The 57671-nt window shown below is 58.5% G+C and carries 51 protein-coding genes (1 of these 51 running past the window's edge); 34 read left to right on the top strand and 17 right to left on the bottom strand.

Annotated features, from left to right (window positions below):
- Positions 1-1431: the 5' portion of a glycerol-3-phosphate 1-O-acyltransferase PlsB gene (plsB, locus tag ACYZTZ_RS02830; RefSeq protein ID WP_461997157.1), read on the bottom strand. It extends 1053 nt beyond the left edge of the window; the window shows 1431 of its 2484 coding nt (coding positions 1-1431); its start codon is at positions 1429-1431; its stop codon lies beyond the left edge, outside the window.
- Between the two features lie 165 nt (positions 1432-1596).
- On the opposite strand from plsB, the gene ACYZTZ_RS02835 reads away from it, so the two are divergent.
- Positions 1597-1806, top strand: coding sequence for a cold-shock protein (locus ACYZTZ_RS02835; protein WP_008146705.1), 210 nt, complete (start codon positions 1597-1599; stop codon positions 1804-1806).
- A 92-nt stretch (positions 1807-1898) separates the two neighbouring features.
- On the opposite strand, the gene ACYZTZ_RS02840 is transcribed toward ACYZTZ_RS02835, so the two are convergent.
- The 4 genes from ACYZTZ_RS02840 to ACYZTZ_RS02855 all read right to left on the bottom strand — a co-directional run bounded on the left by ACYZTZ_RS02840 (position 1899) and on the right by ACYZTZ_RS02855 (position 7122).
- Positions 1899-2276 carry a hypothetical protein gene (locus tag ACYZTZ_RS02840; RefSeq protein ID WP_461997158.1) on the bottom strand — a complete coding sequence of 126 codons (378 nt, stop codon included), beginning with the start codon at positions 2274-2276 and terminating at the stop codon, positions 1899-1901.
- An 83-nt stretch (positions 2277-2359) separates the two neighbouring features.
- Positions 2360-3169 (bottom strand): putative RNA methyltransferase, encoded by an 810-nt coding sequence (locus tag ACYZTZ_RS02845; protein ID WP_461997159.1) that lies wholly within the window; start codon positions 3167-3169, stop codon positions 2360-2362.
- Complete coding sequence (gene dapE, locus ACYZTZ_RS02850; RefSeq protein ID WP_461962716.1) at positions 3169-4320, bottom strand: succinyl-diaminopimelate desuccinylase; 1152 nt, start codon at positions 4318-4320, stop codon at positions 3169-3171. The genes ACYZTZ_RS02845 and dapE overlap by 1 nt, the downstream gene beginning before the upstream one ends.
- Before the next feature lie 210 nt (positions 4321-4530).
- Positions 4531-7122 carry a glycosyltransferase gene (locus tag ACYZTZ_RS02855; protein WP_056739141.1) on the bottom strand — a complete coding sequence of 864 codons (2592 nt, stop codon included), beginning with the start codon at positions 7120-7122 and terminating at the stop codon, positions 4531-4533.
- Positions 7123-7344: 222 nt separating this feature from the next.
- On the opposite strand from ACYZTZ_RS02855, the gene tcdA reads away from it, so the two are divergent.
- Positions 7345-8163, top strand: a complete 819-nt coding sequence (gene tcdA / locus ACYZTZ_RS02860; protein ID WP_461997160.1) for a tRNA cyclic N6-threonylcarbamoyladenosine(37) synthase TcdA — start codon at positions 7345-7347, stop codon at positions 8161-8163.
- 89 nt (positions 8164-8252) lie between these two features.
- On the opposite strand, the gene ACYZTZ_RS02865 is transcribed toward tcdA, so the two are convergent.
- From ACYZTZ_RS02865 to map, 9 genes are all read right to left on the bottom strand, one after another.
- On the bottom strand, positions 8253-8657 hold the full coding sequence (locus ACYZTZ_RS02865; RefSeq protein WP_461997161.1) for a SufE family protein: 405 nt from the start codon (positions 8655-8657) through the stop codon (positions 8253-8255).
- Positions 8654-9859 (bottom strand): aminotransferase class V-fold PLP-dependent enzyme, encoded by a 1206-nt coding sequence (locus ACYZTZ_RS02870; RefSeq protein ID WP_123365931.1) that lies wholly within the window; start codon positions 9857-9859, stop codon positions 8654-8656. The genes ACYZTZ_RS02865 and ACYZTZ_RS02870 overlap by 4 nt, the downstream gene beginning before the upstream one ends.
- Positions 9860-9989: 130 nt before the next feature.
- Positions 9990-11024 (bottom strand): 2,3,4,5-tetrahydropyridine-2,6-dicarboxylate N-succinyltransferase, encoded by a 1035-nt coding sequence (dapD, locus tag ACYZTZ_RS02875; protein WP_461997162.1) that lies wholly within the window; start codon positions 11022-11024, stop codon positions 9990-9992.
- A 32-nt stretch (positions 11025-11056) separates the two neighbouring features.
- The gene (locus ACYZTZ_RS02880) at positions 11057-11419 is read right to left on the bottom strand and encodes an ArsC family reductase (RefSeq protein ID WP_438660660.1); all 363 of its coding nucleotides are present in this window, start codon (positions 11417-11419) and stop codon (positions 11057-11059) included.
- Between the two features lie 217 nt (positions 11420-11636).
- Positions 11637-12368, bottom strand: a complete 732-nt coding sequence (locus ACYZTZ_RS02885; RefSeq protein WP_461997163.1) for a M12 family metallopeptidase — start codon at positions 12366-12368, stop codon at positions 11637-11639.
- 114 nt (positions 12369-12482) lie between these two features.
- Complete coding sequence (locus ACYZTZ_RS02890) at positions 12483-13277, bottom strand: M12 family metallopeptidase (RefSeq protein ID WP_461997164.1); 795 nt, start codon at positions 13275-13277, stop codon at positions 12483-12485.
- 165 nt (positions 13278-13442) lie between these two features.
- Positions 13443-14642: a succinyldiaminopimelate transaminase gene (dapC, locus tag ACYZTZ_RS02895; protein WP_461997165.1), complete on the bottom strand. Its 1200-nt coding sequence runs from the start codon at positions 14640-14642 to the stop codon at positions 13443-13445.
- Positions 14643-14685: 43 nt separating this feature from the next.
- Positions 14686-17388, bottom strand: coding sequence for a [protein-PII] uridylyltransferase (locus ACYZTZ_RS02900; protein ID WP_056739154.1), 2703 nt, complete (start codon positions 17386-17388; stop codon positions 14686-14688).
- A 45-nt stretch (positions 17389-17433) separates the two neighbouring features.
- Positions 17434-18216, bottom strand: coding sequence for a type I methionyl aminopeptidase (gene map / locus ACYZTZ_RS02905; RefSeq protein WP_046046303.1), 783 nt, complete (start codon positions 18214-18216; stop codon positions 17434-17436).
- Between the two features lie 373 nt (positions 18217-18589).
- Between map and rpsB the strand changes: the two genes are divergently transcribed.
- The 23 genes from rpsB to ispD all read left to right on the top strand — a co-directional run bounded on the left by rpsB (position 18590) and on the right by ispD (position 44735).
- Positions 18590-19327, top strand: a complete 738-nt coding sequence (gene rpsB / locus ACYZTZ_RS02910; protein ID WP_003219330.1) for a 30S ribosomal protein S2 — start codon at positions 18590-18592, stop codon at positions 19325-19327.
- Positions 19328-19519: 192 nt separating this feature from the next.
- A complete protein-coding gene (gene tsf / locus ACYZTZ_RS02915) occupies positions 19520-20383 on the top strand; it encodes a translation elongation factor Ts (protein ID WP_461997166.1) in 864 nt (287 codons plus the stop codon).
- Positions 20384-20593: 210 nt separating this feature from the next.
- Positions 20594-21337, top strand: coding sequence for a UMP kinase (pyrH, locus tag ACYZTZ_RS02920; RefSeq protein WP_003172271.1), 744 nt, complete (start codon positions 20594-20596; stop codon positions 21335-21337).
- Positions 21334-21891 (top strand): ribosome recycling factor, encoded by a 558-nt coding sequence (gene frr / locus ACYZTZ_RS02925; protein ID WP_033056300.1) that lies wholly within the window; start codon positions 21334-21336, stop codon positions 21889-21891. Before pyrH ends, frr begins: the two co-directional genes overlap by 4 nt.
- A gap of 13 nt (positions 21892-21904) precedes the next feature.
- Positions 21905-22660: a polyprenyl diphosphate synthase gene (gene uppS, locus ACYZTZ_RS02930; protein WP_461997167.1), complete on the top strand. Its 756-nt coding sequence runs from the start codon at positions 21905-21907 to the stop codon at positions 22658-22660.
- Positions 22660-23466: a phosphatidate cytidylyltransferase gene (locus ACYZTZ_RS02935; protein WP_461997168.1), complete on the top strand. Its 807-nt coding sequence runs from the start codon at positions 22660-22662 to the stop codon at positions 23464-23466. The genes uppS and ACYZTZ_RS02935 overlap by 1 nt, the downstream gene beginning before the upstream one ends.
- Positions 23463-24653, top strand: a complete 1191-nt coding sequence (ispC, locus tag ACYZTZ_RS02940; protein ID WP_461997169.1) for a 1-deoxy-D-xylulose-5-phosphate reductoisomerase — start codon at positions 23463-23465, stop codon at positions 24651-24653. The genes ACYZTZ_RS02935 and ispC overlap by 4 nt, the downstream gene beginning before the upstream one ends.
- Positions 24654-24706: 53 nt before the next feature.
- Positions 24707-26059: a sigma E protease regulator RseP gene (rseP, locus tag ACYZTZ_RS02945; protein WP_223433360.1), complete on the top strand. Its 1353-nt coding sequence runs from the start codon at positions 24707-24709 to the stop codon at positions 26057-26059.
- A gap of 74 nt (positions 26060-26133) precedes the next feature.
- Complete coding sequence (gene bamA / locus ACYZTZ_RS02950; RefSeq protein ID WP_461997170.1) at positions 26134-28524, top strand: outer membrane protein assembly factor BamA; 2391 nt, start codon at positions 26134-26136, stop codon at positions 28522-28524.
- 45 nt (positions 28525-28569) lie between these two features.
- The gene (locus ACYZTZ_RS02955; protein WP_010462812.1) at positions 28570-29073 is read left to right on the top strand and encodes an OmpH/Skp family outer membrane protein; all 504 of its coding nucleotides are present in this window, start codon (positions 28570-28572) and stop codon (positions 29071-29073) included.
- Between the two features lie 2 nt (positions 29074-29075).
- Complete coding sequence (gene lpxD, locus ACYZTZ_RS02960) at positions 29076-30131, top strand: UDP-3-O-(3-hydroxymyristoyl)glucosamine N-acyltransferase (RefSeq protein ID WP_461997171.1); 1056 nt, start codon at positions 29076-29078, stop codon at positions 30129-30131.
- A 107-nt stretch (positions 30132-30238) separates the two neighbouring features.
- Positions 30239-30679, top strand: coding sequence for a 3-hydroxyacyl-ACP dehydratase FabZ (gene fabZ, locus ACYZTZ_RS02965; RefSeq protein WP_008154051.1), 441 nt, complete (start codon positions 30239-30241; stop codon positions 30677-30679).
- On the top strand, positions 30676-31452 hold the full coding sequence (gene lpxA, locus ACYZTZ_RS02970; RefSeq protein WP_033056289.1) for an acyl-ACP--UDP-N-acetylglucosamine O-acyltransferase: 777 nt from the start codon (positions 30676-30678) through the stop codon (positions 31450-31452). The genes fabZ and lpxA overlap by 4 nt, the downstream gene beginning before the upstream one ends.
- Before the next feature lie 2 nt (positions 31453-31454).
- Complete coding sequence (gene lpxB / locus ACYZTZ_RS02975; RefSeq protein ID WP_461997172.1) at positions 31455-32585, top strand: lipid-A-disaccharide synthase; 1131 nt, start codon at positions 31455-31457, stop codon at positions 32583-32585.
- 11 nt (positions 32586-32596) lie between these two features.
- Positions 32597-33223 (top strand): ribonuclease HII, encoded by a 627-nt coding sequence (rnhB, locus tag ACYZTZ_RS02980; protein WP_462000635.1) that lies wholly within the window; start codon positions 32597-32599, stop codon positions 33221-33223.
- Between the two features lie 83 nt (positions 33224-33306).
- Positions 33307-36828 carry a DNA polymerase III subunit alpha gene (gene dnaE, locus ACYZTZ_RS02985; RefSeq protein ID WP_461997173.1) on the top strand — a complete coding sequence of 1174 codons (3522 nt, stop codon included), beginning with the start codon at positions 33307-33309 and terminating at the stop codon, positions 36826-36828.
- Positions 36829-36968: 140 nt separating this feature from the next.
- A complete protein-coding gene (locus ACYZTZ_RS02990; protein WP_046046293.1) occupies positions 36969-37916 on the top strand; it encodes an acetyl-CoA carboxylase carboxyltransferase subunit alpha in 948 nt (315 codons plus the stop codon).
- 133 nt (positions 37917-38049) lie between these two features.
- On the top strand, positions 38050-39378 hold the full coding sequence (gene tilS, locus ACYZTZ_RS02995) for a tRNA lysidine(34) synthetase TilS (RefSeq protein WP_461997174.1): 1329 nt from the start codon (positions 38050-38052) through the stop codon (positions 39376-39378).
- Between the two features lie 274 nt (positions 39379-39652).
- The gene (locus ACYZTZ_RS03000; protein WP_046046291.1) at positions 39653-41284 is read left to right on the top strand and encodes a CTP synthase; all 1632 of its coding nucleotides are present in this window, start codon (positions 39653-39655) and stop codon (positions 41282-41284) included.
- Between the two features lie 5 nt (positions 41285-41289).
- A complete protein-coding gene (gene kdsA, locus ACYZTZ_RS03005; protein WP_033059920.1) occupies positions 41290-42135 on the top strand; it encodes a 3-deoxy-8-phosphooctulonate synthase in 846 nt (281 codons plus the stop codon).
- Positions 42136-42291: 156 nt separating this feature from the next.
- Positions 42292-43581, top strand: a complete 1290-nt coding sequence (gene eno / locus ACYZTZ_RS03010; RefSeq protein ID WP_008154033.1) for a phosphopyruvate hydratase — start codon at positions 42292-42294, stop codon at positions 43579-43581.
- Between the two features lie 171 nt (positions 43582-43752).
- Positions 43753-44031, top strand: coding sequence for a cell division protein FtsB (gene ftsB / locus ACYZTZ_RS03015; protein ID WP_008028992.1), 279 nt, complete (start codon positions 43753-43755; stop codon positions 44029-44031).
- Positions 44028-44735, top strand: a complete 708-nt coding sequence (gene ispD, locus ACYZTZ_RS03020) for a 2-C-methyl-D-erythritol 4-phosphate cytidylyltransferase (RefSeq protein WP_461997175.1) — start codon at positions 44028-44030, stop codon at positions 44733-44735. The genes ftsB and ispD overlap by 4 nt, the downstream gene beginning before the upstream one ends.
- 103 nt (positions 44736-44838) lie before the next feature.
- Here the strand turns inward: ispD and ACYZTZ_RS03025 are convergent, their stop codons facing one another.
- Entirely contained in the window at positions 44839-45735 is an 897-nt protein-coding gene (locus ACYZTZ_RS03025; RefSeq protein ID WP_461997176.1) for a LysR family transcriptional regulator, read from the bottom strand.
- Between the two features lie 107 nt (positions 45736-45842).
- Here ACYZTZ_RS03025 and ACYZTZ_RS03030 point away from each other — a divergent pair, with 107 nt between their 5' ends.
- The 8 genes from ACYZTZ_RS03030 (at position 45843) to rpoS (ending at position 52987) form a co-directional block, all read left to right on the top strand.
- Complete coding sequence (locus tag ACYZTZ_RS03030) at positions 45843-46955, top strand: S-(hydroxymethyl)glutathione dehydrogenase/class III alcohol dehydrogenase (RefSeq protein ID WP_033059912.1); 1113 nt, start codon at positions 45843-45845, stop codon at positions 46953-46955.
- Positions 46956-46963: 8 nt separating this feature from the next.
- Positions 46964-47809 (top strand): S-formylglutathione hydrolase, encoded by an 846-nt coding sequence (fghA, locus tag ACYZTZ_RS03035; protein ID WP_150654836.1) that lies wholly within the window; start codon positions 46964-46966, stop codon positions 47807-47809.
- Positions 47810-47862: 53 nt separating this feature from the next.
- The gene (ispF, locus tag ACYZTZ_RS03040) at positions 47863-48336 is read left to right on the top strand and encodes a 2-C-methyl-D-erythritol 2,4-cyclodiphosphate synthase (RefSeq protein WP_010462780.1); all 474 of its coding nucleotides are present in this window, start codon (positions 47863-47865) and stop codon (positions 48334-48336) included.
- A complete protein-coding gene (truD, locus tag ACYZTZ_RS03045; RefSeq protein ID WP_461997177.1) occupies positions 48333-49391 on the top strand; it encodes a tRNA pseudouridine(13) synthase TruD in 1059 nt (352 codons plus the stop codon). The genes ispF and truD overlap by 4 nt, the downstream gene beginning before the upstream one ends.
- Positions 49379-50128: a 5'/3'-nucleotidase SurE gene (gene surE, locus ACYZTZ_RS03050; RefSeq protein WP_461997178.1), complete on the top strand. Its 750-nt coding sequence runs from the start codon at positions 49379-49381 to the stop codon at positions 50126-50128. Before truD ends, surE begins: the two co-directional genes overlap by 13 nt.
- A 41-nt stretch (positions 50129-50169) precedes the next feature.
- Positions 50170-50805, top strand: coding sequence for a protein-L-isoaspartate(D-aspartate) O-methyltransferase (locus tag ACYZTZ_RS03055; RefSeq protein ID WP_177327881.1), 636 nt, complete (start codon positions 50170-50172; stop codon positions 50803-50805).
- A 211-nt stretch (positions 50806-51016) separates the two neighbouring features.
- Entirely contained in the window at positions 51017-51874 is an 858-nt protein-coding gene (locus ACYZTZ_RS03060; protein ID WP_056739177.1) for a peptidoglycan DD-metalloendopeptidase family protein, read from the top strand.
- A gap of 105 nt (positions 51875-51979) precedes the next feature.
- A complete protein-coding gene (gene rpoS / locus ACYZTZ_RS03065) occupies positions 51980-52987 on the top strand; it encodes an RNA polymerase sigma factor RpoS (RefSeq protein ID WP_056739179.1) in 1008 nt (335 codons plus the stop codon).
- A gap of 485 nt (positions 52988-53472) precedes the next feature.
- Here rpoS and fdxA read toward each other — a convergent pair whose 3' ends face one another.
- Both fdxA and mutS read right to left on the bottom strand, forming a co-directional pair.
- Positions 53473-53796 carry a ferredoxin FdxA gene (gene fdxA / locus ACYZTZ_RS03070; protein ID WP_008154011.1) on the bottom strand — a complete coding sequence of 108 codons (324 nt, stop codon included), beginning with the start codon at positions 53794-53796 and terminating at the stop codon, positions 53473-53475.
- Between the two features lie 142 nt (positions 53797-53938).
- Complete coding sequence (gene mutS / locus ACYZTZ_RS03075; RefSeq protein ID WP_046046283.1) at positions 53939-56518, bottom strand: DNA mismatch repair protein MutS; 2580 nt, start codon at positions 56516-56518, stop codon at positions 53939-53941.
- Between the two features lie 211 nt (positions 56519-56729).
- Here mutS and ACYZTZ_RS03080 point away from each other — a divergent pair, with 211 nt between their 5' ends.
- On the top strand, positions 56730-57464 hold the full coding sequence (locus ACYZTZ_RS03080; protein ID WP_033053549.1) for a LexA family transcriptional regulator: 735 nt from the start codon (positions 56730-56732) through the stop codon (positions 57462-57464).
- The last annotated feature ends 207 nt before the right edge of the window (positions 57465-57671 follow it).

Genomic DNA, 57671 nt, shown 5'->3' on the forward strand with positions numbered 1-57671 from the left:
CGGCTCGCCGAAGTTCACGGCCACTTGGCCGAAGCGCTGCTTGAGCGCGCCGATGACTTTGAAGATGTCGAAGATCGATTCTTTTTTCTTGGTCGCGCCACGCAGTTCGCCAAGGTAGGTCCGGCCTTCCAGCACGCGTTCATAACCGATGTAGACCGGGATGAAAACGATCGGCATCCGCGACGAACGCAGGAAGCTGCGCAGAGTGATTGCGAGCATCCCGGTTTTCGGTTGCAGCATGCGTCCGGTACGCGAACGGCCACCCTCGACGAAGTACTCCACCGGGAAGCCTTTGGTGAACAGAGTGTGCAGGTATTCGTTGAACACCGAGGTGTACAGCGGGTTGCCCTTGAAGGTGCGGCGCATGAAGAACGCACCGCCGCGACGCAGCAGGCCGCCGATCCCCGGCATGTTGAGGTTGATCCCGGCGGCGATGTGCGGCGGGGTCAGGCCGTTGCGAAACAGCAAATAGGACAGCAGCAGGTAGTCGATGTGGCTGCGGTGGCAAGGCACGTAGATCACTTCGTAACCCGGGGCGACCTTTTGCACGCCTTCGATGTTGTTGACCTTGATGCCGTCGTAGATTTTGTTCCAGAACCAGCTCAGCACCACTTCCATGAAGCGGATCGCGGTGTAGGTGTAGTCGGAGGCGATCTCGTTGCCATAGCGCAGGGCCTGGGCCTTGGCTTTCTCCGGGGAGATGTTCTCGCGCTCGGCTTCATCGAGGATCGCTTGCTTGACCAAGGGCTGGTTGAGCAGGCCTTTGACCAGGTTGCGCCGGTGGGAGATGTCCGGGCCGATGACCGCAGCTTTGAGGTTGCGGAAGTGCACCCGCAGAATCCGCTGGGCCATGCGCACGGTGCGCTCGTGGCCCTTGTTGTGGTCGATCAGCTCACGCAGGTGAATCGGCGCCGAGAACTGCACCCGGGTTTTGCGCCCCAGCACAATGATGCTCAACAATCGACGCAGACGCCCGGTGACTGCCCAGCTGTCGGCGAAGAGCAGTTTCCACGGGCTCGATTCGCTGTCTGGCGACTGACCCCAGAACACGCTGACCGGAATGATCTGCGCGTCTTCGGCGGCATTTTGGCTCAGGGCGCTGACCAGACGAGTCAAGGTCGGTGGCGCGCCTCGCTTATCCTGACGGCCGAGCCAGTCGGGCTCCGGCGTCAGGTAAAAGAACGCGGCGGGCTCCACCAATGTACCTACCGATACCGGCAACACCGGCCGGGGCAAACCTGCCTTGCTGCACTCGGTATCGACCACGGCCAGGTCGGTCAGCGAAGGATTTTGCAGGACGTAGAACACCGGACGGCTGCGGTCGAGGTTGAGGGTGAACGACGACTGATTGATCGTCTCCGAGCGAACCCAGAGGTAGAGCAGTCGGCGCAGGGTGCCAAACACAAGACGGCGGAACGGGGAGCGGGTCATACGGCATCTGCGTGAGTGAATAAAACCGAGCGTTTGCTCGGGCGGCCGATAGTGTGCCGTATTCGCCGAAAATCGGCAAAAAAGCGGCTAAGTAAAGTGAGTTGAGAGTTTTGGCGGCTGTCATATACTCGGCCGTTCAAAATAAAAACAACGGGGTACTGATTCATGGCAACGCGCGAAACCGGCAATGTGAAGTGGTTTAACGACGCCAAGGGCTACGGGTTCATTCAGCGCGAGGACGGGGTGGACGTGTTCGTGCATTACCGCGCGATTCGTGGCGAAGGGCACCGCTCGTTGGCTGAAGGTCAGCAGGTGGAATACGGCGTGGTGACGGGCGAGAAAGGCTTGCAGGCTGAGGATGTGGTGGGGCTGTAAGCCTTAAGATCAAAAGATCGCAGCCTGCGGCAGCTCCTACAGGTGTACATATAACCCTGTAGGAGCTGCCGCAGGCTGCGATCTTTTTGGTTTTACACGGTTTTCCAGGTGATTTCTTCTTCACCATCAGTGCTGATGCGCATCCAGCGATCAGCTGTCTCTTCACCTTCTTCCTCGACCCAGCTACCCGGTGCGCAGCGCACCTCGACGTTCAGCGCGGCAAACGCTGCGCGGGCACAGGCGATGTCGTCTTCCCACGGGGTCTGGTCGCTGTCCAGGAACAGGCTGTTCCATTTGCCCACGGCTTTCGGCAGCCAGGTGACCGACACGTTGCCGGCCTTGCACTTGTAGGTCTGGCCTTTCTGGACCCAGTCGGTGCATGGGCCCAAAGCAGTGCCGAGCCAAGCCGCGACGGCCTTGTAGTCGACGTCGGCGTCTTTCAGGTAAATCTCGATATCGGGTTGGCGCATGGATGTCCTCACTGCGGGTTTGAAAAATCCATTCGCGGATTTAGCCGGCCTACGGCAAATGCCGGAGACCAAAAAATTAAAATTTATTGAAGTACGAAGTAATCGTAGCGCATCGAAACAGTGACCTCGAACGGCTCGACCTGTTCGATGACCGCCGCTCGGCGTTCAGCACTGGCGCGCCAACCGTGGGGGGTCATGGCCAACAGGTTCGCACGGTCCTGACCACTTGCAAGCGTCAGTTTGAACTCCAGGGTTTCGCTGTGCTGCAGCGCCATGCCTTCCGGCACCAGGGCCAGATGCTTGTCATCGGTGTATTCACGCACTTCGTCGTACAGACGTTCGCGCAATTCCATCAGATGGCCGCTGGTGGGGCCGACTTTCATCAAACCGCCACCTGGGCTGAGCAGGCGTTTGGCTTCCTCCCAATCCAGCGGGCTGAAGACGCTGGCGAGAAACTGGCAGCTGCCCGAGGCCAACGGCACCCGCGCCATGCTGGCGATCAACCAGGTCAGCTGCGGGTTGCGTTTGCAGGCGCGTTTGACCGCTTCCCGGGAGATGTCCAACGCGTAACCGTCGGCGTTCGGCAAGGCCTCGGCGATTTGCGCGGTGTAGTAACCCTCGCCACAACCGATGTCCAGCCAGCGCTGCGGTGCGTACTGAGCGGCCAGTTCCGCCAGACGCTTGGCCACCGGCGCGTAATGGCCGGCGTTCAAAAAGTCGCGCCGGGCTTCGACCATCGCCAGGTTATCCCCAGGGTCGCGGCTGTTCTTGTGCTGCACCGGCAACAGGTTCAGGTAACCCTGACGCGCACGGTCGAAACGATGCCCGGCGGGGCAGGCCACGCCGTTGTCTACCGCGTTCAGCGGTTCGCTGCAGATTGGGCAGGCAAGCATCAGGCGAGCAACTTGATCAGGGTCTGGTAGTAGATTTCGGTCAGCACATCGAGGTCGGCAGCCAGCACGCGCTCGTTGACCTGGTGAATCGTCGCGTTGACCGGGCCCAGTTCAACCACCTGCGTACCCATGGTCGCAATGAAGCGCCCGTCGGAGGTGCCACCGCTGGTGGAGGCTTTGGTATCGCGACCAGTGATGTCCTTGATGCTCGACGCGACGGCATCCAGCAACGCGCCCGGTTCGGTGAGGAACGGCAGGCCGGACAGCGCCCAGTCGATGTGCCAGTCCAGGCCATGTTTGTCGAGAATATCGGCGACGCGCTTTTGCAGGCCTTCAACGGTGGATTCGGTGGAGAAGCGGAAGTTGAACACCGCCACCAGGTCACCCGGGATCACGTTGGTCGCGCCAGTGCCGGAGTTCACATTGGAGATCTGGAAGCTGGTCGGCGGGAAGAAATCGTTGCCATGGTCCCAGTGCTCGGCGGCCAGTTCGGCCAGCGCCGGGGCGGCGAGGTGGATCGGGTTCTTCGCCAGGTGCGGATAGGCCACGTGACCTTGCACGCCGCGCACGGTCAGCTTGGCACCGAGGGAGCCGCGACGGCCGTTCTTGACCACGTCACCCACCAGAGTGGTGCTCGACGGTTCGCCGACAATGCACCAGTCCAGACGCTCCTTACGGGCGGCAAGGCGTTCGATCACCGCTTTGGTGCCGTGGTGCGCCGGGCCTTCTTCGTCGCTGGTGATCAGGAAAGCAACCTTGCCCTTGTGATCCGGGTAGTCGGTGACGAAGCGCTCGGCCGCCACGGTCATGGAAGCGAGGCTGCCTTTCATGTCCGCCGCGCCACGGCCGCAGAGCATGCCGTGTTCGTCGATCACCGCGTTGAACGGGTCGATCTGCCAGGCAGTCACCGGGCCGGTCGGCACCACGTCGGTGTGACCGGCAAAGCACAGCACCGGACCGTCGTGTTTACCGTGGGTCGCCCAGAAGTTATCCACATCTTCGATGCGCATTGGCTCAAGCGCAAAACCGGCATCGCCCAGGCGCTGCATCATCTGCTTCTGGCAATCGGCGTCGACCGGCGTCACGGACGGACGGCGGATCAGGTCGATGGCGAGTTGAAGGGTCGGCGAAAGGTCGGCGTGGGCCGTCATGGGAAAACTCCGGAAACTGTAAATGTGGGAGCGAGCCTGCTCGCGATGAACGATGACACGGTCCGTATGACAAACCTCATCGCCTGCATCGCGAGCAGGCTCGCTCCCACAGGTATTGGGTCAGGCCTTTGGGGGCAAGGCGCGCAAAATGGCGGTTATCTTAAAGCAAAACGGCGGCCATTGGCCGCCGTTTAGTGCATCCGCAACGATTTAGACCGCCGGTGCCGTCTCGCCCTCGACCGCCGGTTTCGGCAGCGAAGACAAGAACGCCATGATCAGCGCCGCCAGGTATGGCAATGATTGCACGAGCAACATCGTCACCCAGAAGCGCATGTCATTGCTCGGCAGGCCGTTCACCAGGAAAATCCCCAGCGCCGCGCTCCACAACAGCAGCATGATGAACATTTCTTCGCGAGCTTCCGAAATCGCCACCCAGAAGCCGTGGTTATCGGCGTTTTTCGGGGTGCGGAAGAACGGAATGCTGCTGGTGAAGAAACCGTACAGCACCGCTTTGGCGATGGTGTGCGACAACGCCAACCCTGCCAATGCCGCGCAGAAAGCGTCCTTCAGGTTGACCCCGACCGCACGACGGTAGAGGAAGATGATCTTGCCCACCTTGAACACGAACAGCGCCAATGGCGGGATTGCGAAAATCAGCAACGGTGGATCGACCCGCTGCGGCACGATGATCATCGCCGCCGACCACAACAAGGCGCCCACGGTGAAGAAGATGTTCATGCCATCTGCGACCCACGGCAACCAGCCCGCGAGGAAGTGGTAACGCTGGCCACGGGTCAGCTCGGTGTCCTTGCCGCGCAACAGACTGGCGGTGTGACGCTTGATGATCTGAATCGCACCGTAAGCCCAGCGGAAACGCTGTTTCTTGAAGTCGATAAAGGTATCGGGCATCAGGCCTTTGCCGTAGCTGGTGTGGTAATACGCCGCTGACAAGCCTTTCTCGAACACGCGCAGACCCAACTCGGCGTCTTCACAGATGCACCAGTCAGCCCAGCCCAGTTCCTCGAGCACCGAGCGCCGGGTCATGGTCATGGTGCCGTGCTGGATGATCGCGTCACGGTCGTTACGGGTGACCATGCCGATGTGGAAGAAACCTTTGTATTCCGCGTAGCAGAGCTTCTTGAAGGTGCTTTCGTTCTGGTCGCGGTAATCCTGCGGCGACTGCACCACGGCGATTTTCGGATCGGCGAAGTGCGGCACCATGTGCTTGAGCCAGTTCGGGTCGACGCAGTAGTCCGAGTCGATCACCGCAATCACTTCGGCATCCTTGGCAGTGTGCGGAATCAGGTAATTCAGCGCGCCACCCTTGAAACCGGCCAACGGTGCAACGTGGAAGAACTTGAAGCGCGGGCCGAGGGTTTCGCAATAATCGCGCACCGGTTCCCAGACCGCCGGGTCCTTGGTGTTGTTGTCGATGATCAGGACTTCGAAGTCCGGATAGTCGAGGTTGGCCAAGGCGTTGAGGGTCTGTTTGACCATCTCCGGCGGCTCGTTGTAGCAAGGTACGTGAATCGAGACTTTCGGTCGGTAGTCCGAATCGCCCACCACCGGCAGGAATTCACGTCGGCGTTTGTGGGTCCAGACCGCTTCGGCCAGTTCATGCGCCTCGGTCAGCAGCACGATAAACACCCCGAGTGCGCCGAGCGCGAGCAAGAAGCCCACCGTCAGGCTGAACCAGGTGCTGTATTGCTGACTGTAGTCGTAACCGATCCACACCAGCACCGAACCACAGAGGAACGCGGTGAAGGTCAGGAAGGTGCGGCCACGTTGACGCAGGGCCGAGCCGTCGATCATCAGCAGGGTCAGGGACAGCAGAGCCAACACCACGGAACCGATGGCCAGCACGCGCCATTGCGGGATCGCGACGACCGGGCCTTCGAAGTTGAATTTCTGCTGGCGCGCGGCGTTGAAAACGCCCCAGTAAGCGCCCACGGAACCTTCGTCACTGGCCTTCCACGGTTGGTCAAAGGCTTCGATCACGAAGTAGTTGAAGCCCTGGCGATTGAGCTTGTTGACCAAGGTCCGCAGATAAATCGCCTGGTCTGCCGGCGACGCATCGGCGCCACCGCGCATACGGCCGTTGCTCGGCCAGCCGACTTCCGACAGCAGCAGCGGTTTTTTCGGGAACATCTTTTTCAGGTCGCGGGCGCGGTCGAGTACGAACTGCCCGGACTGCTCCATCGGAACATGTTCCCAGTACGGCAGGACGTGGGCGGCGATCAGGTCGACGTGCTTGGCCAGGCTCGGGTTTTCTTCCCAGACGTGCCATTGCTCGGAGGTCGTCACCGGTACTTTCACTGCCGCGCGGACGCGATCGAGGATCACGCTCAGTTCGGCGGCGGTAATTTCCTTACGGAAGATCGCCTCGTTACCGACCACAACGCGAACCACGCTGCGGGAGGTATTGGCCAGGTCAATGGCGCGCAGGATTTCACGCTCGTTGCGCGCAAGATCCGGGCTGATCCAGATACCCAGTGTCACGCGCAAACCGAATTCTTCGGCGAGCTTGGGAATATCACCCAGGCTGCCATCGACCGAGTAAGTACGGATGTTGTCCGTCAACTTGCTCATGATCTCCAGATCGCGACGCATTTCATCGTCGGTCGGGTATTGCTCTTTTTGTGGGTACTGCCCTTGCTGGAACGGCGAGTACGAAAAGCCGGAGATCTGTTCAGGCCAGTTGGGGGCGGTGACCGGGCGATTGATCAGCGCCCAGAAGCCGGTAAACAAGGCTGCGATGGCGAGCACCACGACCAGGTTGAGTCCAAATTTACGCGATGACATAGCTTTTTCGGGTTCCAAAGGCTGTGGAACGAAGGAACGGTTTGCGGCTGGCTGCCAGGGGGCAGGGGCGCGCATCCTACACTGGAGGTTCTCTGACCGTACAGCGAACAGGGAAATGCCCGACATTGGGCACTCTGGTTTCACATAAGTTCTTTCACTTGTCGCTGGAAGGTTAAAAGTTCTCGCACTGTGGCCCTATAATGCGCGCCGGTTTTTGGGGTAATGGTCATGAGTACAGAAGATCCGCGGTTTGCAGGCATCGCCCGTTTGTATGGCATCGACGGCCTGGAGCGCCTGCGCGCGGCGCATGTGGCGATCGTCGGCGTTGGTGGCGTCGGTTCCTGGGCGGCGGAAGCCGTCGCCCGTTGTGGCGTGGGCGAGATTTCGCTGTTCGACCTGGACGACGTCTGCGTCAGCAACGCCAACCGTCAGTTGCACGCGCTGGACAGCACCGTCGGCAAACCCAAGGTTGACGTGATGGCCGCGCGCCTGCGCGGGATCAACCCGGACTGCACCGTGCACGCGGTGGCGGACTTCGTCACCCGCGAGACCATGGCCGAATACATCACGCCGAACATCGACTGCGTCATTGATTGCATCGACAGCGTGAATGCCAAGGCGGCGCTGATTGCCTGGTGCAAGCGCCGCAAGATTCAGATCATCACCACCGGCGGCGCGGGCGGGCAGATTGATCCGACGTTGATTCAGGTGTGCGATTTGAATCGGACCTTCAATGATCCGTTGGCTTCGAAAGTGCGCTCGACCTTGCGCCGGGATTACAACTTCTCACGTACCGTGACCCGCCATTACAGCGTGCCGTGCGTGTTTTCCACCGAACAACTGCGCTACCCGAAACCGGATGGCAGCATTTGCTTGCAGAAGAGTTTTGTCGGTGATGGTGTGAAGCTCGACTGCGCCGGAGGATTTGGTGCGGTGATGATGGTGACGGCGACGTTTGGCATGGTCGCGGCGACCAAGGCTGTGGATAAGATTGTGGCGGGTGTTCGTCGCCCCTCCGATAGGGTTAAGTCTGAGGCATAGTGGGTGCTGCTGACGGCCTCATCGCGAGCAAGCTCGCTCCCACATTGGAATGCGGTTCCCTGTGGGAGCGGGCTTGCTCGCGAAGGCGATTAACCAGCCAACTCATTCATCCGCTGTAGCACGGCATTAAGGCCATTACTGCGCGACGGCGACAGCTGCCGGCTAAGCCCCAACTGATCAAACCAATCCGGCAAATCCACCTGCTGCAACTCAACCGCTGACAACCCGTTAACCCGCGCCAGCAGCAACGCCACCAACCCGCGAATCAACCGCGCATCGCTGCTCGCGGCAAACTGCCAGTGACCATCCTGCAATTCACCCACCAGCCATACCTGACTTTCACAGCCATGCACGCGGTTGGCGTCACTCTTATCCACATCGCTCAGCGCCGGCAGACGGTCGCCCCATTGCATCAACAGCCGCGCCCGTTGTTCCCAACCGGCAGTCTTCTGAAAAGTCTCCAGCGCCGTGGCCGCATCGGCAGGCAAGTTCATCGCAACAATTCCAGCGCCTGATCCAGCGCTTCAAAGAACCGCTCCAGGTCTTCGGAATCGTTGTACAGCGCCAACGACACCCGGATGGCCCCAGCCAGCTCAAAATGCTTGAGCAACGGCATTGCGCAGTGATGACCGGCGCGCACCGCGATCCCCTGTTCGGTCAGCAAATGCGCCAAATCAGAGTTATGCACACCCTCGACGACAAAACTGGCCAGCGCCAGTTGCGGCTTGCCCAACAACCGAATGCCGTTGCGTGCTTCAAGGCCTTTGAGCAAATAGTCATGCAGCGCTGCTTCATGGGCGCAAACCGCGTCCTGATCGAGCCCCGCCAGATAATCCAGCGTCGCCCCCAAACCAATCACCCCGGCAATCGGCGGCGTACCCGCCTCGAAACCCAGTGGCGCCGGGCGGAACCGTGCGCTGTGGTAATCCGCATCCAGCACCATTTCACCGCCGAATTGCCAGTGGCGCAGTTGTTCAAGCGCTTCATTGCGACCGAACAGCACGCCCAGTCCGTCGGGGCCGTAGAGCTTGTGGCTGGAAAACACATAGAAGTCGCAGCCCAGCGCCTGCACGTCGTGGCGGCCATGAACCACGCCTTGGGCGCCATCGACCACGGTCAGTGCGTTATGCGCCTTGGCCATCGTCAAGAGGGCGGGCAACGGCTGCCAGGCGCCGAGTACGTTGGACAGCTGACTGACGGCCAGCAAGCGGGTTTGAGGACCGATCAACTGCGCGGCAGCATCAAGGTCGATCAAACCGTCGGCGTCCAGTGGCAGGATCACCAGTTTCAGGTCGCGACGGTGGGCCAGCTGCTGCCATGGCAACAGATTGGCGTGATGCTCCAGGGCGCTGATGACAACTTCATCGCCCGGATTGAAAAGATGTTCCAGGCCATAAGCCAGGAGGTTCAGCGCAGACGTTGCGCCGTGGGTAAAGATGATCTGCCCGCAATCGCCGGCATTGAGCCAGTGGGCGACTTTGCTGCGGCTGGCCTCGAACGCCTGGGTGGCGTGGGCGCCGGGCAAGTGTTGCGCCCGATGTACGTTGGCCGCGCCGTTGGCGTAGTAGTGCGCCAAGGCATCCAGCAGGGCTTGAGGCTTTTGCGTGGTGGCGGCGTTGTCCAGATACGTCTGGTCTTGCCGTTGCAATGCGGCGATGGCCGGAAAATCGGCGCGCCAGGGAGAGGGAATCATCATGTTGTTCGGCCCTGGTGAACATGGGCGGATGTACGCCAAACCTTGTGGGAGCGAGCTTGCTCGCGATGGCGGTCTCTCGGATGCCATCGCGAGCAAGCTCGCTCCCACAGGTGATCGTTTGACGTTCTGCTTAGTTGTGAGCGTGCAGCGCTTCGTTCAGTTCGATGGCCGATTTGTGGGTTTTGCATTCCACTGCACCGGTCTCCGAATTGCGGCGGAACAGCAGGTCAGGTTGACCGGCCAGTTCACGGGCCTTCACGACTTTGACCAGTGCGTTGTTTTCGTCCAGCAGCGCCACTTTGGTACCCGCGGTCACGTACAGGCCTGACTCAACGGTGTTGCGATCGCCCAACGGAATGCCGATACCGGCGTTCGCGCCGATCAGGCAGCCTTCGCCGACCTTGATCACGATGTTGCCGCCGCCCGACAGGGTGCCCATGGTCGAGCAACCGCCGCCCAGGTCCGAACCCTTGCCGACGAATACGCCAGCGGAAACGCGGCCTTCGATCATGCCCGGGCCTTCGGTGCCGGCGTTGAAGTTGACGAAACCTTCGTGCATCACGGTGGTGCCTTCGCCGACGTAAGCGCCCAGACGAATACGTGCCGCGTCAGCGATACGCACGCCGGCCGGAACCACGTAGTCAGTCATTTTCGGGAATTTGTCCACCGAGAACACTTCCAGCAGCTCGCCGCGCAGACGGGCTTCCAGTTGATGTTCGGCCAGTTCGGCCAGGTCGATTGCGCCCTGGCTGGTCCATGCCACGTTCGGCAGCAGCGGGAACACACCGGCCAGGTTCAGGCCGTGCGGCTTGACCAGACGATGGGACAGCAGGTGCAGCTTGAGGTAAGCCTCAGGCGTGGAAGTCAGCTGAGCGTCTTCGGCCAGAAGGGTTGCGACCAGCGGCTTGTGGCTCTCGGCCAGACGGGTGAGCAAGGCAGCCTGGGCAGCGTCGACGCTTTTCAGGGCTTCAGCCAGTTGCGACGCCTGAGCGGTAGTGAACGCGATGGCCTGATTGCCTTCGGTGTAGCCCAGAACAGGTGCGATGGCAGCGACCAGTTCGGCCGACGGGTTGAGCAGTGGCTGCGCGTAAAACACTTCCAGCCATGCACCTTGACGGTTTTGAGTGCCGACACCAAAGGCCAGGCTGAACAGGGTAGTGGACATGTTGATACCTCTAAAAAATGGAACGGGCTGCCTTACTTGAGCGCTGCCGCGTAGATATCTGGCTTGAAGCCAATCAGGGTTCGGTCACCGAGATCAAGCACCGGGCGCTTGATCATCGAGGGTTGTGCGAGCATCAGTTCGATGGCTTTCGGCTGGTCGAGATCGGCTTTGCGTTCGTCGTCGAGCTTGCGAAAGGTCGTGCCTGCACGGTTCAACACCACTTGCCAGCCGTGCTCGTCGCACCATTGGGTCAGGTGTTCACGGTCGATTCCGGCCGCTTTGTAATCATGAAAGTCATAGCCGACAGCGTGTTCATCGAGCCAGGTGCGCGCCTTTTTCATGGTGTCGCAGGCTTTGATGCCGAAAAGGTGCAACGTTTTGCTTGAAACGGTCAAGGAATTGCCCCCTTTGCAGGTGCTGGAAATAAAAGGTGACGGATTATGCCATGACCGGACGGTTTCGCGTCGGTCGTGGTCGGGTTTGTCCGTTTGTCGTGGCGATCAGCGATTGCATGCGACATAGGTGTGACGGCCTGCCTGCAGTCTAAGCGGCTAATATGGCACTTCAATGCTGTCGATTGTCTTGGAAAACGCGCTTGATGCAAACCGCCTGCTAACGTTTGGGATAAAGCAACTTCATAAGTTTTTTATCTTTTTTACTGATCTTTCGGTTAATAGGGATTTCCCAATCGCCCAGTGTCAGCGTGTTAGCCACCGGGTGGTGCATGATGGATTTTCTGTCGTAAGGCGTGTAAATCGCTTCGATCGTATCGAAGGAACCAAAGAGGTTTCTGTCGACTTGCTCTTTGGTCAGCGGATTCATTTCTCGATTCTGGTAGAACGCATACACTTTCGGTTTATCCCAAGGAATACTGGCCTCAGGGTGTTGGTGTTCATGCATGGCGCCTAAGGCATGTCCAAACTCATGAGTCACGATCACGTCGAAGTCTGAATCTTCAGGTTTGACACCCAGATCCATGGTCGGCCAGTCCGGATGAATCAACAGCGCGTCGGTGCCCAGCATTGAGCTGTTGACGTTGTTTTTTGTCGCAATCCGGATATCACCTTCAAGTCCATCGACAAAATCGAAGCTCAGATTGATATAGGGCAGCCACTGGCTGGCAGCGTCGATGATCTTCTGTTTGTGCTCATCATCGGGGCCGTCGATAAACGCGATTTTGAGCGTCCGTCCGTTAGCCCACAGTTTTGAGTAATTGATCAGCGAGCGCTTGCGGCGAGTGCTGCCGCCGGTGCCGGCATTCTCAGGGTTTTCGTTGATGGCGGCTTCGTAGGATTGTTGATCGTTGGGCCATTGGATAAGGGTGCAGTCTTCAATACTGTTCATTGGCTACTTCTTCCTTGAAGTAAGGTCGTGTGAATGCGTACGCTAATGCGCTGCATGAGAGTAAGGGGAACTCTGCAGTTCGGTGAACCTTAATTTCGGCTTAAGTGTTACCGATTATAAAAGTGGCAAATTTGATCTCGGCAAGGCTAAGCTGGGGGGAGGTGAAGTAGCCCTGTCTTCTTTATTACGGGGATAAATCTTTCGCATCAGTCGCCGATCTTTTTGGCTGATAGTGTTGTTGTTCCCTATCGACCAGTCGCCGGTGGTGAACTCGTTCGGAATCTTATAATGCATGATTGAAAGTTTGTCATAAGGAGTTGTTCGTGTGTTGATCGCGTCCAGTGTTCTAAAGAAGTTGTGATCGACTTGCTCTTTCGACCAGTTGAAGTTGCGCAGGTGGAAGTCATAGACCTTGGGTTTGTCCCATGGGATATCGGCGTGTGGGTGTTGGTGTTCATGCTCCATTCCGAGTGCATGTCCGAACTCGTGCATGACCGTTGAATCGAACCGTGGGTGCGTCAGGTCGGTGCCAATATTCAGGGTGTTCTCATGAGGCTGGCGCAGTGTCGCATCAGTGCCAATGGCCGAGTAATTTGCAGGCGCCTCCAGGGTGATCCGGATATCGCCCGTGGCATCGTCGACAAACTCAAGTGTCAGGTTGATTGAGTTTTGCCATTGTTTTATGGCGTTGATAACTGCGTTGCGGTGTGCGAGGGAGGGCGGGTTTATAAATGCAATTTTCAGAGTTCTGTGGCTCGCCCAAAATTTTGAGTGCGTGGCGACTCCACGTTTCTGGCGTCCACCGGTTGAAGAATTCTGGAGGTTGTCAGGGTTTTCTCGTAGAGCAGCCTCGTAAGAGGCGCGTGGATCAAAGTTGCCAATAACGCGGCAGGGCGCTAGAGGGTGCATTGTTATGTCCTTATCAGATGTAGCTTTCGAATGGGTTCGAATGCTGGCGCATTTGATTAGGATTAAATCAGCGATAAGTGGGTGGGGGAGGTTTTAATGTTTAAGTGCTTGCTGCTTTATTATGAGTAAGGCCTGTACTGCGTTGCGCAGTACAGGCTCAGGTTGTTACTTGCGATTAGCCATGAAATTGCGAATCCGCTCAGCGGCTTCGACACATTCCGCCAGCGGTGCAACCAGCGCCATGCGCACTCGGCCTGCGCCGGGATTTGAGCCGTTCACTTCGCGAGACAGATAAGACCCAGGAACGACCGTCACATGTTCTTCAACGAACAGATCACGGCAGAACGCCTCGTCGTCGCCTTCAACATTCGGCCACAAATAGAAACCGCCGTCCGGACGCTGCACGTCCATCACTGGGCCAAGGATTTCCAGGACTGCATCGTATTTCTCACGATACAGCGCACGGTTGGCGCGCACGTGCACTTCGTCATTCCACGCGGCAACACTGGCCAGTTGGGTCTGAACCGGCATCGCGCAGCCGTGGTAGGTGCGATAGAGCAGGAAGCCTTTGAGAATGTCCGCATCACCGGCCACGAAGCCTGAACGCAGACCTGGCAGGTTGGAGCGCTTGGACAGGCTGTGAAACACCACGCAACGCTTGAAGTCCTTGCGGCCCAGTTCCACACAGGCGCTGAGCAGGCCGGCCGGTGGGGTTTGTTCGTCGAAATACAGTTCGCTGTAGCACTCGTCGGCGGCGATCACGAAGTCGTATTCGTCGGCCAGGGCGATCAGCTTCTTCAGGGTTTCGACCGGGATCAGTGCGCCGGTCGGGTTGCCCGGCGAGCACAGGAACAGGATCTGGCAGCGTTTCCAGATGTCTGGGGAAACGGCGTCGAAATCCGGGTTGAAACCGTTTTCGTCCAGGCACGGCAGGTAATGCGGCTTGGCCCCGGCAAGGAACGCGGCGCCTTCGTAGATCTGATAGAACGGGTTCGGGCTGACCACCAGTGCATCGTCGCCACGGTTGACCACGGTCTGGGTGAAGGCGAACAAGGCTTCACGGGTGCCGTTGACCGGCAGCACATTGCGCGCCGGGTCGAGCCAGCCGTTCGGAACGCTGAAACGACGTTCGCACCACGCGGCGATGGCTTCACGCAGGGCCGGAATTCCGAGGGTGGTCGGGTACACGGCCATCTTATCCAGATTGCTTGCCAGGGCTTCGGCGACAAAGCTTGGCGAACGGTGTTTCGGCTCGCCAATGGACAGCGCAATGGCACGCTTGTCCGGGTTTGGCGTGACGCTGCCGAGCAGGGCGCGGAGCTTCTCGAACGGGTAGGGCTGCAACTGGTTCAGAGCGTTGTTCATCGGTACGGGGTCTCGTTCAAAGCGGCTGAATCCTGACGCGCAATCAGATGCTGATGCGCGACAGTTTGATATCGGGTTCGTTGCTGACGGTCAGCTGTTCGACGATTGCGTCCTGCAAGCGGCTGCACAGCAATGGGTCGGACAACGGCTGGTTGTTCGCATCGGTGATGAAGAACACGTCTTCCACGCGCTCGCCGAGGGTCGCAATCTTGGCGTTCTGCAACGACAGGTCGAACTCGAGGAAGATCGTGCCGATCCGCGCCAGCAGGCCGGGGCGATCCGGGGCGCTTAGCTCCAGCACGGTTACCGGACGCTGGGCGTCGTTGTGGATCGTCACCTGTGGCGCAAACGCGAAATGCTTGAGCTGGCGCGGTACCCGACGCTGAATGATGGTCGGGTAGTCGTCCGGGTTGCGCAGGGCTTCGGTCAGGCCCTCGCGAATCTGTTTGACCCGCGCCGGGTTATCGCCGATCGAATCGCCGTCGGTGTCGAGCACGATGTAGGTGTCGAGGGTGAACTGGCTGCTGGAGGTGATGACCCGGGCGTCGTGAATGTTCAGGTTGAGCTGGTCCATTGCCGCCACGGTCACGGCGAAGAAGTCGTGCTGATCCGGCGCATAGATAAAGATCTGCGTGCCGCCTTCGAACTCGCGCTGGGTGGTTTCCTTGATCAGAACCAGCGGTCCGCCGTCGGCCGGCTGCTGGAGGATCGCGTCACTGTGCCAGGCCACGTCGCCGGCAGTGTGGCGCAGGAAGTAGTCATCGCCCAATTGCGCCCACAGCTGCTCGACGTCGTCCGGATCGGTGCCGCCGCGCACCAGAATGTCCAGTGCTGCGCTCTGGGTCTGGCGGATCTGTTCTTCGCGGTCCACCGGGTTTTCCAGGCCGCGGCGCAAGGCCCGCTTGGTCTCGGTGTAGAGCTGGCGCAACAGACTGGCACGCCAGGAATTCCACAGCGTCGGATTGGTGGCGTTGATGTCGGCGACGGTCAGCACGTACAGATAGTCGAGGTGAGTTTCGTCGCCGACGATCTGCGCGAAATCGTGGATCACCTGCGGGTCGGACAAGTCCTTGCGCTGGGCAGTGGTCGACATCACCAAATGGTTCTGCACCAGCCAGACGATCAGACGACTGTCCCACACCGGCAACTGGTGGCGCTGGCAAAAGGCTTCGGCATCCACGGCGCCGATTTCCGAGTGATCGCCATGCCGGCCCTTGCCGATGTCGTGGTACAGGCCGGCCAGGTAGATCAGCTCGGGTTTGGGCAATTTGCCCATGAGCTTGCTGGCCAGCGGGAATTTTTCCGACACCTGGGTGTACTGCAACTTACGCAGATGTTTGATCAGGTTCAGGGTGTGAGCGTCGACCGTATAGATGTGAAACAGGTCGTGCTGCATCTGCCCGACGATGAAGCCAAACTCCGGCAAGTAGCGCCCGAGAATGCCGTAGCGGTTCATCCGTCGCAGATTGCGATGGATGCCGATCTTGCACTTGAACAGTTCGATAAACAGGCTGGTATTGCGGATGTCGTTGCGGAAATCGTCGTCGATCAGGTGACGGTGTTCTCGCAGCAGACGAATGGTATCGGCGCGCACGCCTTTGATTTCCGGCTGCTGGGCCATCAGTACGAAGATTTCCAGCATGGCGAACGGTGTGCGGCGGAACACGTTGTCGTTGCGCGCCTCGATGTAACCGTCGTGCAGCTGGAATCGCGAGTTGATCGGCTGCGGCGGCGCTTGGTCTTCCGGCGCGAGGATGACTTCCTCGAAGTGCTGGATGATCAGGTCGCTGAGCTGGGCAATGCTCATGACCACGCGGTAATACTGCTGCATGAAGTTTTCGATGGCTTGCTTGGCGTCATCGCCTTTGAAGCCCAGCAGCCCGGCGATGGTGCGCTGGTGATCAAACAGCAAGCGGTCTTCGGAACGTCCGGCAAGCATGTGCAGGGCGTAACGAACCTTCCACAGGAATTCCTGGGAGGAGGCCAGCAGCGCGTTTTCGCTCTCGACCAGGAAGCCTTCGCCGGCCAGGGCCCGCAGGTTCAGGGTGCCGTACTCGCGACGGGCCACCCACAGAATCGTCTGAATATCCCGTAGGCCGCCGGGAGAGCCTTTGACGTTGGGTTCCAGGTTGTATTCGGTGTCGTTGTATTTGTGGTGACGGGCCTTCTGCTCGGCGCGTTTGGCCAGGAAGAAGTCCTTGCTCGGCCACATGTGCGCGGTGCTGGTGACGTCCAGCATGCGCTGGCGCAAGCGCTCGGGGCCGCAGATGGTGCGGCTTTCCATCAGGTTGGTGACGACCGTCAGGTCGGCGCGGGCCTCCTGGACGCATTCGTCCACTGAGCGAACGCTCTGGCCCACTTCGAGGCCGATATCCCACAACAGCGTCAGAAAACGCTCGATGGAATCTCGGAAAACTTCGTGATCGGCGCTGTCCAGCAGGATCAGCAAATCGATGTCGGAATAAGGGTGCAACTCACCGCGACCGTAGCCGCCGACCGCGACCAGCGCGATGTCGGCGTCTTCGCTCCAGTTAAACTGCTCCCAGGCCTTTTGCAGGATGTTATCGACGAACCAGGCGCGATCCTCGATCAACCGGCGAATGTCGCGGCCGCTGCGAAAGCGCTCGTCGAGCACCTCGCGGGCTTGGCGAATCGCCTTCTTGAAGGCCGCGATCGGGCTTGCCTTCAGGGCCAGTTCAGCCTGGAACTGGCCACGGTCGAAGAGTTCGGGATCCACCTGCGGCATCGATTGGCTTTCCTGTCTATGAGGCTGAGGAGCTGCGCGCCCGGATCAGGCCGAAACGCGCGGGATGGTGTCGTCGGCGCGCAGGGTGAAGATCTCGTAACCGGTTTCGGTTACCAGCAGGGTGTGTTCCCACTGTGCCGACAGCTTGCGGTCCTTGGTGATCGCGGTCCAGCCATCGCCCAACACCTTGGTATCGGCCTTGCCCTGGTTGATCATCGGCTCGATGGTGAAGGTCATGCCGGCCTTCAGTTCCATGCCGGTGCCAGCGCGGCCGTAGTGCAGGATCTGCGGCTCTTCGTGGAACACTTTGCCGATGCCGTGACCGCAGAATTCGCGAACCACCGAGAAACCGTTTTTCTCTGCGTGTTTCTGGATGATTTCACCGATGTCGCCCAGGCGGCAGCCGGGTTTGACAATTTCGATGGCCTTGTACATGCATTCCTGGGTCACTTGCGACAGGCGCTCGGCCCAGACCGGCACGGTGCCGACGTGGAACATGCGGCTGGTGTCGCCGTGGTAGCCGTCCTTGATGACGGTGACGTCGATGTTCAGCGTATCGCCATCCTTCAAGGCCTTCTCGTTCGGAATGCCGTGGCAGACCACGTGGTTGATCGAGGTGCAGATCGACTTCGGGAAACCCTTGTAGTTGAGCGGGGCAGGGATGGCTTTCTGCTCGTTGACGATGTAGTCGTGGCAGATGCGGTCCAGTTCTTCAGTGGTAATGCCCGGCTTGACATGTTCGGCAATCATTTCCAGCACATCGGCGGCCAGTTTGCCGGCGATGCGCATTTTTGCGATGTCCTCTGGGGTTTTGAGGGTGACGGTCATACAGGCTCTCTCTGCGCTCGATGGCGCCTTCTAAAACGGAATGGGCGTTGCGCGGTCGATCTTCGCGGCCCTGAAAAACGCGATTCTAACAGACGAGCAGCGCAAATCTGAGCCTCTGTGCATCGCTTCTCCTTATAGAATGGCGCATTCTTGGAGGATTCCAAGGGACGGAACCAAGGCGCGCACCAGGATTTAACAATCCGGGTTCCGTTTTTTTCAGCCTTGTGATATAAAATGCGCCGCTTTCCGGGGATCCCCTGAAAAGCCTAAATCCACACACGTGTCGACACGATGACCTGGGTGCCTTCAGCTGATGCTGCTGGTTGGTCATTGGGATACGTGGAGGCCAAACCCGACTTATTAAGGAACTATCATGTCCCAAGTCAACATGCGCGATATGCTGAAGGCCGGTGTGCACTTCGGTCACCAGACCCGTTACTGGAACCCGAAAATGGGTAAGTACATTTTCGGCGCGCGTAACAAGATCCACATCATCAACCTTGAAAAAACCCTGCCAATGTTCAACGAAGCTCTGACTTTCGTAGAGCGTCTGGCCCAGGGCAAAAACAAGATCCTGTTCGTCGGCACCAAGCGTTCCGCTGGCAAGATCGTTGCTGAAGAAGCAGCACGTTGCGGTTCGCCGTACGTCGATCACCGCTGGTTGGGCGGCATGCTGACCAACTTCAAAACCATCCGTGCTTCCATCAAGCGTCTGCGTGACCTTGAAGTGCAAGCCGAAGACGGTACTTTCGCCAAGCTGACCAAGAAAGAAGCGCTGATGCGCACTCGCGATCTTGAGAAGCTCGATCGTTCCCTGGGTGGTATCAAGGACATGGGCGGTCTGCCAGACGCACTGTTCGTTATCGACGTTGATCACGAGCGCATCGCGATCACCGAAGCCAACAAGCTGGGCATCCCGGTTATCGGCGTAGTCGATACCAACAGCAGCCCGGAAGGCGTTGACTACATCATCCCAGGCAACGATGACGCAATCCGCGCTATCCAGCTGTACATGGGTTCGATGGCTGACGCTGTTATCCGCGGTCGCAACCACGTTGCTGGCGGCACCGAGCAGTTCGTTGAAGAAGCTCCGGTGGCAGCAGCTGAGTAATTGACGCCTTGGCGTTGACTCAGTAAGCAAAAAGGGGGCTTGGCCCCCTTTTTGCCACCTCGAAAACCGTTTGTCGGCAGCGCAGTTACAGCCTTTGTAACCTGCAGCAGCCAGCAAGGGTGGTTCGGGAAGAATTGATCGCCCGTTCGATCGGGTGGAATGGTTGAAAACCTATCCAAGAGGAATTTTGAAATGGCAGAGATTACTGCAGCGTTGGTCAAAGAACTGCGCGAGCGTACTGGCGAAGGCATGATGGACTGCAAAAAGGCCTTGACCAAGGCTGGCGGCGACATCGAAAAAGCCATTGATGACATGCGTGCTTCGGGCGCCATCAAGGCTGCCAAGAAAGCAGGCAACGTGGCTGCTGAAGGCGCTATCGCTCTGAAGGAAGACGGTAAATCCGCCGTTCTGCTGGAAGTGAACTCGCAGACCGACTTCCTGGCTCTGCAGGACGACTTCAAGGCATTTGTCGCTAACAGCGTTGAAAAAGCGTTCGCTGACAAACTGACTGACGTTGCTCCGCTGATCGCAGCTCAAGAAGCCGATCGCCTGGTTCTGGTCGGCAAGGTTGGCGAAAACGTCAACATCCGTCGCCTGGCTCGCGTTGAAGGTGACGTTGTTGGTGGTTACCTGCACGGCAACAAGATCGGTGTTGTGGTTGCCCTTAAAGGCGGCAGCGTTGAGCTGGCCAAGGACATCGCCATGCACGTAGCGGCGACCAATCCTGAATTCCTGCTGCCATCGGAAGTTTCCGCTGAAGCGGTCGAGCGTGAGAAGGGCGTGTTCCTGACCCTCAACGCTGACAAGATCGCCGGCAAGCCAGAAAACATTGTTGAAAACATGGTCAAAGGCCGTATCAGCAAGTTCCTGGCTGAAGCGAGCCTGGTTGAGCAGGCGTTCGTCAAGAACCCTGAAATCAAGGTTGGCGAACTGGCCAAGAAAGCCGGTGCTGAAATCGTTTCCTTCACCTACTTCAAAGTAGGCGATGGCATCGAGAAGCCGGTCGACAACTTCGCTGAAGAAGTTGCTGCCCAGCTGGCTGCCGCCAAGCAATAAGACGGTTTTTTAACTGTCGCCCTGAAGAGGCTGCCCGCTCACGCGCGCAGCCTCTTTTCAGATGGGGCACCAATTTTTAATTGGTTTCCTTTTGGAACTGGCTTACAAAGCCATGTTCCGATGGCGCTGAAGCAGCGCCAAGTTAGAGTGAACGCCAGCTGTAAACAGCTCGCAAAGAATTTTTAAAATACGCCGCAGGAGAGATTCGCAATGGCTCAGCAGGGCAGTGGTTATCAGGCTCGCTATAAACGCATTCTACTCAAGCTTAGCGGCGAGGCCCTGATGGGCTCGGAAGAGTTCGGGATCGATCCGAAAGTTCTGGATCGCATGGCGCTGGAAGTCGGCCAACTGGTCGGCATCGGTGTTCAGGTCGGTCTGGTGATCGGCGGCGGCAACCTGTTCCGCGGTGCAGCGCTGAGCGCGGCCGGCATGGATCGGGTCACCGGCGACCACATGGGCATGCTGGCCACTGTGATGAACGCCCTGGCCATGCGCGATGCGCTGGAACGTGCCAATATCTCGGCCATCGTGATGTCGGCCATTTCCATGGTCGGCGTAACCGATCACTATGATCGCCGCAAAGCCATGCGCCACTTGAATGCCAAGGAAGTCGTGATTTTCGCGGCCGGTACCGGCAATCCGTTCTTCACCACGGATTCGGCAGCGTGCTTGCGTGCAATCGAAATCGATGCGGATGTCGTGCTCAAGGCGACCAAGGTCGATGGCGTCTACACCGCTGACCCATTCAAAGACCCGCATGCCGAGAAGTTCGATCATCTGACTTACGATGAAGTGCTGGATCGCAAGCTGGGCGTGATGGATCTGACCGCCATTTGCCTGTGCCGCGACCACAAGATGCCGTTGCGCGTATTTAACATGAACAAGCCCGGCGCCCTGCTGAATATCGTGCATGGCGGCGCTGAAGGGACCCTGATCGAGGAAGGCCAACAATGATCAACGAAATCAAGAAAGACGCTAAAGAGCGTATGCAGAAATCCGTCGAGTCGCTGATGCACAACTTCGGCCGTATTCGTACTGGCCAGGCGCACCCAAGCATTCTGGAAGGCGTGATGGTGCCGTATTACGGTTCCGACACTCCGATCAAGCAGGTGGCGAACATCACTGTCAAAGACGCCCGTACCCTGCAAGTGGTTGCCTTTGAGCGCAACATGCTGGGTGCCGTCGACAAAGCCATCGGTAGTGCGGGTCTGAACCTCAACCCGACCAACCTGGGTGAATTGCTGCTGATCTCCATGCCGGCCCTGACCGAAGAAACCCGTAAGGGCTTCACCAAGCAGGCTCGCGATGTCGCTGAAGATGCCCGTGTTGCGGTGCGCAACATCCGTCGTGATGCGAACAGCCAGCTCAAGGATCTGGTCAAGGAAAAAGAAATCAGCGAAGACGAAGAGCGCCGCGCAACTGGCGAGATCGATGACCTGACCAAAAAGTTCGTGGCTGAAATCGACGCGAATCTGGCGCAGAAAGAAAAAGACCTGATGGCCGTATAAGGGTCACGTTTTCATGGAAAAGACCAAGCAGACTGCGCCGTCCGCGGTGCCGCGCCATGTCGCGATCATCATGGATGGTAATAATCGCTGGGCGAAAAAACGCTTTATGCCGGGTGTCGCCGGTCATAAAGCGGGCGTGGATGCGGTTCGTGCGGTGATCGAGGTGTGCGCCGAGGCCGGGGTCGAAGTATTGACCCTGTTCGCCTTCTCCAGCGAGAACTGGCAGCGCCCGGCCGACGAGGTCAGCGCCTTGATGGATCTGTTCTTCAAGGCATTGCGTCGCGAGGCCAAGCGCCTGAACGAAAACAACATCAGTTTGCGCATCATTGGCGACCGTTCGCGCTTTCATCCTGAGCTTCAGGCTGCCATGCGTGAAGCTGAGGCAATGACGGCGGGCGCCAATCGCTTCGTTCTGCAGATCGCTGCCAACTATGGCGGACAGTGGGATATCGCGCAGGCCGCACAGCGTCTGGCTCGGGAAGTTCAGGCCGGGCACCTGCGTCCGGAAGACATTACCCCGGAACTGTTGCAAGCCTGCCTGGCTACCGGTGATTTGCCGTTGCCGGACTTGTGCATCCGTACCGGTGGCGAGCACCGCATCAGTAACTTCCTGCTGTGGCAACTGGCTTACGCCGAGTTGTACTTCTCCGACCTGTTCTGGCCGGACTTCAAACACGATGCCATGCGTACCGCGCTGGCCGATTTTGCTTCTCGGCAGCGCCGCTTCGGTAAAACGAGCGAGCAGGTCGAGGCTGGAGCCCGGTTTTAATGCTTAAACAACGAATCATCACCGCGCTGATCCTGCTGCCGATTGCCCTGTGCGGGTTTTTCCTGCTCGAAGGCACCGGTTTTGCGCTGTTCATCGGGCTGGTCGTGACCCTGGGTGCATGGGAGTGGGCTCGTCTGGCGGGCTTCACTGAGCAGCCGATCCGCGTTGCCTATGCGGCTGTGGTCGCGTTGATGCTGTTTGTCATGCATATCCTGCCTGGGCTCGCGCCTTGGGTATTGGGTGCGTCGGCACTTTGGTGGGGCGTTGCAACCTATCTGGTGCTGACGTATCCGCGCTCCAGCGAACTTTGGTCCAGCGCTGCCTGCAAGCTGGTGATCGGTCTGCTGATCCTGCTGCCCGCCTGGCAGGGTCTGGTTCAGATCAAGCAGGAGCTTTTGGGCAACTGGCTGATCATGGCGGTGATGGTGCTGGTCTGGGGTGCTGATATCGGTGCTTACTTCTCTGGCCGGGCCTTTGGCAAGCGCAAGCTGGCGCCACAGGTCAGTCCCGGCAAAAGCTGGGAGGGCGTCTATGGCGGTCTCGCGGTGAGTCTGATCATTACTGTCATTGTCAGTCTGGTTCGAGACTGGACGGTAGCGCAGCTATTCAAAGGTCTGATTGGTGCAGCCATCATCGTGTTTATCTCGGTGGTAGGTGATCTGACTGAAAGCATGTTCAAGCGTCAGTCCGGGATCAAGGACAGCAGTAATCTGCTGCCGGGTCACGGCGGCGTGCTGGACCGAATCGACAGCCTGACTGCAGCGATTCCAGTGTTTGCCGTGCTGCTGTGGATGGCGGCACCGTGAGCCGCCCGCAGCAGATTACCGTCCTGGGGGCGACCGGTTCGATTGGTCTGAGCACGCTAGACGTCATCGCTCGCCATCCCGAGCGTTATCAGGCTTTCGCCTTGAGCGGTTTTACCCGTCTGAGCGAGCTGTTGGCGCTGTGTGTTCGTCATACGCCGCGGTTCGCCGTGGTGCCTGAGGCGGGTGCTGCCCGAGGCTTGCAGGACGACTTGCACGCCGCAGGTCTGTCGACTCGCGTGCTGGTGGGGGAGGAGGGCCTGTGTCAGGTTGCTTCCGATCCTGAGGTCGATGCGGTCATGGCGGCCATCGTTGGCGCTGCGGGCTTGCGACCGACTCTGGCGGCGGTCGAAGCCGGCAAGAAAATCCTCCTGGCCAACAAAGAAGCACTGGTGATGTCCGGTGCGCTGTTCATGCAGGCGGTGCGCAAGAGTGGTTCGGTATTGCTGCCGATCGACAGCGAGCACAACGCGATTTTCCAGTGCATGCCACAGGATTTCGCTCGTGGGCTGAGTGCCGTCGGGGTGCGTCGGATTTTACTCACGGCCTCTGGCGGTCCGTTCCGACAGACACCTATGGCTGAACTGGTGCATGTTTCCCCTGAGCAAGCGTGTGCCCACCCGAACTGGTCCATGGGGCGCAAGATTTCGGTGGATTCGGCCAGCATGATGAACAAGGGGCTGGAGCTGATCGAAGCCTGCTGGCTGTTTGATGCCAAGCCGTCCCAGGTCGAAGTGGTGATTCATCCTCAAAGCGTGATTCATTCCCTGGTCGATTACATCGACGGTTCGGTATTGGCCCAGTTAGGTAACCCTGACATGCGCACGCCGATCGCCAACGCGCTGGCCTGGCCGGAGCGAATCGATTCGGGTGTTGCGCCGCTGGATCTGTTTGCAATTGCGCGGCTGGACTTCCAGGCGCCTGATGAAGAGCGATTCCCGTGCCTGCGCCTTGCGCGTCAGGCGGCTGAATCCGGCAATAGTGCGCCGGCCATGCTGAATGCGGCGAATGAAGTGGCGGTCGCGGCCTTTCTCGACGGGCGGGTTCGCTACCCGGAAATCGCGAGTATCATCGAAGAAGTATTGAATCTCGAGCCCGTGGTTGCGGTTGACGATCTCGAGGCAGTGTTCACGGCCGACGCAAAAGCGCGAGTACTGGCCGAACAATGGTTGAGTCGTCACGGGCGGTAAGTGCTGCAATACGTTGACCCATGCGGCACTGGACAGGATTGCGGAGAAAGTAGATGAGCGCGCTCTATATGATTGTCGGCACCCTGGTGGCTTTGGGTGTGCTGGTCACCTTCCACGAATTCGGCCATTTTTGGGTCGCACGTCGCTGTGGGGTCAAAGTGCTGCGTTTCTCCGTGGGCTTCGGTATGCCGTTGCTGCGCTGGCACGACAAGAAAGGCACTGAGTTCGTCGTCGCCGCGATCCCGCTGGGCGGTTACGTGAAAATGCTCGACGAGCGCGAAGGCGAAGTGCCTGCCGATCAGCTTGATCAATCTTTCAATCGCAAATCCGTCCGCCAGCGTATCGCTATCGTATCGGCGGGTCCGATTGCCAACTTTTTACTGGCGATGATTTTTTTCTGGGTGCTCGCCATGCTCGGCAGCGAGCAAGTGCGCCCGGTCATTGGTGCAGTCGAATCCGGCAGTATCGCCGCCAAGGCTGGTTTGAGCGCGGGCCAGGAAATCATTGCCATCGATGGCGAGCCAACTTCCGGCTGGGCCGCGGTGAACCTGCAGTTGGTCCGTCGTCTTGGGGAGAGCGGTTCCCTGCAGTTGCTGGTCCGTGATCAGGGTTCCACGGTGGATTCGCCCCGTGAGCTGATGCTGGATAAATGGCTCAAGGGTGCCGATGAGCCAGATCCGATTCGTTCGCTGGGTTTGCGCCCTTGGCGTCCGGCGCTGCCACCGGTCCTGGCCGAACTTGACCCGAAAGGCCCGGCACAGGCTGCTGGGCTGAAGACCGGTGACCGACTGTTGGCTCTCGACGGTAAGTCGCTTGATGACTGGCAGCAGGTGGTGGACACGGTCCGTATGCACCCTGATACCAAAATCATGCTGCGCGTCGAGCGTGATGGTGCTCAAATCGACGTCCCTGTGACGCTGGCCGCTCGCGGCGAGAAGAAGGCACCCAGTGGTTATCTAGGGGCTGGGGTGAAGGCAGTTGATTGGCCGCCAGAGATGATTCGCGAAGTGAGTTATGGTCCTGTGGCAGCGATTGGGGAGGGTGCTCGACGCACCTGGACCATGAGCGTACTGACCCTCGATTCGCTCAAGAAAATGTTGTTCGGTGAGCTCTCGGTAAAAAACTTGAGTGGACCGATAACCATTGCTAAAGTGGCGGGCGCTTCTGCCCAGTCGGGTGTCGCTGATTTCCTGAATTTCCTTGCTTATCTGAGTATTAGCTTGGGGGTTCTGAATTTGTTGCCCATTCCTGTACTGGATGGGGGGCATTTGTTGTTTTATCTGATCGAGTGGGCGCGTGGTCGCCCCTTGTCGGATCGGGTGCAGGGTTGGGGGATACAGATCGGTATCAGTTTGGTGATCGGGGTGATGTTGCTTGCTCTTGTCAATGATCTGGGTCGACTGTAACGCTTCGCTGAATTGCGAATCTGCCGCATTTTGCGGCAGTTTGTTTATTGCCAGTTGGAATAAGAAAGGACTTCATGAAACGTCTGCTGCTAACTGCGGTTCTCACCGTATTGATGATCGCCGAAGTTCACGCCGAGTCCTTCACTATCTCTGATATTCGCGTCAATGGCCTCCAGCGGGTCTCCGCGGGTAGCGTCTTTGGTGCTTTGCCGTTGAACGTCGGTGAACAGGCGGATGATCGTCGCCTGGTGGAATCCACTCGTGCGTTGTTCAAAACCGGTTTCTTTCAAGATATCCAGCTGGGCCGCGATGGCAACGTCCTGGTCATCACGGTAGTCGAGCGTCCGTCGGTCGCCAGTATCGAGATCGAGGGTAACAAGGCGATCTCCACTGAAGACCTGATGAAAGGCCTCAAACAATCCGGTCTGGCCGAAGGCGAGATCTTCCAGCGCGCCACCCTCGAAGGTGTGCGTAACGAGCTGCAGCGCCAATACGTCGCTCAGGGTCGCTACTCGGCTACCGTCGACACTGAAGTGGTGCCGCAGCCGCGTAACCGCGTTGCGTTGAAGGTCAATATCAACGAAGGCACCGTTGCTGCTATCCAGCACATCAACGTGGTGGGTAACACCGTCTTCCCTGAAGAAGACCTGATCGACCTGTTTGAACTCAAGACCACCAACTGGTTGTCGTTCTTCAAGAACGATGACAAGTACGCTCGTGAAAAACTGTCCGGTGACCTGGAGCGTCTGCGCTCCTACTACCTGGACCGTGGCTATATCAACATGGATATCGCTTCGACCCAGGTGTCCATCACCCCGGACAAGAAGCACGTCTATATCACCGTCAACGTCAATGAAGGCGAGAAGTACACCGTCCGTGACGTCAAGCTGAGCGGCGACCTGAAAGTCCCTGAAGACCAGGTCAAGTCCCTGCTGCTGGTCCAGAAAGGCCAGGTGTTCTCGCGCAAGTTGATGACCACCACGTCCGAACTGATCACCCGCCGTCTGGGTAACGAGGGTTACACCTTCGCCAACGTCAACGGCGTGCCTCAGCCTCACGATGAAGACCATACCGTCGACATCACGTTCGCCGTCGATCCGGGCAAACGTGCTTACGTGAACCGCATCAACTTCCGTGGCAACACCAAGTCTGAAGACGAAGTGCTGCGCCGTGAAATGCGTCAAATGGAAGGCGGCTGGGCTTCGACTTACCTGATCGACCAATCCAAGACTCGTCTTGAACGTCTGGGCTTCTTCAAGGAAGTCAACGTCGAAACGCCGGCCGTGCCGGGCGTCGACGACCAGGTAGACGTGAACTACAGCGTTGAAGAACAGGCTTCCGGTTCGATTACCGCCAGCGTCGGTTTTGCCCAGAGCGCCGGTCTGATCCTCGGTGGTTCGATCACCCAGAACAACTTCCTGGGTACGGGTAACAAAGTCAGCATCGGCTTGACCCGCAGTCAATATCAGAGCCGCTATAACTTCGGTTATGTCGACCCGTACTGGACTGCCGATGGCGTGAGCCTGGGTTACAACGCGTTCTATCGCACCACTGACTACAAAGACCTCGACGTCGACGTAGCCAGCTATGCCGTAGACAGCCTGGGTGCAGGCGTGAGCGTCGGTTACCCGATCAGCGAGACTTCGCGTCTGACCTTCGGCCTGACTGCGCAACAAGACAAGATCAAGACCGGTCAATACACCGTTGACGAGATCTTCGACTTCGTTAACAGGGAAGGCGATAGCTACCTGAACTTCAAGGCCTCGGCCGGCTGGTCCGAATCCACACTGAACAAAGGCGTATTGGCGACCCGTGGTCATTCCCAAAGCCTGACACTGGAAACCACCACGCCTGGCAGCGACCTGTCGTTCTTCAAGCTTGATTACCGTGGCCAGTTGTTCCAGCCATTGTCTGAAAACTACACCATGCGCCTGCACACCGAACTGGGCTATGGCGATGGTTATGGTTCTACCGATGGCTTGCCGTTCTATGAAAACTACTATGCTGGTGGTTTCAACTCGGTTCGTGGCTTCAAGGACAGCACCCTCGGTCCTCGCAGTACCCCAAGTCGCGGTGCGGCTGTGACGGGTAACACCGGCACGCTGGCTGACCCGGACCAGGATCCGCTGCCGTTCGGTGGTAACGTTTTGATCCAGGGTGGTGTCGAGGTGTTGTTCCCGCTGCCATTCGTCAAGGATCAACGTTCGCTGCGTACTTCGGTATTCTGGGATGTGGGTAACGTATTCGACTCCAAGTGCGATAAAACGACGAACGCAAATGTCGGTTCAACCGCTCAAACAGAATGTAACGACATCAGCCTGAGCAATTTGGCCAGCTCCGTCGGTGTAGGCGTGACCTGGGTTACCGCACTGGGTCCTCTGAGCTTCGCGTTGGCCATGCCGGTCAAGAAACCGAATGACGCTGATACTCAAGTGTTCCAATTCTCCCTCGGCCAGACGTTCTAAGCGTCTGACCCAAGATAACGACAATGGATTTTGTAGGAGTGCATCGTGCGTAAGTTGACTCAATTGGTTCTCCTGGCGACCGTACTGGTAGCAGGTCCGGCTTTTGCCGACATGAAAATCGCCGTTCTGAACTATCAGATGGCTCTGCTGGAATCCGATGCGGCCAAGAAGTACGCCGTTGATGCCGAGAAGAAGTTCGGCCCACAGCTGAGCAAGCTCAAGACTCTGGAAAGCAGTGCCAAGGGCATTCAGGACCGTCTGATGGCTGGCGGCGACAAGATGCAGCAAGGCGAGCGTGAACGCCTGGAACTCGAGTTCAAGCAAAAGGCCCGTGACTTCCAGTTCCAGTCCAAGGAACTGAACGAAGCCAAAGCCGTTGCTGACCGTGAAATGCTGAAACAGCTCAAGCCGAAACTGGACAGCGCTGTGGAAGAAGTCATCAAGAAAGGTGCTTTTGACCTGGTCTTCGAGCGTGGCGCAGTGATTGATGTCAAACCTCAGTACGACATCACTCGCCAGGTTATCGAGCGCATGAATCAGCTGAAGTAACCATGACAGCGACTATAAAGCTCGGCCAATTGGCCGAGTTCCTTGGCGCCACACTGCGTGGCGACCCGGAGAAAGAAATTACTGGGCTAGCCACTTTGCAAGAGGCTGGCCCAGCTCAGTTGAGCTTTCTCGCAAACCCCCAATACCGTAAATACCTGGCGGACAGCCGGGCCGCAGCGTTATTGCTGAAGGCCGCTGACGCTGAAGGTTTTGCAGGTAATGCGCTGGTGGTGCCTGATCCGTATCTGGCCTACGCGCGGATTTCCCATCTGTTCGATCCCAAGCCAAAGGCGGCTGCCGGTATTCATCCGACAGCGGTTGTGGCAGCGGATGCAGTGGTCGATCCGGCGGCGAGCATTGGCGCCTTTGCGGTGATCGAAAGCGGCGCGCGTATTGCTGCGGGTGTGACCGTTGGCGCGCACTGCTTCATCGGTGCCCGCTGCGAGATTGGCGAGGGCGGCTGGCTGGCCCCGCGAGTCACGCTGTACCACGATGTTCGCATCGGTAAGCGGGTGGTGATTCAATCGGGTGCCGTACTCGGTGGCGAAGGTTTCGGTTTTGCCAACGAGAAAGGTGTCTGGCAGAAAATCGCCCAGATCGGTGGTGTGCTGGTCGGTGACGACGTGGAGATTGGCGTGAATACCGCTATCGATCGCGGTGCGCTGGCCGATACCGTTCTGGGTAACGGGGTGAAACTCGACAACCAGATTCAGATCGCCCACAACGTCCAGGTCGGTGATCACACCGCCATGGCCGCGTGTGTGGGGATCTCCGGCAGCACCAAAATCGGCAAGCATTGCATGCTCGCCGGTGGCGTAGGGCTGGTGGGGCATATCGAAATTTGCGACAACGTTTTCATCACCGGGATGACCATGGTGACCCATTCGATTACCGAAAAGGGTTCCTATTCTTCCGGTACAGCCATGCAACCGGCAGCCGAATGGCGCAAAAGCGCGGCCCGTATCCGTCAGCTCGATGACATTGCGCGGCGTCTGCGACAGCTGGAAAAGCGTGTAGGGGAAGTGACCCCTGACGGTAATGCTTCATCAGATGGCTGATACCATTTCAATATCAAGTGTGCACAGCCGCTAGACTGCCTCCTTGATTTGCTAGAGGGGTGCGCGTCAGTCGCGCCTCCCAATCTTTACATAGGCTTCCCCCCGAAATGATGGACATCAACGAGATTCGCGAATACCTGCCTCACCGTTACCCGTTCCTGCTGGTGGACCGGGTCGTGGATCTGGATGTGGAAGGCAAGCGCATTCGCGCTTACAAGAATGTCAGCATCAACGAACCCTTCTTCAATGGTCACTTCCCTGCGCATCCAATCATGCCGGGTGTGTTGATCATCGAAGCGATGGCTCAGGCTGCCGGCATCCTTGGCTTCAAAATGCTCGACGTGAAGCCTGCCGACGGCACGCTCTACTACTTCGTCGGCTCCGACAAGCTGCGTTTTCGCCAGCCCGTCACCCCAGGCGATCAGTTGATCCTCGAAGCCCGCTTCATCAGCTGCAAGCGTCAGATCTGGAAGTTCGAGTGCCAGGCTTCGGTCGATGGCAAGCCAGTCTGCTCTGCTGAAATCATCTGCGCGGAACGCAAACTATGAGTTTGATTGACCCTCGCGCAATCATCGATCCGACGGCTATCCTGGCCGACGGCGTCGAGGTCGGCCCTTGGTCGATCATCGGTGCAGGTGTGGAAATCGGCGAGGGGACAGTGATCGGGCCGCATGTGATTCTCAAAGGCCCGACCCGAATCGGAAAGCACAACCGCATCTACCAGTTTTCTTCGGTAGGCGAGGACACGCCCGATCTGAAATACAAGGGTGAAGAAACCCGTTTGGTCATCGGTGACCACAACGTCATCCGTGAAGGCGTGACGATTCACCGTGGGACCGTTCAGGACCGTTCTGAAACAACCCTGGGCGATCACAATCTGATCATGGCCTATGCCCACATCGGCCACGACAGCGTCATCGGCAACCACTGCATCCTGGTCAACAACACCGCGTTGGCGGGCCATGTGCACGTTGAAGACTGGGCGATCCTGTCCGGTTTTACCCTGGTTCACCAGTATTGCCATATCGGCGCCCACAGCTTTTCCGGTATGGGCACCGCCATCGGCAAGGACGTCCCGGCGTACGTTACGGTGTTTGGCAACCCGGCCGAAGCCCGCAGCATGAACTTCGAAGGCATGCGTCGTCGTGGTTTCAGCGAAGATGCGATCCACGCGCTGCGTCGTGCCTACAAGGTGGTTTATCGCCAGGGTCTGACGGTCGAGCAGGCGCTCGCCGAACTGGCCGAACCTTCGGATCAGTTCCCGGAAGTTGCGGTGTTCCGTGATTCCATCCAGTCTTCGACCCGCGGCATCACTCGTTAATCATGGCTAATCTGCGTATTGCGCTGGTAGCGGGTGAGGCTTCCGGCGACATTCTTGGCGCGGGTCTCATGCGCGCACTCAAGGCTCAGCACCCGGCAGTCGAGTTCATCGGTGTCGGCGGTCCGCTGATGCAGGCCGAAGGCCTGACCTCGTATTTCCCGATGGAGCGTCTTTCGGTCATGGGCCTGGTGGAAGTGCTGGGTCGCTTGCGCGAGTTGCTGGCACGCCGCAAGAAGCTGGTTGCCGACCTTATCGCCGAGAAGCCGGACGTGTTCATCGGTATCGATGCCCCGGACTTCAACCTCAATATCGAACTCAAGCTGCGTCAGGCCGGGATCAAGACCGTGCATTACGTTAGCCCGTCGGTTTGGGCGTGGCGGCAGAAACGGGTACTGAAGATTCGCGAAGGCTGCGATCTGATGCTGACGCTGTTCCCGTTCGAAGCGAAATTCTATGAAGAGAAGGGCGTGCCGGTGCGGTTTGTCGGGCATTCCCTGGCTGACGCCATCCCGCTTGAAGCCGATCGTTCCGCCGCGCGGGCTGAACTCGGCTTGCCCGACGGGCCGCTGGTTGCTCTGATGCCCGGCAGTCGCGGTGGCGAAGTTGGCCGGCTAGGTGCGTTGTTCCTCGATACGGCCCAGCGTCTGCGAGCCCTGCGCCCTGGTGTGCGGTTCGTCATGCCTTGCGCCGGCCCCGAGCGCCGCAAGCAACTTGAAGAGCTGCTGGCGGGCCGAGATCTGCCGCTGACATTGCTCAACGGTAAATCCCATCTGGCCCTCGCAGCCTGTGACGCTGTGCTGATCGCGTCCGGAACCGCGACGCTTGAAGCGTTGTTGTACAAACGGCCGATGGTGGTCGCGTACCGCTTGGCACCGCTGACGTTCTGGATTCTCAAGCGCATGGTGAAAAGTCCCTACATCTCCTTGCCAAACCTGCTGGCCCAGCGCCTGTTGGTGCCCGAGTTGCTGCAGGACGATGCGACGGTTGAAGCCTTGGCCCAAACGCTGTCGCCACTGATCGAAGGCGGTGAAGAACAGACCCGCGGCTTCGATGAAATTCACCGTACCTTACGTCTGGACGCCTCCAATCAGGCGGCGGACGCGGTACTGAACCTGATCGGCAAAACACAATGAGCAAAGCAAACATTCAGATGGGCCTGGACTTCACCCTGGTCGCCGAAGTTGAAGATCTGGTCGCCGGCGTTGACGAAGTCGGTCGCGGCCCGCTGTGTGGTGCAGTGGTGACAGCCGCGGTGATCCTCGATCCGAACCGTCCGATCCTGGGCCTGAACGACTCGAAGAAGCTCACCGAAGCACGCCGCGAAAAGCTCTACGACGAGATCTGCGAAAAAGCCCTGAGTTGGTGCATCGCTCGGGCCGAAGTCGAAGAAATCGACGAGCTGAACATTCTCCACGCCACCATGCTGGCCATGCAGCGCGCCGTCGAAGGTCTGCACATCACGCCGAAACTGGCGATGATCGATGGCAATCGTTGCCCGAAACTGTCGATGCGTGCCGAAGCGGTGGTGCAGGGCGACGGCAAGGTACCGGCCATTGCAGCAGCGTCGATTCTGGCCAAGGTCAGTCGCGACCGCGAGATGGCAGCGTTCGAATTGATTTACCCGGGTTACGGCATCGGCGGCCACAAAGGCTACCCGACGCCCGTTCACCTGGAGGCGCTGGCCCGCTTGGGGCCAACGCCGATTCACCGCCGCTCGTTCGCCCCGGTACGCCTGGCTTACGAGGCGCGGGAAAACCTGATCGAGAACTAGTCGGCAGGCTGATGTTTTTGCCAAGGCCCGGTACAATCCGGGCCTTGTTGTCTTCACGTTTCTAGTTTCTAGACAGGATCACTATGCCGGCTTCATTCGTTCATCTACGCCTGCACACTGAGTATTCCCTGGTCGACGGTCTGGTGCGGATCAAACCGCTGGTCAAGACCCTGGTCGGCATGAACATGCCTGCCGTAGCGGTCACCGACCAGAACAACATGTGTTCCCTGGTCAAATTCTATAAAGCCTCCATGGGCGCCGGGATCAAGCCGATCTGTGGTGCCGACCTGTGGCTGTCGAACAAGGATCCGGATAACGCTCTGAGCCGGATCAGCCTGCTGGCGATGAACGCCGTGGGTTATCGCAACCTCACCGAACTGATCTCCCGCGGCTTCATCGACGGCCAGCGCAATGGCTCGGTCATCATCGAACGCGAGTGGGTGGCCGAAGCCAGCGAAGGCTTGATCATGCTATCGGCGGCGAAGGAAGGCGAGATCGGCCTGGCGATGCTCAGTGGCAACCCGGCCGAAGCGGAAAACCTGGCGCGCGAATGGATGGCGGTGTTCCCGGATCGTTTCTATCTGGAGATCCAGCGCACCAACCGCCCCAACGACGAAGAACAGCTGCACGGCGCGGTGGCCCTGGCCGAGAAAATCGGCGCGCCGCTGGTCGCGACCAACGACGTGCGCTTCATCAAGCAGGAAGACTTCGCCGCCCACGAAACCCGCGTTTGCATCGGTGAGGGCCGCGCCCTCGACGATCCGCGGCGTTCGAAGAATTACAGCGATCAGCAATACCTCAAAAGTGCCGAGGAAATGGCTGAGTTGTTCAGCGACATTCCCGAAGCGCTGGAAAACACCGTCGAGATTGCCAAGCGCTGCAACATCGAAGTGAAGCTGGGCACTCACTTCCTGCCCAACTTCCCGATCCCCGATGGCATGACCATCGACGAGTATTTCCGCAAGGTTTCCTTCGATGGCCTGGAAGATCGCCTTAGCGTTTTGCTGCCCAAGGACACCACCGAAGACTACGAAACCAAGCGTCAGGTCTACGTCGACCGGCTGAATTTCGAGCTGGATATCATCATCCAGATGGGTTTCCCCGGTTACTTCCTGATCGTTATGGACTTTATCCAGTGGGCCAAGAGCAACGGCGTGCCGGTAGGTCCAGGCCGTGGATCGGGTGCCGGGTCGCTGGTGGCCTACGTGCAGAAGATCACCGACCTCGATCCGCTGGAATATGACCTGCTGTTCGAACGTTTCCTTAACCCGGAACGGGTTTCCATGCCCGACTTCGACGTCGACTTCTGCATGGACGGTCGCGACCGTGTAATCGACTACGTGGCCGAGAAATACGGCCGCAACGCGGTAAGCCAGATCATCACCTTCGGTTCCATGGCGGCCAAGGCTGTGGTCCGTGACGTGGCGCGGGTGCAGGGCAAGTCCTACGGTTTGGCGGATCGTCTGTCGAAGATGATTCCGTTCGAAGTCGGCATGACCCTGGAAAAGGCCTACGAACAGGAAGAAATCCTCCGTGACTTCATCAAGGTTGATGAAGAGGCTGCGGAAATCTGGGAAATGGCCCGCAAGCTTGAAGGCGTTGTGCGTAACGTCGGCAAGCACGCCGGTGGCGTGGTGATCGCGCCGACCAAACTGACTGACTTCTCGCCAATTTATTGCGATGAGGCCGGTGATGGTCTGGTCACCCAGTTCGATAAGGACGACGTTGAAGCTGCTGGCCTGGTGAAGTTCGACTTCCTCGGTCTGCGGACCCTGACGGTCATCGACTGGGCGCTGAAAACCATCAACCGCGATCGCGCCAAGGTCGATGAGCCGCCGCTGGATATCGCGTTCATCCCGCTGGATGACAAGCCGACTTACCAGTTGCTGCAAAAAGCTGAAACCACCGCGGTGTTCCAGCTTGAGTCGCGCGGCATGAAAGAGCTGATCAAAAAGCTCAAGCCCGACTGCCTGGAAGACTTGATCGCACTGGTGGCCCTGTTCCGTCCGGGCCCGTTGCAATCGGGCATGGTGGACGACTTTATCAACCGTAAGCACGGTCGCGCCGAACTCGCGTACCCGCACTCGGACTACCAGTACGAAGGCCTCAAACCGGTTCTGGCACCGACTTACGGCATCATCCTGTATCAGGAACAGGTGATGCAGATTGCCCAGGTCATGGCCGGTTATACCCTCGGTGGCGCGGACATGCTGCGTCGAGCCATGGGTAAGAAAAAACCCGAAGAAATGGCCAAGCAGCGCGGCGGTTTCATTGACGGTTGCAAGACCAACAATATCGACGCCGACCTGGCCGGTAACATTTTCGACCTGGTAGAGAAATTCGCCGGTTACGGCTTCAACAAATCCCACTCCGCCGCTTATGGCCTGGTGTCATACCAGACCGCCTGGCTGAAAACGCACTACCCGGCGCCGTTCATGGCTGCGGTACTGTCGGCGGATATGCACAACACCGACAAGGTCGTGACCTTGATCGAAGAAATTCGCACCATGAAGCTGCGTCTCGACGCGCCGGATGTGAATACTTCGGAGTTCAAGTTCACGGTGAATGACGAAGGCCGGATTATTTACGGCCTCGGCGCGATCAAAGGTGTGGGTGAAGGTCCGGTGGAAGCCATCACCGAGGCGCGTCAGGAAGGTCCGTTCAAGGATCTGTTCGATTTCTGCGCCCGTGTCGATCTCAAACGTATCAACAAGCGCACCCTGGACGGTTTGATCCGCAGCGGCGCGCTAGATCGTCTGGGTCCTTACTTCCATGACGAGCAGAAAGCCTATCAGGCCAATATCGACCGCAATCGGGCGGTCCTGCTGAACGCCATGGAAGGTGCGATCAAAGCGGCCGAACAAACCGCGCGCACCCACGATAGCGGTCACGTCGACCTGTTTGGCGGTCTGTTCGTCGAAGAAGACGCTGATGTCTACGCCAATCACCGCAAAGCCAAGGAGCTGACCCTCAAGGAACGCCTGAAAGGGGAGAAAGACACCCTGGGCCTGTACCTGACCGGTCACCCGATCGACGAATACGAAGGTGAGATCCGCCGTTTCGCCCGTCAGCGCATCATCGACCTGAAGCCGGCCCGTGATACTCAGACCGTCGCGGGCATGATCATCGCCCTGCGAGTCATGAAGAACAAAAAGGGCGACAAGATGGGTTTCATCACCCTCGACGACCGCTCTGGACGGATCGAGGCCTCGCTGTTCGCCGAAGCATTCCATTCCGCGCAATCGCTGTTGCAGACCGACGCGATGGTGGTGGTCGAAGGCGAAGTCAGTAACGACGATTTCTCTGGCGGGCTGCGGCTGCGGGTCAAGCGGGTGATGAGCATGGAAGATGCGCGCACCAACCTGGCCGAAAGCCTGCGCTTGAAGCTGCAAACCCAGGATTTGAAAGGCGATCAGCTACGCTGGCTCGGTGAGTTGTTCAAGCGTCACCGTGGCGCGTGCCCGATCACCATGGAGTACACCAGTCCCGATGCGAAGGCCTTGCTGCAGTTCGGCGAGACCTGGCGGATCGACCCGGCGGATGCCTTGATTCAAGCCCTGCGTGACCAGTTCGGGCGAGACAACGTCTTCCTCCAATACCGTTGACGGTCCGGCCCTATAGCCAGGGCCTGATCTCGACCTGAATTTTTAATCTCGACCTGAACGCGCCTCTCCCTTAAGGTAGGGCGCGAATAGACAACCGGCCGGCCCAAGCTCTCTTGGAGGTCGACCCAAGACGGACGCCTATGAACCCGAATTTTCTAGATTTCGAACAGCCGATCGCCGACCTGCAAGCCAAGATCGAAGAGTTGCGCTTGGTCGGTAATGACAATTCGCTGAATATCGGCGATGAGATCTCCCGCCTGCAGGACAAAAGCAGCACGCTGACCGAAGACATCTTCGGCAAGCTGACCAGCTGGCAGATCGCGCGTCTGGCGCGTCACCCGAAACGTCCATATACCCTGGACTACATCGAACACATCTTCACCGAGTTCGACGAGCTGCATGGCGACCGTCACTTCTCCGACGACGCTGCGATCGTCGGCGGCATTGCCCGTCTGGACGACCAGCCGGTGATGATCATCGGTCACCAGAAAGGCCGTGAAGTGCGCGAGAAAGTTCGTCGCAACTTTGGCATGCCGCGTCCAGAAGGCTACCGCAAGGCTTGCCGCCTGATGGAAATGGCTGAACGTTTCAAAATGCCGATCCTGACCTTCATCGACACCCCGGGCGCTTACCCTGGTATCGACGCTGAAGAGCGCAACCAGAGCGAAGCGATTGCCTGGAACCTGCGCGTCATGGCACGCCTGAAAACCCCAATCATCGCCACCGTGATCGGTGAAGGTGGTTCCGGTGGTGCGCTGGCGATCGGCGTTTGCGATCAACTGAACATGCTGCAGTACTCGACTTACGCGGTGATTTCGCCGGAAGGTTGCGCTTCGATTCTGTGGAAGACCGCCGAGAAAGCGCCGGACGCCGCTGAAGCCATGGGCATCACTGCCGAGCGCCTGAAAGGCTTGGGTATTGTGGATAAAGTGATCGGCGAGCCTTTGGGCGGCGCACACCGTAATCCGGCAGCTGCAGCTGCATCGATCCGTGCCGAGCTGAGCTCGCAGCTGGCGATGTTGAAGAAGTTCGATAACGAAGCGCTGTTGGCTCGCCGTTACGAGCGTCTGATGAGCTACGGTCTCTGATCTGACCTCGCTATACCCATGTGGGAGCGAGCTTGCTCGCGATGGCGGCTTAACATTCAACAAATAGGTTGGCTGTTACACCGCTATCGCGAGCAAGCTCGCTCCCACATTTGATTTGGGCGAAGTGAACACTATGAGCTCATCCAAGAATGATCTGCCTGCCAGACTCCTGCTGAATCTAGCTCCGTGGCGCAACGCCGCAACCTGGCGCATCGCCTTCTCCGGTGGTCTCGACTCCACCGTTCTGCTGCACCTTCTCGTACACCTCGCAAAAACCGAATCCCTGCCAGCGCTAAGCGCCATCCATGTTCATCATGGCCTTCAGGCTGTGGCTGATGCGTGGCCGGATCATTGTCAGTCGGTCTGTGATGCGCTGGGTGTGCCGCTGCAGGTTGTTCGTGTGCAGGTTCAGCCCGGCGCCAGTATTGAGCGTGCAGCCCGGGAGGCGCGATATGCCGCGTTCATCGAGGCGACTCAGGTCAATGAAGTGTTGATGACCGCCCAGCACCGTGACGATCAGGCGGAAACGTTGTTGTTTCGGCTATTGCGTGGGGCAGGGGTGAGGGGGTTGTCGGGGATGCCACGCCAGCGCCCGCTCGGTAAAGGGCAGCTGCTTCGGCCATTGCTCGATGTCGCTCGGGCTGAACTTGAAGCCTATGCGGCTGAGCAGCGGCTGAGCTGGATCGAAGACCCATCGAACCAGGATCGGCAATTCTCGCGAAATTACCTGCGCCATCAGGTATTCCCGGTATTGACCGAGCGCTGGCCGCAAGCGGTAACGACCATGGCCCGTAGCGCTGCGCATCTGAGCGAAGCACAGGGATTGCTCGATGAGCTTGCGCAAATCGACCTGGCTGGCGCCGGCACTGCCAATGATTTTGATTGGCTGGGATTGCCGTCCCTGGAGCTGGGGGCATTGGAAACGCTGTCCGCTGCTCGTCAGCGTAATGCGTTAAGTCATTGGTTCGAACCGCTGACGCGACTGCCAGACAGTGACCATTGGTCGGGTTGGGAGAATTTACGTGATGCCACCGGCGATGCCTGCCCGATCTGGCGGCTGGCGGATGGCGAACTGCATCGGGCGGGTGGGCGTATCTGGTGGTTGTCCGGCCGTTGGTTGCGCACGCCGCCCACCGTCGGAAACTGGCCCGACCCCTCGCTATCGCTGGTGTTGCCGGACAACGGCGTGCTCACACTCACCGGTCAAATCCCCGATGGCCTGCTGCATATCCGCTATCGTGAGGGAGGTGAGGTGATGAATTTGCCCGGTCGCGGCCATCGCGATCTGAAGCGTTTGCTCAATGAACGTGGTGTGCCGGCGTTCGCCCGTGGCAGATTGCCGCTGCTCTACCGAGACGAGCAATTGCTGGCGGTGGCCAACCTGCGGGGCTTGGACGGCAGTGCAAAGGACCGTTGGAATTTGCATTGGCAGCCGCCGCACGAAGATCTAGGTTTGAGCTGAAAGGGGCTTTCCGGTAGACTACGCTCCCTTCTTGATACAACTTCTGTGGATTCGCCTGAATTGCAGGAGTTGCCGATTACCAAGCAGTCTTTGCTGGGCGATTCCAAAAAATGTGTAGCGAGCAACGTACCGGTGTTTCATCTCCCGGTCTGTCCCAACGCGGCGGTTTTTTTGAAAGGTGCGCTGTGATTAATGCAGGTGATCGGGGGCTTCGGCCTTCCTTCGCTTTCCCCGGCGGCTCGGACCGCTTTAACGCAGACTTCTAGGGTTTTTCATGACGCGCTACATATTCGTCACGGGCGGTGTTGTTTCTTCATTGGGGAAAGGCATCGCATCGGCTTCATTGGCGGCCATCCTGGAGGCGCGGGGACTTAAGGTCACCATGCTGAAGCTGGACCCGTACATCAACGTTGACCCGGGCACCATGAGCCCGTTCCAGCACGGTGAAGTGTTCGTCACCCACGATGGCGCCGAGACCGACCTGGACCTGGGCCACTACGAGCGGTTCATCCGCACGACCATGACCCAGAACAACAACTTCACCACCGGCCGTGTCTACGAACACGTCCTGCGCAAAGAGCGCCGTGGTGATTACCTGGGCGCAACCATTCAGGTGATCCCGCACATCACCGACGAAATCAAGCGCCGGATCATCAAGGGCGCCGGCGATGCCGACGTGGCCATGGTCGAGATCGGTGGCACCGTGGGTGATATCGAATCCCAGCCTTTCCTCGAAGCCATCCGTCAATTGCGTTTCGAAGTCGGCGCCAAGCGCGCGATGCTGATGCACCTGACACTGGTGCCGTACATCGCCACTGCCGGCGAAACCAAAACCAAGCCTACTCAGCACTCGGTCAAGGAACTGCGTTCCATCGGCCTGCAGCCTGACGTGCTGGTTTGCCGCTCCGATCACCCGATCGACATCTCCTCGCGTCGCAAGATCGCTCAGTTCACCAACGTTGAAGAACGTGCGGTGATTGCGCTGGAAGACGCCGACACCATCTACAAGATCCCGGGCATTCTGCACGCCCAGGGCCTGGATGATTTCGTTGTCGAGCGTTTCGGCCTGCAATGTGGCGGCGCCGATCTGTCCGAGTGGGAAGCCGTGGTCGACGCCAAGCTCAACCCTGAGCATGAAGTCACCATCGCCATGGTCGGCAAGTACATGGAACTGCTGGACGCCTACAAGTCGCTGATCGAAGCGATGAGTCACGCCGGCATCAGCAACCGCACCAAGGTCAACCTGCGCTACATCGACTCCGAAGACATCGAAAACCAGGGCACTGCGCTGCTGGAAGGTGTCGACGCGATTCTGGTACCTGGCGGCTTCGGTCTGCGTGGCGTGGAAGGCAAGATCACCGCCGTTCAATACGCTCGCGAAAACAAGGTTCCGTACCTGGGCATCTGCCTGGGCATGCAAGTGGCCGTGATCGAGTTCGCTCGTAACGTGCTGGGCTGGAAAGACGCCAACTCCACCGAGTTCGATCGTGCGAGCGGTCATCCGGTCGTGGGTCTGATCACCGAGTGGGAAGATGCCACCGGCGCCGTCGAAACCCGTACCGAAACCTCCGATCTGGGCGGCACCATGCGTCTCGGCGCTCAGGATTGCCTGCTGGAATCGGGTTCCCTGGTGCACGATTGCTACGCCAAGGACGTGATCGTCGAGCGTCACCGTCACCGCTACGAAGTGAACAACAACCTGCTGCCGCAAATCATGGAGGCCGGTCTGAAAATCACCGGTCGTTCCGGTGATGGCGCGCTGGTAGAAGTGGTTGAAGCCCCGGATCATCCATGGTTCGTCGCTTGCCAGTTCCACCCGGAGTTCACCTCGACACCACGCGACGGTCACCCGTTGTTCAGCGGTTTCGTTAAAGCAGCTTTGGTTCAACACCAGAAGAAGGCGTAAATCCGATGGCCCAGAAGATCATCCGCGTAGGCGATATCGAGATTGCCAACGACAAGCCAATGGTGCTTTTCGGTGGCATGAACGTGCTGGAAAGCCGCGATATGGCGATGCAGGTCTGCGAAGAATACGTAAAGGTCACCGAGAAACTCGGTATCCCTTACGTGTTCAAGGCCAGCTTCGACAAGGCCAACCGTTCCTCCGTGACCTCTTACCGTGGCCCCGGCCTGGAAGAGGGCATGCGGATTTTCCAGGACATCAAGCAAGCGTTCGGCGTGCCGATCATCACCGACGTCCATGAGCCTGATCAGGCCGCGGTCGTCGCTGAAGTCTGCGACATCATCCAGCTGCCGGCCTTCTTGTCGCGCCAGACCGACCTGGTGGTCGCGATGGCCAAGACCGGCGCGGTGATCAACATCAAGAAAGCCCAGTTCCTCGCACCTCAGGAAATGAAACACATCCTGAGCAAATGCGTGGAAGCGGGTAACGATCAGTTGATCCTCTGCGAACGCGGATCGAGCTTCGGCTACAACAACCTGGTCGTCGACATGCTCGGCTTCGGCATCATGAAGCAGTTCGAATACCCGGTGTTCTTCGATGTGACCCATGCGCTGCAAATGCCGGGCGGTCGCTCCGATTCCGCCGGTGGCCGTCGCGCCCAGGTCCTGGACCTGGCCAAAGCCGGTATGAGCCAGTCGTTGGCTGGCCTGTTCCTCGAAGCGCACCCGGACCCGGACAACGCCAAATGCGACGGCCCTTGCGCCTTGCGTCTGGACAAACTGGAGCCATTCCTGGCCCAGCTCAAAGCTTTGGACGAACTGGTGAAGAGTTTTCCGACGGTAGAAACCGCGTAATCCTCATTTCTCCGGTAAAGTACCGCACGAATTAATGCTCAGGCCCTCGGGTCTGGGCCTTATCGTCCGCAAGTCTGCCCGCTGCACATTACTTGCCGGCGATACAAGATTTCCTTCAGCTGCGTCGTTTTCGTCAACTTTGGAGTGTTTACAACAATGGCAAAAATCGTCGACATCAAAGGTCGTGAAGTTCTCGACTCCCGTGGCAACCCCACCGTGGAAGCGGACGTGCTTCTCGATAACGGCATCATCGGCAGTGCTTGCGCGCCGTCCGGTGCTTCCACTGGCTCGCGTGAAGCGCTCGAGCTGCGTGATGGCGACAAGAGCCGTTACCTGGGCAAGGGCGTGCTGAAAGCCGTCGCCAACATCAACGGTCCGATCCGCGACCTGTTGAAAGGTGCAGACCCAAGCGACCAGAAAGCGCTGGATCACGCGATGATCAAGCTCGACGGTACTGAAAACAAAGGCTCCCTGGGCGCCAACGCGATCCTCGCCGTTTCCCTGGCCGCCGCCAAGGCCGCCGCACAGGACCAGGACCTGCCGCTGTACGCTCACATTGCCAACCTGAACGGCACTCCGGGTGTTTACTCGATGCCGGTTCCGATGATGAACATCATCAACGGTGGCGAGCACGCCGATAACAACGTCGACATCCAGGAATTCATGGTTCAGCCGGTTGGCGCCAAGTCTTTCTCGGAAGGTCTGCGCATGGGCACCGAGATTTTCCATCACCTCAAAGCTGTTCTGAAGGCCCGTGGCCTGAGCACTGCTGTTGGTGACGAGGGTGGTTTCGCACCAAACCTGGCCTCCAACGAAGACGCTTTGAAAGTGATCTCCGAAGCCGTGGCCAACGCCGGTTACAAGCTGGGCACCGACGTGACCCTGGCACTGGACTGCGCGGCCAGCGAATTCTACGAAGACGGTAAATACAACCTGTCCGGCGAAGGCCAGGTGTTCACCGCTGAAGGTTTCGCTGACTACCTGAAAGGCCTGACCGAGCGTTATCCGATCATCTCGATCGAAGACGGTCTGGACGAGTCCGACTGGGCTGGCTGGAAAATCCTCACCGACAAGATCGGCGAGAAGACTCAGCTGGTAGGCGACGACCTGTTCGTAACCAACACCAAGATCCTGAAAGAAGGCATCGATAAAAAGATCGCCAACTCGATCCTGATCAAGTTCAACCAGATCGGCACCCTGACCGAAACCCTGGAAGCCATCCAGATGGCCAAGGCCGCTGGTTACACCGCCGTGATCTCGCACCGCTCCGGCGAAACCGAAGATTCGACCATTGCCGACCTGGCTGTGGGCACCGCGGCTGGCCAGATCAAGACCGGCTCCCTGTGCCGTTCCGACCGTGTTTCCAAGTACAACCAACTGCTGCGCATCGAAGAGCAGTTGAATGGCAAAGCCAAGTACAACGGTCGCAGCGAATTCCGCGGTTAATCGTTAATTGGTAAAAAGACACCGGATTGTGTCGGAAAAATCGCTACAGCGATGGATTTGCCACTAATCTGATGCCTTATAAGCACAAGCCTGGGTCTTCCAGGCTTCGTGCTATCAGAAGCTTCAAAGTTTTGGCATGGCTGTCTTTTTTCACTGGATACCTGATATTCGATGCGCAGTCCCAATTGGTTGTTCCTCGTCTTGCTCCTGCTGCTGGCTGGCCTGCAATACCGCCTGTGGGTGGGTAATGGCAGTCTGGCGCAAGTGGCCGAACTGACTCAGCAGATCGCAGATCAACACGCTGAGAACGAGGGGCTGCTTGAGCGCAATCGGGTGATGGACGCTGAAGTCAGTGAATTGAAAAAGGGCATGGAGACCGTTGAAGAACGGGCTCGCCATGAGTTGGGCATGGTCAAGGACGGTGAAACCCTTTACCAGTTGGCTCAATGAACCCCTCGTTACCGGCCTTCTGGGCTGTAATTCCTGCCGCGGGCGTCGGTGCCCGTATGGCCGCGGACCGTCCCAAGCAATACTTGCAACTGGGCGGGCGCACAATTCTCGAACACAGCCTTGGCTGTTTCCTTGATCACCCTTCCCTGAAAGGGTTGGTGGTCAGTCTTGCTATTGATGATCCTTATTGGCCGAACCTGGCGTGTGCTGGCGATCCGCGAATTCAGCGGGTTGAAGGTGGTGCCGAGCGTTCCGGGTCGGTACTCAATGCGTTGCTGCATTTGCATGCGCACGGCGCTGACGATGAGGATTGGGTGCTGGTTCACGATGCTGCGCGGCCGAATCTGAGCCGAGATGATCTGGACAAGTTGCTGGGTGAACTCGCAGATGACCCGGTCGGTGGACTGCTGGCGGTTCCGGCCCGCGATACTCTCAAGCGGGTCGACAAACACAGTCGTGTGGTCGAAACCGTGGATCGCAGTGTGATCTGGCAAGCCTATACGCCGCAGATGTTTCGCCTTGGTGCATTGCATCGGGCGTTGGCCGACAGTCTGGTGGCCGATGCGGTCATCACCGACGAAGCCTCGGCGATGGAGTGGGCAGGCCTGGCGCCGAGATTGATTGAAGGTCGGTCCGACAACCTCAAGGTCACGCGCCCCGAAGACCTTGAGTGGCTGAGACAGCGGTGGGCTAACCGCCGCTAAAAGATCGCAGCCTCGTTTCACTCGACAGCTCCTACATTGCCAGCGTTGGTCGCGGTATCTCGTAGGAGCTGTCGAGTGAAACGAGGCTGCGATCTTTTGATCTTCAAACGCTGTACTCCGGCCTTAACGCCAACCCCTCCTTCAAGTAATCCACCAATTTGCGCACCTTCGGCGACAAATGCCGTTGCTGCGGATAAAGCGCCCACACGGCAGTGTTTGGTGGTTGATGCGCCTCCAGCAGTGAAATCAACGCACCGCTCTTCAGATGCTCCAGCACGTAATAGTCCGGCAGCTGACACAAACCCACTCCCTGTAACGCGGCATCCAGCACTGCTTGCCCACTGTTGCAGCGCCAGTTTCCCTGTACCCGCTGGGAAAATTCCCGCCCGTTCTGTTCCAGTTGCCAGATATCCGAGCTGCCGATGAGGCAGTTGTGGCGGCTGAGTTCCGACAAGCTATGTGGGCGACCATACCGTTCCAGGTAGGACGGCGATGCGCATAGGTACATGCGTCGTGGCGCCAGACGTGTCGCCACCAGTCGTGAGTCTTGCAGACGGCCGAGCCGGATTGCCAGATCCAGACCTTCGTGCACGAGGTCGAGTTGGCGATTGCTCAGTTCGATGTCGATTCGCAGTTGCGGATAGAGCGCCATGAAACGGGTTACCAGCGGCACGATGAATCGTTCACCGTAAGCCACGGCGCAGGTCATGCGCAGCATGCCTTTGGGTTCGCTGGTCAGGTCGCCAACCGCACGCAAGGCTTCTTCACGGCCATCCTGCAGTCGCTGGCAATGTTGCAGAAAGGTTTGCCCTGCCTCGGTCAGAGTGACCCGGCGAGTGCTGCGATAAAGCAGTCGCGTCTGAAGGCGCTCTTCGAGGCGTACTATTTGTCGACTGATGTGGGAGGACGAAACCCCGAGGCGTTCCGCAGCCGCGGTGAATTGGCTGCACTCGGCCACGGCGACGAATTCGTCGATACCTTCCCAGCGGTTTTCGGACATCAAGGATTATCCCTGTATGGCAATAATGTTTTGCTTTTGCCCGGATTATTCACTGTAGAGCGTTGTATTACACTCCTAGTCTCGTTTTTATTCACTGGAGAATCCACATGATCAAGTCGCGCGCTGCCGTTGCCTTCGAGGCCAAGAAACCCCTCGAGATCGTTGAAGTCGATGTCGCCATGCCCAAGGCCGGTGAAGTCCTGCTGCGTGTGGTTGCCTCCGGTGTTTGTCATACCGATGCCTACACGCTGTCGGGTGCGGACCCGGAAGGCATCTTCCCGTCGATCCTCGGTCACGAAGGTGGCGCGGTGGTTGAGGCGATCGGCGAGGGCGTGACCTCCGTCGCTGTCGGCGATCATGTGATCCCGCTGTACACCCCGGAATGCCGCCAGTGCAAATTCTGTCTGTCGGGCAAAACCAACCTGTGTCAGGCAATTCGCGCGACTCAGGGCAAAGGCCTGATGCCGGATGGCACTTCGCGCTTCTCCTACAAAGGCCAGCCAATTTTCCACTACATGGGGACGTCGACGTTTTCCGAGTACACCGTGCTGCCGGAAATCTCAGTCGCCAAAATTCCAAAAGAAGCGCCACTGGAAAAAGTCTGCCTGCTGGGCTGCGGTGTCACCACCGGCATCGGTGCAGTCCTCAATACCGCCAAGGTAAAACCTGGTGATACCGTCGCCATTTTCGGCCTCGGCGGCATCGGTCTGTCGGCGGTGATCGGTGCCGTCAAAGCCAAGGCTGCACGGATCATTGCCATCGACATCAACCCGGCCAAATTCGAGATCGCCAAGCAGTTGGGTGCAACCGATTGTGTGAACCCGAAAGATTTCGATCGTCCGATCCAGGAAGTCATCGTCGACATGACCGATGGCGGCGTCGACTTTTCCTTCGAATGCATCGGCAACGTGCAATTGATGCGCGCTGCACTTGAGTGCTGCCACAAGGGTTGGGGCGAGTCGGTAATCATCGGCGTCGCCGGTGCCGGTCAGGAAATCTCCACCCGTCCATTCCAGCTGGTGACCGGTCGCGTCTGGCGCGGTTCGGCGTTCGGTGGCGTGCGTGGCCGTACCGAGTTGCCAAGCTATGTCGAGATGGCTGAAACCGGCGAAATCCCGCTGGATACGTTCATCACCCACACGATGGGCCTGGAAGATATCAACAAGGCGTTCGACCTGATGCATGAAGGCAAGAGCATCCGTTCCGTCATCCATTTCTGAGGTCGGTCATGAGCCTGGAAAATATCTCCTGCCAGAAAAGCTTCGGCGGCTGGCACAAACGCTATCGGCACCGCTCCGATGTGCTGGGCTGCGACATGGTGTTTGCCGTGTACCTGCCGCCGCAAGCGGAGCAGGGTGGCAAACTGCCGGTGCTGTACTGGTTGTCCGGCCTGACCTGCACCGACGAAAACTTCATGCAAAAGGCCGGCGCCATGCGCATGGCCGCCGAGCTTGGGCTGATCATCGTTGCACCGGACACCAGCCCTCGCGGTCCCGATGTGCCGGGTGATCCGGATGGCGCCTGGGACTTCGGTCTCGGTGCCGGGTTTTATCTGAATGCCACGCAGGAACCCTGGTCCCGGCACTATCGGATGCATGACTATGTCGTGCAGGAATTGCCCGCATTGGTCGAAGCCCATTTCCCGGCGTCGGACAAGCGCGGCATCAGCGGTCACTCCATGGGTGGCCACGGTGCGCTGGTCTGCGCGTTGCGTAATCCGGGGCGTTATCAGTCGGTGTCGGCGTTCTCGCCGATCAACAATCCGATGGACTGCCCATGGGGGCAGAAGGCCTTTTCCCGTTATCTGGGAGAAGACCGATCGAAGTGGCGCGAATGGGATGCCTGCGCGTTGATTGCCGAGGCTGATGAGAAGTTGCCGCTGCTGGTCGACCAAGGTGATCGCGACGATTTCCTGGCCACCCAGCTCAAGCCTGAAGCCTTGCAACAGGCCGCCAAACTGGCCGGTCATCCGCTGACGTTGCGCCTGCAACCCGGCTACGACCACAGCTATTTCTTCATCGCCAGTTTCATCGACGACCACTTGCAACATCATGGGCGCGCTCTAAGCGCCTAATGTTCGACAAAGCAGGTAGAATCACGCCCTGACAAAAATCGGGGCGTTTTTTTATGCGTATTGGCCACGGCTATGATGTGCACCGTTTCGCTGAAGGCGATTTCATTACTCTGGGCGGCGTGCGGATTGCACACGGCTTCGGGCTGCTCGCTCATTCCGACGGTGACGTCCTGCTGCACGCCTTGAGCGATGCCTTGCTCGGCGCCGCTGCGCTGGGTGATATCGGCAAGCATTTCCCGGACACCGACCCGACATTCAAGGGCGCCGACAGCCGTGTGCTGTTGCGTCACGTCGTCGCACTGATCCACGCCAAGGGCTGGAAAGTCGGCAACGTCGATAACACCATCGTCGCCCAGGCGCCGAAAATGGCCCCGCATATCGAATCGATGCGCGCGCTGATTGCCGCGGATCTTCAAGTTGAGTTGGATCAAGTGAACGTGAAAGCTACCACCACCGAAAAGCTCGGCTTTGTCGGTCGCGAAGAAGGCATTGCCGTGCACTCCGTTGCCTTGTTGCTGCGCGCATGAACGAACTGCAATTGCTCGGCCCGCGGGCCTATGGCGAAGCCCTTGGCACCGCAGTATTGAAAGCCACGGCGGAAGATTTTCAGGTCGATGAAGTCCTCAATATCCCCCTCAGTGGCGACGGCGAACACTTGTGGATCTGGGTGGAAAAGCGCGGTCTGAATACCGAAGAGGCGGCACGGCGGATCGCCAAGGCGGCGGGCGTGCCATTGCGCACCGTCAGTTACGCGGGCCTCAAGGATCGTCAGGCGCTGACTCGCCAGTGGTTCAGCGTGCAGCTGCCAGGCAAGGCTGATCCCGATCTGTCGGCGGCGGAAAACGATACGCTGAAAATCCTCAAGACCGGCCGGCACAAACGCAAGCTGCAACGCGGTGCTCACTCGGCCAATGGCTTCACGTTGCGACTGACGCAATTCGCTGGCGACAAAGCGGCGATCGACGAGCGTCTGCAACTGATTGCCAAGCAAGGTATTCCCAATTATTTCGGCGCCCAGCGTTTTGGGTTTGACGGCGGCAACGTGGTCGATGCCCGTGCGTGGGCTGCTCGCAAAGCCTTACCGGAGCAGCGCAACGTGCGTTCGCGTCTGCTCTCTACGGCGCGCAGTTTTCTGTTTAATCAGGTGTTGGCGGCGCGTGTCGCCGATGGCAGCTGGCAGCGTGCCCAGGTTGGCGATCTGCTGGCCTTCACCGATAGCCGCAGCTTCTTTCCGGCCGGTGAAGCCGAGTGCAGCGACCCGCGTCTGGCAATTCTCGATCTGCACCCGACCGGTCCGCAGTGGGGCGAAGGTGACTCGCCGACGACGGGCGCTGTCCATGAACTGGAGCAGGCAATCGCCACTCGCGAAGCAGACTTGCGTGATTGGTTGATTAACGCCGGAATGAGCCACGAACGTCGCATCCTGCGACTGCCCATTGGTGGGTTGACGTGGCATTATCCCGAGCCTGACATTCTGCAACTGGAATTCGTCCTCCCGGCCGGATGCTTCGCCACCGTATTGGTGCGCGAGCTCGTTGATCTGGTGCCGGTGGGGCAGACGGACAGCCCATGCGTATTCTGATTTCTAACGACGATGGGGTAACCGCACCCGGTCTCGCCGCGCTTTATGCTGCGCTGGCGGATTACACCGAATGCGTGGTTATCGCCCCGGACCAAGACAAAAGCGGCGCCAGCAGCTCGCTGACGCTCGACCGTCCGTTACACCCGCAAACCCTGGCCAACGGCTTTATCAGCCTCAATGGCACACCGACCGATTGCGTGCACCTGGGCCTCAATGGCTTGCTGGAGCGCGAGCCGGACATGGTGGTTTCGGGCATCAACCTGGGCGCCAACCTGGGTGATGACGTGTTGTATTCCGGCACCGTGGCGGCGGCCCTTGAGGGACGTTTCCTGGCGCGTCCTTCGTTTGCCTTTTCGTTGGCCTCACGGCAAGTGGAGAACCTTCCCACAGCCGCGTACTTTGCGCGCAAACTGGTAGAGGCTCACGCGGACCTTGAACTGCCACCGCGTACGGTACTGAACGTGAACATTCCCAATTTGCCGCTGGATCACATCCGCGGTATTCAGCTGACCCGCCTCGGACATCGCGCACGTGCTGCAGCGCCGATGAAAGTGGTCGATCCTCGCGGTAAATCCGGTTACTGGATTGCGGCGGCGGGGGATGCCGAAGATGGCGGCCCGGGTACCGATTTTCATGCGCTGATGCAGGGCTATGTTTCAATCACCCCACTGCAACTGGATCGCACCTTTAATGATGCCTTCAGAAGTCTCGATGGCTGGCTGGAGGGGCTGAACTAATGGCTCGTGAACAAGACGATATTCTGCGTCGTGGCATCGGGATGACCTCACAACGGACCCGTGAGCGCCTTATTCAGCGCCTGTATGAAGAGGGGATTTGCAACGCCAAGGTGCTGGAAGTCATTCGCCGTACCCCGCGTCACCTGTTCGTCGACGAGGCGCTGGCTCACCGTGCCTACGAAGACACGGCGCTGCCGATCGGCAATAACCAGACCATCTCGCAGCCTTATATGGTGGCTCGCATGAGCGAGTTGCTGCTGGAGGCAGGTCCGCTCGACAAGGTGATGGAAATCGGCACCGGCTCGGGCTATCAGACGGCGGTGCTGTCGCAACTGGTCGAGCGGGTATTTTCCGTCGAGCGCATCAAGGTTCTGCAGGATCGGGCCAAGGAACGCCTGGTGGAGCTGAACCTGCGCAACGTGGTGTTCCGCTGGGGCGATGGCTGGGAAGGCTGGCCGGCGCTGGCGCCGTACAACGGCATTATCGTGACCGCGGTGGCGACCGATGTACCTCAGGCGCTGCTTGATCAATTGGCACCGGGAGGGCGGCTGGTGATCCCGGTCGGATCGGGTGAGGTTCAACAATTGATGCTGATCATCCGGGAAGAGCAGGGCTTTTCCAGGCGTGTTCTGGGGGCTGTTCGCTTCGTCCCGTTACTCAATGGGCCGCTCGCCTGAGCATTTGTTTTAGCGCGCTGAATTCTCTTCGATTGCTCCTGTCTTACAGCGGCATCGATCAGTTAAACGGGATTCATCGTCAGGCAGCAAACGTGTGCGCGAAGCCATTTCGCTTCATTAAAGGTAAAGCCTGCACGGCCCGTTATACTTGCGACATTTCATGCCGGAACACGGCAATCCACATTTTCAGCCACCACAAAGGGAGCGGCGGGTGAGTCTCACAGTCATTGCGCAGCGAATGGGTAAAACGAGCTTTCAGCGCCTGGTGACTGGCCTTGTCTTGAGCACCTTGCTGGTCGGTTGCTCTAGCAACAAATCGAGCGAAGTACGCGTCGTCGATCGCAACAACGCCGTCGCCCAGCGTCCGGCAGTGACCACGGGTCAATACGTCGTCCGACCTAAAGACACCTTGTTCTCCATCGCCTTTCGCTACGGCTGGGACTACAAAGCCCTCGCGGCACGCAACAACATTCCTACGCCTTATACGATCCATCCGGGTCAGACGATTCGCTTTGACGGTCGCACCGGTTCAACGCCGACGCCGGTGGCCAGCTCCATTGATTCAACGCCTTCTTCGTCGCTCAAAACCACGGTTATCCGGCGCCAGGCGAATGGCGCAACCACCAGCACAGCAGTGGTTGCACCGTCCGTCGCCAGCAAGCCGACCCCTGCTCCGATGCCTCCTGCCGGTCCGGCCCCGACCGGCTGGGGGTGGCCATCTAATGGCATTCTCATTGGAAAATTCTCTTCAAACGGCAGTTTGAATAAAGGAATTGATATCGCCGGGGATTTGGGACAGCCTGTTTTAGCTGCGTCTGATGGGACGGTGGTATACGCCGGGAGTGGCTTAAGGGGCTACGGCGAATTAGTCATCATCAAGCACAGCGATACCTACGTCAGTGCCTACGGACATAACCGCAGGCTGTTGGTTCGGGAGGGGCAGCAGGTCAAGGTCGGACAGACAATTGCCGAAATGGGGTCAACGGGTACAGACCGGGTGAAGCTGCATTTTGAGATTCGCCGACAAGGTAAACCTGTAGATCCGCTGCAATTCCTGCCGCGTCGTTGATCGCTTTCCAGCCTGTTCCGTCACGTAGAGGGAACAGGCTCCAGCGTTGCCAAGGATAAAGGCGCCGCTTGAGCCTGAGGTCGAACTCACCAAAGGACTATAACAATGGCTCTCAGTAAAGAAGTGCCGGAGTTTGACATCGACGATGAGGTTCTCCTGATGGAGAGCGGCATCGGGACGGATTCGATGTCGAATGATGAAGGGGCAGCTCCACCTTCCGTTCGTGCCAAATCCAAACACTCCGCTTCGTTAAAGCAACACAAGTACATTGACTACACGCGTGCACTCGATGCCACGCAGCTGTACCTCAATGAGATTGGCTTTTCCCCTCTGCTGTCCCCCGAAGAAGAAGTTCATTTTGCGCGCTTGTCGCAAAGTGGAGATCCGGCCGGGCGCAAACGCATGATTGAAAGTAACCTGCGGCTGGTGGTGAAAATCGCCCGGCGTTACGTCAATCGTGGTCTGTCGCTGCTTGACCTGATCGAAGAGGGCAACCTCGGTCTTATCCGGGCGGTAGAGAAGTTCGACCCTGAACGTGGCTTCCGCTTTTCGACCTACGCGACCTGGTGGATTCGTCAGACCATCGAGCGCGCGATCATGAATCAGACCCGGACCATCCGGTTGCCGATTCATGTGGTCAAAGAGCTCAACGTGTACCTGCGGGCTGCACGGGAGCTGACGCAAAAACTCGATCACGAACCCTCGCCCGAAGAAATTGCCAACCTGCTGGAAAAGCCAGTGGGAGAGGTCAAGCGCATGCTCGGCCTGAACGAGCGGGTTTCTTCGGTCGACGTCTCGCTGGGTCCGGATTCGGATAAAACCCTGCTGGACACCCTTACCGATGACCGTCCAACCGATCCATGTGAACTGTTGCAGGATGACGACCTGTCCCAGAGCATCGATCAATGGCTCTCGGAACTGACCGACAAGCAACGTGAAGTGGTGATACGCCGCTTTGGCCTGCGCGGTCACGAGAGCAGCACGCTTGAAGATGTAGGCCTGGAGATTGGCCTGACCCGGGAGCGGGTCAGACAGATTCAGGTTGAAGGCCTGAAGCGTCTTCGGGAGATTCTCGAGAAGAATGGCCTGTCGAGCGAGTCGCTGTTTCAATAAGTGATTTTGCTGGCTGGCATTAGGAAGCCCCGACTGGTTCGGGGTTTTTTATTGCTTCAGAGACAGGCCGGGAGTTCCTTTCGTCATCATCTCTGGTTTGTAGTCTCTCGCTGTAAGTGTTTGCTTACTCTTTCGTAAGAGTTCGCTAATTCAATGGGTAGCAGTCGTGCATATTCCTACGTGAGATAAGATTAACTAGTTGATTTATATGCTTATTTTTTAAGATTAATAGCTTGTGACAGCCAGTTTCAGCTAACGGGGGCGATTGCTCTTGGTAGGGAACTCTCTAGTATCTGAACTGTGTCGACGGACAGACACGCCCTTCAAGGATGAGGGGAAAGGACATCGCAGCAAGCGATTCATCAGGACGATGAAAAGGAACACAGGGAATAGGGAAAAAATGTGGGCGGGTCAAACCGCCCCTTTTTTTGCCTGCAGAAAAGCAAAAAGGCCCACAAGGGGCCTTTTCGAGAACGCGGGGGTAATCAGCGTTCGAGATCTTTGATCTTGCCTTTGACGCCATCCCACTCTTCGGCATCGGGCAACGATTCTTTCTTCTCGGTGATGTTGGGCCAGATTTCCGCCAGCTCAACGTTCAGCTGAATAAATTGCTGCATGTCTTCCGGGACTTCATCTTCGGAGAAGATGGCCACGGCAGGGCATTCTGGTTCGCACAGTGCGCAGTCGATGCACTCATCCGGGTGAATCACCAGGAAGTTCGGGCCTTCGTAAAAGCAGTCCACCGGACAGACTTCTACGCAGTCGGTGTACTTGCACTTGATGCAGTTGTCGGTGACGACGAAGGTCATTTCTAATTTTCTCCTCAGGCGGCGGCAGCGGAGCCCCTTCACGTTGGGGTCGCCAGGTTTGGGAGCGATAGTCTGCTGGTCAGGCTATAAGCCAGCAGCATCCCAAACCGCGCGAGATTCTAACAGCTTGCAGGCAAGTGCGTTAGATCCGTGTCTTTAGTGTATAGAGCATTTCGAGCGCGCGACGCGGTGTCATGTCGTCCAGATCAAGTTTGGCCAGATCATCCAGCACCGGATGCGGCAGGCTGGCGAACATATCGCTCTGCTGCGGCGCGGCCGGTTTGCCTTTGGCAGTCTTGGGAACTTCATGAGGCAGGGCGGTCGCTTCCAGCCGACCCAGGTGTTCGCGAGCGCGCACGATCACTTCGCTCGGCACACCGGCCAATTGTGCAACCGCAAGGCCGTAGCTCTGGCTGGCAGGCCCTGGCAGCACGTGGTGCAGAAACACGATGCGTTCGTTGTGCTCAGTGGCATTGAGGTGCACGTTGGCCACCAGCGGTTGCGCCTCCGGTAGCACCGTCAGCTCGAAGTAGTGGGTGGCGAACAGCGTATAAGCCCGCAGATGCGCCAGGCGTTCAGCCGCAGCCCACGCCAGGGACAGACCGTCAAAGGTGCTGGTGCCGCGACCGACTTCGTCCATCAGCACCAGGCTGCGCTCGGTGGCGTTGTGCAGAATGTTCGCGGTTTCGCTCATTTCGACCATGAAGGTCGAGCGCCCGCCTGCCAGGTCATCGCTGGAGCCGATCCGGGTAAAGATCCGGTCCACCAGAGACAACTCGCAACTGGCCGCCGGAACGAAGCTACCGATGTGTGCCAGCAGCACGATCAGAGCGGTCTGGCGCATGTAGGTGGATTTACCGCCCATGTTCGGACCGGTGATCACCAGCATGCGGGTATTGTCGTCGAGGCTCAGGTCGTTGGCCACGAACGGCGTGGTCAGCACTTGCTCGACCACCGGGTGACGACCCTGAGTGATGCGCATGCATGGCTCGTCGACGAAGCGCGGGCAGTTCAGATCGAGGTTCAGCGCACGTTCGGCAAGGTTGCTCAGCACGTCCAGCTCGGCCAGTGCCGCGGCGGTGTCTTGCAGTGGTGGCAACTGGGAGATCAAATCTTCGAGCAGTGCTTCATAGAGCATCTTCTCGCGCGCCAGGGCGCGGCTCTTCGCCGACAGGGCCTTGTCTTCGAACGCCTTCAGTTCCGGCGTAATGAAGCGCTCGGCGCCTTTCAATGTCTGGCGACGGATATAGTCTGCCGGCGCCGACTCAGCCTGCTTGCTTGGCAACTCGATGAAGTAGCCATGAATGCGGTTGTAACCGACTTTCAGGTGCGACAGACCGGTACGGGCCTTCTCGCGTGCTTCGAGGTCGATCAGGAACTGCCCGGCGTTTTCGCTGAGCGATTGCAGATCGTCCAGTTCGGCGTCGTAACCGGTTTTCAACACGCCGCCGTCACGGATGACGGCCGGAGGGTTGTCGATGATGGCTTTTTCCAGCAGTGCCGCCAGTTCCGGGTAGGTGCTGGTGGTCTTCGCCAGTTGAATGATGTGCGGAGCTTCCAGCTCAGTCATCGCCACTTGCAACTCAGGCAATGCACCGAGCGCATCACGCAGGCGAGCCAGGTCACGAGGGCGGGCATTACGCAGGCCGATCCGCGCCAGGATCCGCTCGATGTCGCCGATTTCCTTGAGCTGCGGTTGCAGTTTCTCGAAGCGGTAACCGTCGAGCAGGCAGGTGATCGAGGTCTGGCGCGCCAGCAGTACGGTCAGATCCCGCAGCGGACGGTTCAGCCAGCGGGTCAGCAGACGGCTGCCCATGGCGGTCTGGCAGCGATCGACCACCGATTGCAACGTGTTATCGCGACCGCCAGCCAGGTTGGTGTCCAGTTCCAGGTTGCGACGGCTCGCGCCATCCAGCACTACGGTGTCGTCCAGGCGTTCATGCCGCAGGCTGCGCAAATGGGGCAGGGCGGTGCGCTGGGTTTCCTTGGCGTAGCTGAGCAGGCAACCCGCGGCGCCGATGGCCAGGGTCAGGTTCTCGCAGCCGAAACCTTTCAGGTCTTGGGTCGAGAATTGTTGGCAGAGACTTTTCAGCGCCGAATCACGTTCGAAATCCCACGGCGCACGGCGACGAACCCCACGACGTTTCTCCGCCGGCAGATCCTTCGGCCAGTCGTCCGGGATCATCAGCTCTACCGGATTGACCCGCTCCAGTTCCGCCAGCAGGTTTTCCCAGCCCTTGATCTCCAGCACGGTGAAGTTGCCGCTGGTGATGTCCAGCACCGCCAGGCCGAACAGACGCTCGTCACCCAGCACCGCCGCGATCAGGTTGTCCCGACGCTCATCCAGCAGCGCTTCGTCACTGACCGTACCCGGCGTGATGATCCGCACCACCTGACGATCCACCGGCCCCTTGCTGGTAGCCGGGTCGCCGACCTGCTCACAGATCACCACCGACTCGCCGAGCTTGACCAATTTCGCCAGGTAACCTTCCGCGGCATGGTAAGGAATCCCACACATCGGAATCGCCTGACCCGCCGACTGCCCACGGGCGGTCAGGGTGATGTCCAGCAATTTGGCGGCCTTCTTCGCGTCTTCGTAGAAGATCTCGTAGAAGTCGCCCATGCGGTAGAACATCAGCTGGTCTGGGTGCTGGTTTTTCAGGCGCCAGTACTGCTGCATCATTGGCGTGTGGGAGGACAGATCGGAGAGGGCTTTATTCATCGGATAATCAGGCAAATTCGTTGAAAGGTGTAGGGCAAAGGAGGGGCATCGGCCCGGCTTTTCCGCGATGGGCGCAAGGTTAACATGGGCGGTCCACCCGACGCAGGCATGAAAGCCCTGCGATACGTTTCTTCTGTCTATGCACGGCATATGCGCAATTTATGCAATTTGGCATTTGTCTTCCGCGAAAAGAACAAGCACTATGCGCTTTATGCAAAAACGCAATGTTTCTACCGTCTTAAGAGCGCTGCTCGATCAGCACGGGATCTCCCCCACGGAGCTTCACCGTCGCACCGGCGTGCCTCAATCCACTCTCTCGCGGATCCTCAGCGGGAAGATCGTCGATCCCTCGGATAAACACATCTCGAAGATCGCCGAGTACTTCGCCGTGAGCACCGACCAGTTGCGGGGCCGTGCGGATGTCGCGCCGGCAGCCAGCACCGGGCGCGATCAATTGCATTCGGAACTCAAGGACATAAGTCTGTGGGACGACGATACGCCCGTCGATGATGACGAGGTCTCGGTCCCCTTTCTTCGCGAGGTTGAATTGGCTGCAGGATCAGGAAGGTTCGTCATCGAAGAGAGCGAGCGCTCTAGCCTGCGCTTCGGCAAGCGGAGTCTGCGCCACAACGGCGTTCAGTTCGACCAGGCCAAATGCGTGACGGTGCGCGGCAACAGTATGTTGCCAGTGCTGCGCGACGGCGCCACCGTCGGCGTTAATGCCGGCAAGTGCGGGATCGGCGATATCGTGGATGGCGACCTTTATGCCATCAACCATAACGGCCAGCTGCGGGTGAAACAGCTTTATCGCCTGCCTACCGGAATACGCCTGCGCAGCTTCAATCGCGATGAACATCCGGACGAGGACTACACCTTCCAGGAAATCCAGGAAGAGCAGATCGTCATCCTCGGTCACGTCTTCTGGTGGGGCATGTACGCCCGTTAACCTCACCGCTGTCAGATAAAACCCGCCACCGAGCGGGTTTTTTTTCGCCTGTCGAAAAGCCGTCAGCGCCTTTGCTTGCGGGGCCTTCATGCGTCAATGCATTTTAAATGCATAAATAAATGCATTTATGCATTGACTGTATATGCATCCATGCATATTCTTTGTCTCAAGCAGCTCAAAAGCAGCTCGAAACGAAGCTCTTTAGTT

This window comes from Pseudomonas sp. LB3P58 (assembly GCF_054897895.1).

Excerpts from the sequence above, each read along its gene's own strand:
- ACYZTZ_RS02835 (WP_008146705.1), top strand. The coding sequence starts at position 1,597 with ATGGCAACGCGCGAAACCGGCAATGTGAAGTGGTTTAACGACGCCAAG.
- ACYZTZ_RS02900 (WP_056739154.1), bottom strand. The coding sequence starts at position 17,388 with ATGCCGCAGGTGGATCCCGAACTCTTCGACCGTGGCCAGTTCCAGGCT.
- dnaE (WP_461997173.1), top strand. The coding sequence starts at position 33,307 with ATGCCGGCTTCATTCGTTCATCTACGCCTGCACACTGAGTATTCCCTG.
- ACYZTZ_RS03030 (WP_033059912.1), top strand. The coding sequence starts at position 45,843 with ATGATCAAGTCGCGCGCTGCCGTTGCCTTCGAGGCCAAGAAACCCCTC.
- eno (WP_008154033.1), top strand. The coding sequence starts at position 42,292 with ATGGCAAAAATCGTCGACATCAAAGGTCGTGAAGTTCTCGACTCCCGT.
- bamA (WP_461997170.1), top strand. The coding sequence starts at position 26,134 with ATGAAACGTCTGCTGCTAACTGCGGTTCTCACCGTATTGATGATCGCC.
- rpsB (WP_003219330.1), top strand. The coding sequence starts at position 18,590 with ATGTCCCAAGTCAACATGCGCGATATGCTGAAGGCCGGTGTGCACTTC.
- ACYZTZ_RS02935 (WP_461997168.1), top strand. The coding sequence starts at position 22,660 with ATGCTTAAACAACGAATCATCACCGCGCTGATCCTGCTGCCGATTGCC.
- ftsB (WP_008028992.1), top strand. The coding sequence starts at position 43,753 with ATGCGCAGTCCCAATTGGTTGTTCCTCGTCTTGCTCCTGCTGCTGGCT.
- dapC (WP_461997165.1), bottom strand. The coding sequence starts at position 14,642 with ATGAACAACGCTCTGAACCAGTTGCAGCCCTACCCGTTCGAGAAGCTC.
- surE (WP_461997178.1), top strand. The coding sequence starts at position 49,379 with ATGCGTATTCTGATTTCTAACGACGATGGGGTAACCGCACCCGGTCTC.
- lpxD (WP_461997171.1), top strand. The coding sequence starts at position 29,076 with ATGACAGCGACTATAAAGCTCGGCCAATTGGCCGAGTTCCTTGGCGCC.
- ACYZTZ_RS02990 (WP_046046293.1), top strand. The coding sequence starts at position 36,969 with ATGAACCCGAATTTTCTAGATTTCGAACAGCCGATCGCCGACCTGCAA.
- dapD (WP_461997162.1), bottom strand. The coding sequence starts at position 11,024 with ATGTCCACTACCCTGTTCAGCCTGGCCTTTGGTGTCGGCACTCAAAAC.
- pyrH (WP_003172271.1), top strand. The coding sequence starts at position 20,594 with ATGGCTCAGCAGGGCAGTGGTTATCAGGCTCGCTATAAACGCATTCTA.
- tsf (WP_461997166.1), top strand. The coding sequence starts at position 19,520 with ATGGCAGAGATTACTGCAGCGTTGGTCAAAGAACTGCGCGAGCGTACT.
- ACYZTZ_RS02855 (WP_056739141.1), bottom strand. The coding sequence starts at position 7,122 with ATGTCATCGCGTAAATTTGGACTCAACCTGGTCGTGGTGCTCGCCATC.
- mutS (WP_046046283.1), bottom strand. The coding sequence starts at position 56,518 with ATGAATAAAGCCCTCTCCGATCTGTCCTCCCACACGCCAATGATGCAG.
- ACYZTZ_RS03055 (WP_177327881.1), top strand. The coding sequence starts at position 50,170 with ATGACCTCACAACGGACCCGTGAGCGCCTTATTCAGCGCCTGTATGAA.
- fghA (WP_150654836.1), top strand. The coding sequence starts at position 46,964 with ATGAGCCTGGAAAATATCTCCTGCCAGAAAAGCTTCGGCGGCTGGCAC.
- kdsA (WP_033059920.1), top strand. The coding sequence starts at position 41,290 with ATGGCCCAGAAGATCATCCGCGTAGGCGATATCGAGATTGCCAACGAC.
- ACYZTZ_RS02865 (WP_461997161.1), bottom strand. The coding sequence starts at position 8,657 with ATGAACTTGCCTGCCGATGCGGCCACGGCGCTGGAGACTTTTCAGAAG.
- ACYZTZ_RS02845 (WP_461997159.1), bottom strand. The coding sequence starts at position 3,169 with ATGCTTGCCTGCCCAATCTGCAGCGAACCGCTGAACGCGGTAGACAAC.
- ACYZTZ_RS02870 (WP_123365931.1), bottom strand. The coding sequence starts at position 9,859 with ATGATGATTCCCTCTCCCTGGCGCGCCGATTTTCCGGCCATCGCCGCA.
- tcdA (WP_461997160.1), top strand. The coding sequence starts at position 7,345 with ATGGTCATGAGTACAGAAGATCCGCGGTTTGCAGGCATCGCCCGTTTG.
- ACYZTZ_RS03000 (WP_046046291.1), top strand. The coding sequence starts at position 39,653 with ATGACGCGCTACATATTCGTCACGGGCGGTGTTGTTTCTTCATTGGGG.
- dapE (WP_461962716.1), bottom strand. The coding sequence starts at position 4,320 with ATGACGGCCCACGCCGACCTTTCGCCGACCCTTCAACTCGCCATCGAC.
- frr (WP_033056300.1), top strand. The coding sequence starts at position 21,334 with ATGATCAACGAAATCAAGAAAGACGCTAAAGAGCGTATGCAGAAATCC.
- ACYZTZ_RS02890 (WP_461997164.1), bottom strand. The coding sequence starts at position 13,277 with ATGCACCCTCTAGCGCCCTGCCGCGTTATTGGCAACTTTGATCCACGC.
- lpxB (WP_461997172.1), top strand. The coding sequence starts at position 31,455 with ATGGCTAATCTGCGTATTGCGCTGGTAGCGGGTGAGGCTTCCGGCGAC.
- rpoS (WP_056739179.1), top strand. The coding sequence starts at position 51,980 with ATGGCTCTCAGTAAAGAAGTGCCGGAGTTTGACATCGACGATGAGGTT.
- ACYZTZ_RS03025 (WP_461997176.1), bottom strand. The coding sequence starts at position 45,735 with ATGTCCGAAAACCGCTGGGAAGGTATCGACGAATTCGTCGCCGTGGCC.
- tilS (WP_461997174.1), top strand. The coding sequence starts at position 38,050 with ATGAGCTCATCCAAGAATGATCTGCCTGCCAGACTCCTGCTGAATCTA.
- ACYZTZ_RS02885 (WP_461997163.1), bottom strand. The coding sequence starts at position 12,368 with ATGAACAGTATTGAAGACTGCACCCTTATCCAATGGCCCAACGATCAA.
- ACYZTZ_RS03080 (WP_033053549.1), top strand. The coding sequence starts at position 56,730 with ATGCAAAAACGCAATGTTTCTACCGTCTTAAGAGCGCTGCTCGATCAG.
- uppS (WP_461997167.1), top strand. The coding sequence starts at position 21,905 with ATGGAAAAGACCAAGCAGACTGCGCCGTCCGCGGTGCCGCGCCATGTC.
- truD (WP_461997177.1), top strand. The coding sequence starts at position 48,333 with ATGAACGAACTGCAATTGCTCGGCCCGCGGGCCTATGGCGAAGCCCTT.
- ispD (WP_461997175.1), top strand. The coding sequence starts at position 44,028 with ATGAACCCCTCGTTACCGGCCTTCTGGGCTGTAATTCCTGCCGCGGGC.
- rseP (WP_223433360.1), top strand. The coding sequence starts at position 24,707 with ATGAGCGCGCTCTATATGATTGTCGGCACCCTGGTGGCTTTGGGTGTG.
- fabZ (WP_008154051.1), top strand. The coding sequence starts at position 30,239 with ATGATGGACATCAACGAGATTCGCGAATACCTGCCTCACCGTTACCCG.
- map (WP_046046303.1), bottom strand. The coding sequence starts at position 18,216 with ATGACCGTCACCCTCAAAACCCCAGAGGACATCGCAAAAATGCGCATC.
- fdxA (WP_008154011.1), bottom strand. The coding sequence starts at position 53,796 with ATGACCTTCGTCGTCACCGACAACTGCATCAAGTGCAAGTACACCGAC.
- ispF (WP_010462780.1), top strand. The coding sequence starts at position 47,863 with ATGCGTATTGGCCACGGCTATGATGTGCACCGTTTCGCTGAAGGCGAT.
- lpxA (WP_033056289.1), top strand. The coding sequence starts at position 30,676 with ATGAGTTTGATTGACCCTCGCGCAATCATCGATCCGACGGCTATCCTG.
- ACYZTZ_RS02840 (WP_461997158.1), bottom strand. The coding sequence starts at position 2,276 with ATGCGCCAACCCGATATCGAGATTTACCTGAAAGACGCCGACGTCGAC.